This window comes from Bythopirellula goksoeyrii, from assembly GCF_008065115.1.
Taxonomy (GTDB): domain Bacteria; phylum Planctomycetota; class Planctomycetia; order Pirellulales; family Lacipirellulaceae; genus Bythopirellula; species Bythopirellula goksoeyrii.
The window spans coordinates 4,784,978-4,842,648 of the sequence record NZ_CP042913.1 but is presented as its reverse complement, the minus strand read 5'-3'; the positions used below and the strand labels follow the sequence as shown (position 1 = coordinate 4,842,648).

The window sequence follows — 57,671 nt, the reverse complement described above, 5'->3', positions numbered from 1 at the left end:
AGTGCATAGAGATCAGGGTGGCCAGACAGACACTGACAACTGACCACGGACAATATATGACAACAGACCGCAAAGCTCGGCAATGTGACTTCGGTCGCATGTTCGTCGCAGGCAAGCTGCTATTAGCAGTACTGATTTGGCTACCGTCTGGCACTTCGGTGTCAGCGATAGAAAAATCAGCGCATTGGCACCATGCTGGTGCCATGCCTCCGGGAGCGATTGGCCGCCAGCGACTGCTGAGAGGCGGTGCGTTGTCAGGTGCCTGCCAGCCGGTGGAGATTCGTGCCCCTCACGGAGCTCGGATCGCACCGGCGGCAGGGACCAGTTTTCAACAAGGTGTGCCGGACCGCTTGCTTGTTGGGCTCTCCATCGGACCGGTCTATCGATTTCGGGTAACCGATATTCCAGAAAACCCTGGAATGGAAGTATTTCCGACCGTGGAGATGATCGACCGACTGTACCCCCCACCGGGCCAGTCACTGCGGTTTCCAGTTCCCATCGAACTAACACTCGATGAGCTACTTCAGGCTGCTGAGGGTCGGTTTATCACGCGCGTGATTTACGTGGAAGACCCGCTCCTTGCTCCGGCAATCGCTCGGGAAGATGAACAGCAGCCGTGGGTCGAAGCCAGACCGGGTGATGATCCGTTGGTGATGGCCGACAGCCTGGGGCGTCCTATTGCGATCTTGCGAATGGGCGGACGCGTTCCTGAGGGTTCGCTTGCCGATGCAGGATTTACCTACGGTTCGCCTCAAGCGGTAGTCTTCGATCAGCCATCGCTGGACCAGTGCAAACCGAAGGTCGACTTTTCCGTGCAACAAGCCGTTCCTGGTGAGGTCTTGACACCGGGCGAGGAACTACTGATCGCACCAAGGCCTGGCAATTAAACACTATTCCGAGATACGCTATCTTGCAACCATCTGCTCATTACTATACGACTACTCCAAACACCGGCCGTCCGCCGCTGTGGTTTCGCTACGTCGTGGTCGCCGTGGTACTCCTGGTGCTCTGCTCATGTCGAGCGGTAACACCGCAGGGGCAGTTGGCAAGTAATCCTCAACTCGCTCAGCAGGCTTCTCCGTTCGCAGCAGCAGTGCCCCAACGTCAAGTCATGCCGGCAGTTTATATGCCAGATTCTCACATGCCGCCCCCGGTTGCCCGGCAAGCCGAGTACGCCGCCGGGATTCGTCCTGCCCAGTGCAATATGCCAGGATGCTCGTGTTGCAGTGGATGTGGCGACTGCGCCATTGTGGGGCCCCGCGACGAATACCTATGCGATGGGGGCGACAAGGGCTTGCCCGCAGGGGTAAAAGAGGATTGGAAGATCGATGGCCTCGAACAGGAAGATACCGTGGCCCATTACGACACGGTCGATGGCCGCACGCTCATCACTCCCAGCAATCAAGTGTGCATCTATGCTCCAAGGTTTGGCGTGGTGCGCCGTGTGATCGATCTCCATGAATACGAAAGCTACGATGCAGCGGGTGGATTTGGACAGACAACTGCTTTGGCCAAGATCGACGAGCAAGAGCGAGCAGTTCCTTCGATCAACAAGCTCGAACCGAATATCAATCGTGTAGAAGACCCGGCCAGTTTGTTGCTAGAGCGTCAGCAGCCGGGCGAGATTGCTCGCGACGAACGACTTGCTGCCGAGATCGGTACCCTATCACCTTACTGCGACCTGCAAGTCGTGAAGGCCGGCATCCTGACTGGAGACGAGAAGGTTAAAATCACTCGCGCTAGTCTGGCCGCGATCACCTGGACCGGCGACCAGGCACCGCAGATTACCATCGACAGTCGCAACGCGGTGGCCGCAGTCAGCGATCGTCAACCAGGTGTCATCTATCACCTCGAAGAACCGAATAAGCCGTGTCTGCGACTCATCAAGCTGTCATCCTGCGGTTCAGCCAAACAAGGTGAAATCGTCGAGTTCACACTGCGGCTAGATAACGTCGGCAATCGCGAGATGGGCAACGTCACCGTGGTCGACAATCTCACCACGCGGCTGGAATACGTGCCCGACAGTGCCAAGGCAAGCGTCGAGGCCGACTTCTCCACCGAGCCAAACTCGGGTGGCTCAGAAGTCCTGCGTTGGGAAATCAAAGAGCCCCTGGATGCCGGTGCTGGCGTCATCTTGCAATTCAAATGCAAGGTACGGTGAGATTTCTCTGTAGGCCGTGAACAAGCCGTGCGCAGTTCCGGCGATTCTTAAAGTATGCTAGACAAGTTCAGTCGCATTGCCGGAACTCGCGTTGCTCGTTCCGGCCTACGACTTTACCTAAAACAACCTGAGCAAGATTCCCAAACCAAGTGGCAACAAGATCGCAGCCGCTGAGGGTTCAGGGACTGCCAAACTCTCGCTTAATGGCGAGACTATCGTGGCTGCGTTAGAGTGCTGCTGCCACAAGAGAAGATCCTTGCCATCCACCACACCATCGGCATTGCCATCGGCTTCGAGCGTATTGAGTGGATAGAGTCCTGTCTTGCCATTTTGCCTTTGCCAGAGCAAGAAATCAGCACCATCGGCGTCCCCATCCCCGTCGAAATCTCCGGGAGGCAAAATGGACTGGATAATCGCCAGAGCATCGTCAATTTCGAATGCGTTGAGATGTGCCGACGCCTGATCCAACTGCGCCTGGATTGTTCCATCCCCGCTGAATTCTTTTCGTGCCCTGTAGAGGTCGAACACCATTTGCAATTCGGCCTCGCCATAGGGCACCTCGGTGAACTGCTGGAGTTGCATGAGGTAGGCAAAACCAGTCTCGACGGTGGGCTCGAAGATCGTTCCTTCGCCAAAGTCATTGAACGTTGCAAGTTGGATGAAATCTAGGTTGTTACTGTACTCGTCAGCCAGGGCGAGCGTGTTTGCCAGAGTTTGACCGTTGTCGTGGGGGATCTCGAATGAGAATCCGCCGAAAGATTCGAAGCCAGGGTAGGCGACACCACCTACGGTTCCTAACGTGGGTGCACGGTTCTGGTAGAATTCTTCAAGGCGAGTCAAATAGTCATCGCGAGCTTCATCTTCGTAAATCCAAGCATATTCTCCTGTGGCATTCGCGCCGGCATCATTCTTCTCATACCACAAAGGAAGCAGTTCAACGTCCTCTCCCGCTTGGGCTAAGATCGTGGTCCAGTCGGAGGGTTGCTGCTGGGTAATCGGACCAAAGACCGCGACCAAAGGGTCATCGCCGTCTCCGATGCGGATATACTCGGGCTTGTTGAAATAGTTATCGCGAAGATAGGCCATATTCGTCGCTACTTGCCCCGTATTGGCAGCAAATCGATCTTCCAGAACGACGCCAAATTCCATGCTAAAGTCGTCTGTCTTAGCCACAATTGCATTCGAGTTGTTGAGCAGCTTCGTAATATCGCCATTCGTACCCTGAACGCCGTACCAGTCGATCAGAATTCCTTCGACCCCAGCCATTTTCATCAATAGCATGTGGTATTCGAGTACATCGGGATCACTCGATTGATACGGCCCAATCTTTGGATAGTAGTTCGAGGCGATTTCTCTTCTTCCATCGGCATCGATGTTATTGGGATTGGTGGCACCAAAGCCATTCCAATGCCCATTCCAACTACTTCCGTTGCTCCCACCCAAGCTTGCTGGGGTGTCGTGCCAAGGCATGTAGTGCATGTAGAGTTTGGGCTTGCCAGCAGGATCTGGGTCTGGATCAGGGGGATCACTAGCAGCGTCGGCAATTTGGAGAGCGTTGAGATACCCGTTGCCGCCATTGGCACCCTCGAATCCAACATAAAGTGTGTTGTTTGCTTGAGGTGCAACTCCTTGGATGGTCACAACATTCGCTTGATTGTGAGTTGAACCTGAACCGACAAACAAGTTGGCAGTCGAAAGGGGAGTGGTGAAAGTATCATCCGTATAAATGGTGTACTTGGTGGTGTCGTCGTTGTTGTACTTATGCGAGCCGAAGAAAGTAAGATCATAAGTCTTCAGTGGGTCCAGCTGCTGAATCTGGAATTGAGAGGAAACATAATAATCGTAAACAGCGTTTTGAACGCCCAAGTTACCAAGTGCAGCCGCGTTGTACACCGAATCGCTAGGTCCATTGATATCTGTAGGGCCAGCGGGACCATTGTAGCTGTCGGTTCCAGCCGCAGTAGTGAAGCCGAAATCAACTGTCGTTGCATTGCCGGCCATGTCCAGCAGGTTCGGATAGAAATCTTGAGAACGAACACTGTTCCAATGGTTCCCATTCACGTCAGGGTTCGTGACAGTGGCTCCACGATAACTGTCTTCGTTGCCAAAATCGATGAGAATCGTTTGTGCGTTTGCAGCCTCAAGACTACCCACTAGTAGAAGAATTGCTGGCAGCACTTGCCAGAAGAGTTTGAATCCAGAAGAGATTTTCATCAAGAGGCCAATCGCTTTGCGTGTCTTGGGTCTTCAGTTGTATTTAGCGGCGTCCACGGGACGCTGATTTGGGAGGAGATTCTATGCTGATGTCGTATTCGTTCTCTCCTTCTTGCACCTCGAAGCGCAAGCCGGACGTTTTTGTGCTGGAATACTTCGGATCGCTGATACGTTTACCAGAGGGAGTACCTCCCGTTTTGGAAGGGATGATTTGAGAGGCGGAGTAGGTGACAAGATACTCACCGGGAGTGATTCCACTCTGTGAACCCGTGGAAAGTTTGTAGACGCCATTTTCGTCGACAACTCCTACGGCAGCTGCCCCTGTATTCGAAACGGGCTGAAAAAAGACCGTGGCATGAATACCATCCCCTCCTTTAAGAGGTTCTCCATCCAGTGTCACGACACCCGTTACCTGGGAGAGATTATTTCCACAACCGCTCATGAGCAGGCAGCCGAAGAGAATCAATCCTGATGCGACTCTCTGCCTTGCCGTTTGGTAAGACGATTTCTGAGCAGATTTAGTTGCTGTTATCCCCGACCTCTTCTGCATGCCAAACAACTCCTGGAAAACAAACTGCTAGAGCGACCGCTCCAAGTTAATTGTTCTTTTCATCGAAACCAACCAACGAATGAAACCACCCTAACAATTATCCACTGGAATTTGGACCTTGTCGACAGTTGGTCAATTCTAAAGAACCTCTCAGAGTCCCGACCCAATACTTTCACCGCCATTGCGCGTACAACTTGTGCGATAGAGTTCAAAATTCGTGCCTTCAGAAATAAATCTCACCGATCCATCGACGAGTACAAACTGTAATCCTCCAGGATGACGGCTCCGAAAACCTTGTAGTTCCCACCACGCATCCAGTTCTATCGGGGCAAGTTCTTCACCAATCCGGTAATTAGGAACGATATTGCAACTGCTCCAGCTCCCATTGGCATAAAAGGCTACCGAATGAAGATTGTAATCTGGTAAGTCTTCACCCACCAAAAATGTGTTGCTCGTGCCGTCGGTCACATCCTTGATTTTCACAGGTCTTGCAAAGGAGTTTCTGAAGAAGATACCACGACAACGAGTATCACCATGACAGTCTCTCTGGTCTATTTGGAATCCCGTTGAAGATTCTTCACCATCATAATTTCCGCTGGGGTAGTTTGAGGCATCATTTGAGAAATTTGAACCATAAGTAATGCCCAAAAAAGTGTCGCCAAGGACACCTTTGTAATTAGTGACTGAAACCGGAGTGCCAGTCCATTGGAATTGATCATCGCGAATTCTTTCACTGCCTCCATCTGAGGGACAGGCCAAAATTGGTAGGGCCGTTTGCATCAACTCGGGAACCGATATTCCATTCTTCGTGGAATAAATGCCAAGGTCTGGTCGCTTTCTATTGGGAGTTAAGCCCTCGCGAAATGAACCTTCGTAGGCCCCACCCTGCTTAAAACGCTCATAGAGTGGTCCTTGTTCGAGCTGAGGCAGGATTTCGACGACCCAACCCACTGCCGGATGGGGTGCGTTTGTGTTAGGAAATTCGGGCCATGCACCTCCATAATTGACAGGAAAGTGCCCATGGACATCGTGGTGATTGAGAACCGCCAGCCCAATGTTTTTCAGATTGTTACTGCAACTAATCCGTCGCGCTGCCTCGCGCGCAGCTTGCACGGCTGGTAGCAGTAAAGCTACTAACACCCCAATGATGGCAATTACGACCAAAAGTTCTACCAGTGTAAAACCTTTGTTCGTAAGAGACACTGATCGGTAGCGTAGTAGTTTCTGAGTATTCAGAGAGTTTGTGGGGAGTCTTTGTGAGTTCAAGATATTCTCCATACGGTTTGGCTCAGATGAGAAGCTGAGACTAATAACCGCACGCCGCCGTAAACCCCGACGGCGTGCAGTGCTGCCCCATCAAATTCTCGATTCGGTGGTTCTACGAAAACTGATGGTACCAAGACTAGTTAGTAAGAGCAGGCAGAAAGTGTTGGGTTCAGGTACTGCACCTAGGGCTGCAACCAATGCTGGAGCTCCGTAATTGTCCTGCCACTCGGTAAGACTCCCCACATTAAGATCCCGTTGCCAGACCAAAAAGTCGTTGCCGTCCACGTCTCCATCTTCATCGAAATCGCCGGCTAGAGACGAAGCCATACCTTCGAGTTGCATCACGTTCAAATAGCCCTGAGAGCCTGTGACCGATGAATCACCAACAAATTCCAGATAGAGAATACTAGTGGCCGACGGTGATACGCCACTGATGGTAGCCACCATGTCTCGGTTGTGCATAGAAGGATCACTTGAGTCTTGATGTTGGAGACTCGCAGAATCTACCAAAGTGGTGTATGTGTCATCTGTGTAAACATTGTAGGTGGTCGTATTCCCCACGCTGTATTTGTGCGAACCGAAAAAGGTCAAGTCATAAGTTTTTGTCAGATCCAACTCTTGAATCTCGAATCGAACTGGAGCACCTGGATCGGTGGCTGCAAAGTCAAACACCCCTTCACATGTTCCAGTCCCCGTGTCCGCGTCGCAGGCTCCCCCCAAGATGCCCAAAGAGGTCGCATCGACGTCCGCAAAAGTCACATCGCTTAGTATGGTACCAGCGGAAGTCGCTCCGGCGGGGCCATTGTAGCTGTCGGTCCCGACGGGGGTACTGAATCCAAAGTCGATAGTCGTCGCGTTGTTATCGCTATCGACAAGATCTGTATAGAATAATCCTGGCTGGAGACTGTTCCAATTATATCCGTTGGCATCTGGATTAGCGATTGGCAGACCACGGTAGGAAGTCACATTGTTACCAAAGTCAATAAGTACCGTTTGGGCATGAGCCGAGACCGCGAGCCCCGCTGTCAGCAATAGTGCTGTTGCGAATCCGGCAAGCAGTTTTCCACTGAGTAGGGCTTTCACTTGAATCACCTCTTTCTATGAGAGAACCCGCAACAGCCAGCCAAAAGCAGGCTGTTGCGGTTTCATAAACCTAGTCTTAATCCTAAGTAGTCAATGATAAATCCTAACGACAACGTCGGATTAAGCTCAAACCAGCAGCGCTCGCCATGAGCAACAGCGAACTGGGTTCCGGTATGGCGTTGATCTGCAAAGCATTCAGATAACCGTCACCCCCTCCTGCTGCGGCGAATCCGACATAAATGATGCCGTCCGGTTGCGGAGAAACTCCACTGATCGTGACGGTTGTATCCTGGTTATGGGCGTCATTCACGCCCACGATCAAATCAGCCGATGTGACTGGGTTGCTGAAAGTCCCATCATCGTAAATGGTGTAACGTGTCGTATTATCAGCATTGTACTTATGCGAACCATAGAAAGTCAGATCGTAGGACTTCAAGGGGTCTAATAGCTGAATCTGAAAAGTAGACGAAACGTAATAATCGTATACAGCGTTTTGGACACCCAAATTACCGAGCGCCGCAGCGTTGTAAACCGAGTCGCCAGGGCCATTCACATCAGTAGCTCCGGCCGGGCCATTATAGCTATCATTTCCAGCCGCTGAACTGAAACCAAAGGCAACTCCAGACGGGTTGCCATTGATATCGGTAAGATTTGCGTAATAGGCGCCGGACCAAACGCTATTCCAATAATTTCCGTTCACATCAGGATTGGGCACATCTACGCTTCGATATCCCTGATCGTTACCTAGATCGATCAAAACCGTCTGGGCATTGATAGAGGCACTAATCGCCAGCCCCATCACCGTTGCTGCCAACATCAGAGCGAGTCGGCCAAGGTTCAAATTCACTTTCATGAGAACTACCCTCCAAAAAACTAAGAAACAAAAGAAATCAGGTTACTGTGAAAGCGGAAACTTCTCCTCGTTCTCCAACCGTTCCGCACTCGGTGGGGATTCTAAATAGGCCGAATAGGAAATACAGTCGCTGTCAGCGGTGTTTGAGTAGCTCATTGCCGCTTGCGCTGCCAAATCTCATTGAAACGATGTGTCAGTGTAAGCTTTCGCGATTGGCTGCTGTGACAAGTAACAAGTGTCTCCGAAAAGGCCTCGATCGTACAAAGCACAAAAATGCTGAGGAAAAGCAAAATTCATGTTATAGCATTCTTGCACCTTGTAGCATTTATGCTATATTAGGTTCTAGAGCTTGTCAACAAAAAAAGTCGGTTTTTTTGAATCTTGGGCCCTCTCGTCGAAATAAGCATGTATTCGAGGCCTGAGCACTTTAACTCGTGGGGCCACTCGATTGTTTGTGGACCACTACTTGGAATCCTTGTTACATCAGTACGCACAATGCCGTCACAACCCAAATTCACCGAAGTCATGACGGTCATCGAGCGCAGAATTCGCGAAGGTGACTATTTACTTGACAGTATTCCTGGTGAACGCAAGATCGCTGAAGAAACGGGAGTCAGTTATATGACGGCCCGGCGGGCGGTATTGAAGTTGATCGATGACAAAGTGCTCATCCGCGATACGTCAGGGAGCCTTGGTATCCATCCTTCGTATGTGAAGCGCGCCAAGCCGGCTGAGGTCGTGTTGCTGTATCCTGCCTACCCTTCTACCTATCTCACGCAGTTGCGCGGGCTAGTTTCTGACTTCGCCGAGAAGCGGGGGTTTCGTTTACGACCTGTGCAATTCGTCCATTGGGATGAGAGGACGGTTCTCGAAGCTGCCGAACAAGCACGTGGGACCTTTGTCATTCCACATGGATCTGGAATGCCCTCCCGACTTGCAGACGTCTATCGGGAAAACAAGGTGGTGATACTCGACGGAGATTTCTCCACTAAGGGTTTGCCGTCGATTCGGCTATTCTCCGACTCCTGTGTCGAAGAAGTGCTGGAGCATCTCTATCGCCTCGGCCACCGAAAAATTGACTGTGTCAATACTCAGAATCGAAACCCCGAGATTGAACGCCGGATAGATATTTGGGAGCGTTGGCTCGCGAAACGTAATGTTCAAGGGCAACTGTGGGACAAGCCGGCTCCTGAATTCACCGACCCAACCATTGTTTCCTACAACTTGACGGCTCGTCTTATTGACGAGCATAAGATTTCTTCCACGGCGATGATCAGTACGACGTGTCCTGCCGCGATTGGTATGATGCGAGCATGCTGGGAACGAGACATTCGCGTCGGTAAGGATTTGTCGGTCTGTGCGGTCAACATAGAGCCACCAGCAGAGTTCTTTTGCCCCTCAATTACGGGACTCAAGTTGCCTGATTTGGCGAACGTTCTGGAAAAATGCGCTGATTGGATGCTCAGCTCCAAGTCTTACCAGGGATCGCTCTTGCTGGAGCCAAACGAACCGGCCCTTTTCGAAGGGGAATCCACCGGAAGGCCAATCCGCAAGAGCTCATCTCGGTTGGCGATACAAGAATAGTCTCCCGGATTCAATACCAACTCCCCTTACTCCCTCAGACACTAACTCAATGAAGAAACGTTCAAAGATCTTTTACTATTTGTTTTCTACTCTGATCGCTTTTACTTCTTCAACTTTCTCTGTGGCCGAAGAGATTCGAGTCGCGTCTCCGCGAGGCACTCTGGAGGTTGTATTTGACTTGCAAGGTGGAATACCAACTTACAGCGTTGAATATCAAGGCAAGAAACTGATTGATGCGTCAAAGCTGGGAGTCTCTCTGGCCGATGGCGTAGAGCTGGACAAAGGTCTTGAGATCGTCTCAACGGATACAGCTTCTCATCACGCGACCTGGACCCAACCCTGGGGGGAACAGAAAGAGATTCTCAATTCCTATAACGAGCTTCGCATCAATCTGCGGCAACAAGACTCACCTGCGCGAGAAATGAAAATAGTATTTCGCGTCTTCGACGACGGTGTGGGCTTTCGCTACGAATGGCCTGAGCAGCCCCAGCTATCGTCGTTAGTCATTTTAGATGAATTAACGGAATTCAATCTGGTCGATGATTGTTCTGCCTGGTGGATCCCTGCCTTTGGCAATGATCGATACGAATACTTGTATCAGAACAACCCCGTGAGCAAGCTCGAAAAAGTTCAGACTCCCCTCGCGTTGTCTACGCCAGATGGAGTTTACCTGAGCATCCATGAGGCGGCTCTGGTCGGTTTTGCCAGCATGACGCTTGCTCGTGAAGGGGAACACTCTCTCAAGGCCGATCTCGTCCCGTGGTCCGATGGGATTAAGGTCAAAGCCGATCTACCGCATCATTCCCCTTGGCGCACGATTCAGGTTGCCGACAGCGCTGGCGATTTGATTGCCTCGTACTTAATTCTGAATCTGAATGAACCTTCAAAGATCAAGGACACGAGTTGGATCAAGCCGTGTAAGTATGTCGGTATCTGGTGGGAAATGCATCTAGGGCGTTCTACCTGGGGATCCGGTGAATTGCATGGAGCGACGACGGAGAATGTCAGGCGATTCATCGATTTTGCTTCGAAGTATGGCTTTGGTGGCGTGTTGGTCGAAGGTTGGAACCAAGGTTGGGATGGTGATTGGATTGCCAATGGAGATGGTTTCAGTTTTACCGAAGCCTATCCCGATTTTGATATGGAAGCACTAGCTAACTATGCCAAAGAAAAAAAGGTGTCTCTCATAGGCCACCATGAAACAGCGGGCGCAGTTCTCAATTATGAGGATCAAATGAAAGACGCCATGGATCTCTACCAGCGATTCGGATACGGAGGCGTGAAGACAGGTTACGTGAATTATGGGCAGAACATTAAACGATTGGACGAAAATGGCGAAGAGTGTCGTGAGTGGCACCACGGCCAGTTCATGGTGGAACATTATCAAAGAGTCGTTGAGGAGGCTGCCAAGCATCATCTCATGGTCGATGTTCACGAACCGATCAAAGACACAGGCTTACGTCGCACTTATCCCAATATGATGACCCGCGAAGGTGCCCGAGGGCAGGAATATGATGCATGGGCCGCCGACGGCGGGAATCCTCCAGACCATACGACTATCCTGCCCTTCACGCGATTGCTTTCAGGACCCATGGATTACACTCCGGGTATTTTTGACTTGCTTTTTGAGGAGGACCGTCCCGACAATCGTGTGAACAGCACCCTCTGCAAGCAACTGGCACTCTATGTCGTACTCTATAGTCCCCTGCAGATGGTTGCCGATTTGCCAGAGAACTACGAACCCCACATGGATGCCTTCCAGTTCATTGTCGACGTACCGACGGATTGGGAAGAGACCCGTGTCTTGAATGGTTCAATCGGAGACTATGTCACCATTGCGCGCAAGCGACGCGATGGTCAGGATTGGTATCTGGGTTCCATTACAGATGATGTTCAGCGCACTCTTGAAGTTCCGCTTACCTTTCTTGATGCCGATCGAACCTATCTAGCAACGATCTACCGCGATGCAGAGGACGCCGATTGGAAAACTAAGCCGACGAACTACGTTGTCGAGCAAAAGAAAGTGACCTCTGAAACCATTCTGCCGATAAGGTTGGCAGCCGGTGGGGGACAGGCGATTTCTTTTCATCCGCAGGATTCTCAGAGAATATCCCACCAGAGTGGATCTCCGGTGCCGAAGAAGTAGCTTTGGGTGAATGGCCAATGTTCAATGAGCAATGACCAACGCTGATGAATTTGAGTCCATTGGCGTTTGAAGCTTGGACATTGCTCCTTTCACAGTTCACCACGACTTGACCAGTTCCCTTGCGTCTCAATTAAAGTAAAATCAAGGACGTTCTTCTCTGTCTTTCATTGTTGAGAACGGCACTTTGTCGCAGCACTATCTAAACACCGCTGACTTGTCCGTCATTGGCGTGTATCTTTTAGTACTGATCCTGCTTGGATTTTTTCTCAAGCGAAAGGCTTCCTCAAGTCTGGAGAATTACCTGGTTGGTGACAGATCGCTCCCTTGGTGGATGCTTGGCATTTCAGGTACTTCGCAGTACATGGACGTGGCCGGTTCGATGGTGATCGTCTCCTTTCTGTATTTGTTAGGCCCTCGTGGACTATTCATAGAATTCCGTGGAGGCGCTTCCTTGCTATTGGTAGTGATGATGCTCTGGACCGGAAAATGGCATCGGCGATCCGGTTGCCTGACTGGAGCGGAATGGATGATCTATCGTTTTGGTAATGGTGCTGGTGGTCAGTTTGCTCAATTTGCGAAGGCCCTTTCAGGGATTTTGACCACGTTGGGGATGCTCACTTACTTGGCCAAAGGAACGGGTTTGTTTCTCTCAACCATGATTCCCTTCTCGCCCATCACCTGCGCCGTGGGAATGTTCGCTGTTGCTACCTGCTATACCATGCTCTCGGGCTTCTACGGAGTGGTGTTCACCGACCTCTTGCAGTTCTTCATTTTGGGAGTTGCAGCTGTGCTATTGGTGGTACTTTCCTGGGAAAAAATTCCCGATATTCACAGCCTGGCAACTCTGGCAGATACCGTCACCCACAACGAGCACTGGACCGAGGCCCTGCCGCGAATACAAACGCACATGCCTCCAGGGTATGAACGTTACGAATCGCTTCTGCTCTTTGCGACGATCTACCTTTTTCGAAATCTGATTTTCGGTCTTGGGTGTGGAGATGACCCCAAATACTTTGGAGCACGTAGCGACGCAGATTGCTCCAAGCTTTCATTGCTCTGGACCACTTTGCTCTCGATTCGCTGGCCTGCGCTGATGGCGATAGCGGTTCTCGGGTTGACCTTGGTTAATTCTCTGATACCCGACACTTCGAAACTTCCTCAAGTTGCTGATTTGATTCAGACCCACATCCCCACAAACGAAGAGAACTGGGACCATACGCTAGCTCAAATCGTACATGACCAGAAATCGCAGCCACCGGAGTTGATCGCGGGCTTAGAAACGCAACTCGGTACCGACTGGGCCAACAAACTGCTACTCGTAAATTTCTATGGAGTGGTGAACTCCGAGAGAATCATGCCGGCTGTTTTCTTGGCCTATGTTCCAGCGGGGTTGCGTGGCCTCATGATCGTCGCATTGATTGCGGCCTCCATGTCGACATTTGATTCGTGGGTCAATCTCTCATCAGGGTTTTTCGTTCGCGACATCTATCAAAAACACCTGAGGCCGACAGCTTCCATGAGCGAGTTGATCGTTGCGACATGGATCTTCATCATGGGACTGGTGGCAATAGCCCTGGTCTGTGCTTTCTTTGTAAGCAATATTAACGAAATCTGGGTCTGGATCATCATGAGCCTGGGGGGAGGTTTGATGGTGCCTCTGCTATTACGTTTTTACTGGTGGCGATTTAACGGGGCAGGATTCGCTATCGGTTGTATCGTCGGGATGGTTGCTGCAATTGCTCAGCGGGTGATTACCCCTTGGATTAGTGAGCCATACCAGTTCTTAGCGACTGAGCCCTGGTCATTGGCATTGCTTGGGTTGATAGGACTGATTGCTTCGGTGTTGGGATCGCTGCTGACAAAGCCAACACCCGAACCGGTGCTACGGAATTTCTATCTGACGACTCTGCCCTTCGGATTCTGGTCTGAGTTCAAGAGTGAACTTCCCAATTCCCTGCGCGAGCAAGTATCGACAGAACATCGTCGCGAGGTGATGGCTATCCCCTTCGCACTCACCTACCAAGTGATGATATTTTTGGCACCAATGCTTTTCTTGATCCGCAACTACTCTGCCGCTCTTATCTGTGTAATCGCGGCAGCTATTGCCCTAACGGGACTCTATTGGATCTGGCTACGCCACATCCATCGCTCCGACGAGAATGTGGCAGCCGCGAAGTCACTACTGAGGCAGGAATCGTAGATTGCCCAAGAGGGCAATCGAGTGTATCTTGCTATCATCCAAGTGCAGGAGAGCTAGGAACCTTCGAAGTTGATTTCGGAATGATCCAGCTCACTGCAATAGGGTCTCTTAGATTGCAAATGTCTCCTCCTTTTTTGGGAAACTCATGTCGAACCCAACTAGCTCTGAGCATCAACCCATACCGGTTGTCCCCAAACAGTATCTCTTTCCCTTCGCGCTAGTGACAACGCTCTTCGCACTCTGGGGTTTTGCCAACGATGTGACCAATCCCATGGTGGCAGCGTTCAAGAACGTACTTTTGATCTCCAACTTTGAGAGTTCACTCGTACAGGCGGCCTTTTATGGGGGATATTGCTTTATGGCAATCCCCGCTGCACTCTTTATCCGTAGAGCCGGATACAAACGCGGGATATTAATGGGCTTGGCACTGTATGCGATAGGATGCTTGCTTTTTGTTCCCGCTGGAAACGCCCTGCAATTCTGGCCGTTTCTGCTCGCGTACTTCACGATGACGTGTGGTCTGGCATTCTTAGAGACGACGGCAAATCCTTACATCCTGGCTATGGGACCGGAGCACAATGCGGCCCGTCGGCTGAATTTTTCCCAAGCGTTCAACCCGATTGGTTCCCTGTTAGGTATGTTCGTGGCCAAGGATTTTATCCTCGCAAAACTTGATCCGGCAGACGAGACCGCAAGACAAGCTCTTGCGGAAACGGATCCATCGGCATTCGAGGCTATCCAGACAAGCGATCTCGGAGTGATTGTACTGCCCTATATTGTCCTAGGGATCGTAGTGTTAGGAGTGCTGGCGATCTTTAGCTTTTCGAAGCTTCCTGATGGCGAGTCATCAGATGATCGCGATCCGAGCTTGGCGGCGAGCCTCGGTCGATTGTTTAGTACGCCGCGCTACTTAGGAGGTGTGATCGCTCAAGCCTTTTATGTTGGCGCTCAGATCATGTGTTGGACCTTCATCATCCAGTACGGCGTGAATGAACTTGGTTTAGAGAAATCGGTTGCCCAAGGGTACAACATCATTGCCATGATCATCTTTGTAACCAGCCGTTTCATTTGTACCTATCTACTTAAGTTCTTCAATCCTGGCATACTTCTGGCAGTCCTGGCCGTAGTCGGAGGAGGGCTAGTTCTCGGCACGATTTTCTTGCAAGGATTTTCAGGCCTCTACTGCTTGATCGGAGTTTCCGCGTGCATGTCGCTGATGTTTCCGACGATCTATGGCATTGCACTTCAAGGGCTTGGAGATGATGCAAAATTGGGTTCGGCAGGGTTAATCTGCGCCATCGGTGGGGGATGTATTATGCCACCGCTTCAGGCAATGATCATGGACGGTCCTGACCGAGCTTTCGGCTCACTGGTACTCTCGGCCACCCGTGCATCCTTTGTACTACCATTTATTTGTTTTATCGTTGTGGCAATTTACGGATTTCTCAATGCGCGTCCTGCTGCTAAGTCGAATTGAACTAAATGTTTAGCAATGTGATACGAATCGGAAACGGGCTGCCACGATGCATAATCAAGAATTCGGCGAGACTGGCCTCACAATACCCCGCATCGTTTACGGAACGAGTTGCCTAGGAAACCTGTACGAGGCGATACCGGATGCAACTAAGTTGGCGATCTCTCGCGAGTGGTTTGCCCATCATGCGCCACCTGCGGTAATCGATACAGCAGGCAAGTATGGGGCGGGATTGGCGTTGGAGGTGATCGGTCGCAATCTGCGGCAGTTGGATATCCCTCCCGAGCAAGTTGTCATCAGCAACAAACTCGGCTGGAAACGTGTGCCGCTGCAAACTCCCGAGCCGACTTTTGAAAAGGGGGTGTGGGCTGATCTAGAGTACGACGCAGAGCAGTGTATCAGCTACAACGGTATCCTGGATTGTTGGGAACAAGGTTGCGAACTCATCGGAGAAGTCTATCGCCCGCAACTACTCTCCGTGCATGATCCGGATGAATACTTGGCTGCTGCGTCCTCGCAAGGGGAACGAGAAAAGCGCTTCGACGATATTATCGAAGCCTATAAGGCCTTGCACATGCTCAAAAGCAGAGGCCAGACTCAGGCGATAGGAGTCGGTTCAAAGGATTGGCGCTTGATTGCTGAACTTGAATCGGCAGTCGAACTCGACTGGGTGATGTTCGCCAATAGTCTCACAATCTACCGCCATCCGGCTGATCTGCTCCAGTTCATCGCTCGTCTGACCGAAAAGAAGATCGGGGTAATTAATTCCGCCGTATTTAATGCAGGATTCCTGATTGGTGGAAAGTACTTTGACTATCGTATCCCTTCCGTAGATAATCAGGCTGATCGGGAAGTCATTGTATGGCGAGATGAGTTTCTCGATCTCTGTAAACGCCAAGATGTTTTGCCAGCGACTGCTTGTATTCAATTCGGACTGTCTCCGCCAGGAGTAGCTGCTATCGCGCTCAATACCAGTGAGCCGGAGCGAGTTGAACAGAACGTAGCCGCAGTTGAAGCAAGTATTGGGTCAGAGTTTTGGGAGGAGGCGAAGCAGCTGGGCTTGGTCGCCGCTGATTATTCGTATGTGTGATATTTTATCCTCTTGAGGTGCTGCATTGCTGAAAACTGGAATACTTAATCCGCAAATTCTGTCGCTCCTGAGTCGTGTCCGACACACGAATACAATCGTCATCGCTGACCGAGGATTTCCATTTTGGTCGATGATCGAGACTATTGATATCTCTCTAATCGATGACATGCCAAAAGTCCTCGACGTGCTGCGAGCAATCCGCGAACAGTCAATCTTTGGGAAGGCCTGGATGGCCCAAGAATTTCTCGAAAACAACTCGCAAACAATAGTTGATAGCTTTGCGACTGCTTTCGAGAGAATTTCGCTCGCTCACGAGCCGCACGAGCAATTCAAAAAACGAGTTCCCCATGCCATCGGACTTATTCGCACTGGGGAGACGATTCAATACGCCAACATAATTCTGGAATCAGCATGAGAATTGACGCCCACCAACATTATTGGCGATACGACGCAATCGAGTACGATTGGATCGACGATTCCATGCAGCGGATTCGGCGAGATTTTCTTCCCAAGGATCTGCAACCACAGATTCAGGCAGCCGGCATAGAGGGCGTCATCTCTGTTCAGGCTAGACAAAGTCTGACCGAGACAAAGTGGCTTCTTCAACTGGCCGATGAAAATGAGTTTATTCGAGGCGTCGTCGGTTGGGTTCCGTTGGTCACCCCAATTGTCGGTGAGACGCTCCAACAGTTGGCAACGAATCCCAAGCTGCGAGCGGTGCGCCATGTGGTACAAGATGAGCCCGACGATGATTTCATTTTGCGAGATGATTTCAATCAGGGTATCGGCTTGCTTCAGCAGTTCGATCTTGCCTATGACATTCTAATCTTCGAGCGGCAACTGACACAGACGATCGCATTTGTCGATCGGCATCCCAACCAAGTGTTTATCCTCGATCACATCGCCAAGCCGAGAATAGGAGCGAACCTTATCGAACCCTGGCGAAGGAACATCACCAACCTGGCAAAGCGGCAGAATGTGTATTGCAAGCTATCAGGCATGGTCACCGAAGGACATTTCGCTGACTGGAGTTCGGCCCAACTACGGCCCTATTGGGAAGTGGTTCTGCAAGCGTTCGGTCCGAGTCGACTCATGTTTGGTTCGGATTGGCCAGTCTGCCTCGTCGCTTGTGATTACGTGCGTTGGTTCGAAACGGTGGTTACTTTTGCGGCACAACTTTCTGAGGCCGAACAGCAGTCCCTGTTTGGAGCAACGGCAGTGGAAGCCTATTCGCTCTGACAAGAAAAGGCACAGAGAATATGAAATCACTCGTGATTGATAGACCGGGATCCACTAGCATCATCGAGAAAGATCGACCAATCCCCGGCCCTAACGATGTGCTACTGCGAACGCGGGTCGTCGGTTTTTGTGGAAGTGATTTGAGTACCTATCGCGGTTTGAATCCGCTGGTGAACTACCCTCGCGTCCCTGGTCATGAAATCGGGGCGACTATCGAGTCGGTGGGTACAGAAGTTCCCGATAAGTGGAAGTGTGGCCAAGACGTCTTGGTCTTGCCATACACAGCCTGTGGTCGCTGTGCGGCCTGTCGCCAAGGACGCGTCAATTGTTGCCAGCACAATGAAACACTTGGAGTGCAACGTGACGGAGCGATGGCTGAGTACTTTGTGGCGCCTCATGACAAGCTGTTGACATCCTCCAAGCTTTCACTAACTGAAATGGCATTGGTCGAACCCTTAACGGTCGGTTTCCACGCTGTTGCTCGAGGGCGGGTTACATCTGAGGATACCGTAGCCATATTTGGTTGCGGTGCGATTGGTCTCGGAGTGATTGCCGGCGCAGCAGTTCGCGGGGCACGAGTTATCGCCATTGATGTGGACGATAGTAAACTGGAATTGGCTTGCAAGTGCGGAGCCTCTATCGGCATCAACTCATTGCAAGGATCACTCCATGAGCAACTTCAAGAGCTAACCGAGGGCCGTGGCCCTGAGGTGATTGTGGAAGCGGTCGGGCTTGGGCAGACGTTTCGCAGCGCAGTCGAGGAGGTTTCCTTTGCAGGAAGAGTCGTCTATATCGGCTACGCGAAAGCCCCAGTCGAATATGAAACCAAATTCTTTGTCATGAAGGAACTGGACATACTTGGGTCCCGCAATGCCATGGAAGAAGATTTCCAAGCAGTGATTGGGCTATTGGAAGGTGGCTCATTTCCTGTGGAGAACGTGATAACCGCTTGTGTGCCTCTCTTGGAAGCAGGCACTATTCTGCATCAGTGGAGCGAGGCTCCCGCGGGATTCACGAAGATTCAGGTGGATTTGGGTTAGGCTCTCTTGTTACTGGTTCGATCCTCTAATAAGGCGGAGGGATTGCCGGTACCACTTCCATGGTGTGAGTTGGTCAAGGGAAAATTCCTCGTTAATTCAACTGAAAGAAACAAGGGATTTACTTCTGGATAAGTGCAAATTCCTTGTAGAAAAAACCGATTCAACGAAAAGCCCCTAACTTTTTTGTTCCGTTTGATTCACAATACCGGGTATCTACTTTCCGACTTGGGAAATGTAACCCAACAAGTGAACTATCGATTCAAGTTTTTTGGATTTCAAGCATGACAGAATCCTCAGACAAACAATTCTCCATTGGCGTTGACTATGGCACCAACAGCGTACGTGCATTGGTAGTCGACATTGGCACCGGCGCCGAGATTGCTACAGCGGTGTTCGACTACCCCAGCGGCGAGGCGGGGATCCTGCTTGATCCCAAGGATCCCAACTTAGCTCGCCAGAACCCGGCGGATTACATCGAAGGTTTTTACCAGTCGGTAGCGAGTGCTGTTAGCGAAGCGGCAAAGGTGGACGGCTTTTCTGCCGATCAAGTGGTTGGCATCGGAGTCGACACCACCGGTTCCACGCCAATTCCTGTCAACAGAGAAGGAATGGCTCTGGGAACGCTTCCCGAATTCAAGGACACCCTGGCCGCCCATGCCTGGCTCTGGAAAGATCACACCTCGCATGCCGAGGCGCAAGAGATTACACGTGCAGCTTCCGAACAGGGGCTGCCCTACCTGGCCAAGTGTGGTGGCACCTATTCGTCCGAGTGGTACTGGTCCAAGATTCTCCACTGCATGCGAAATGCGCCAGACGTCGCCAATGCGACGTACTCCTGGGTAGAATTGGCGGACTTCGTCCCGGCGTTTGTTACCGGCAGTACCGACCCCGACTCGCTCGCGCGGAGCATTTGTGCCGCCGGCCACAAGGCAATGTATCACACCGACTGGGGTGGCCTGCCGAGTGCGGAGTTTCTCGATTCAATTGAGCCTGGCTTGTCGCGGTTTCGGTACACAACGCCCGCGGTGGCGTCCGATCATCAGGCGGGGAAACTCTCGGCGGAGGTCGCTGAGAAGGTGGGCTTGAAAGCGGGTATCCCCGTTGCAGTCGGGGCGTTTGACGCCCACATGGGTGCTGTCGGAGCAGGTTGCGGAAAGGGAACCCTCGTAAAAATCATGGGAACCAGCACTTGCGACTGCATGCCCGCCCCGCTGGCTGATGAGTTGCCCGATGTTCCAGGTCTTTGTGGGATTGTACCTGAGTCGATCATGCCTGGAATGTATGGGCTGGAAGCGGGCCAGAGTGCCGTGGGCGACATCTTCAATTGGTTCGTCAAACAACTTACGCCTGCCAAGTACGGCAGCGATGCTCACATAAAACTCACCGAAGAAGCCGATCGACTCAAGCCAGGCGAATCAGGATTGGTGGCACTGGACTGGAACAATGGCAACCGCACGGTGCTGGTTGATCCGCTGCTGACCGGCCTCATCGTCGGTCAGAACTTGCACACCACGGCCGCTGAGGTGTACCGCGCATTGGTCGAAGCGACCGCCTTTGGTGCGCTGACGATCATCAACCGCATGGAAGAGTATGGTGTGCATGTGGAAGAGGTTATCAACTGTGGAGGGATCGCCGAGAAGAACCCCATGGTGATGCAAATCTACGCCGACGTCTGTAATCGGCCCATGAAAATCAGCCGCTCCGCCCAGACCTGTGCCTTGGGCGCAGCGATTTTTGGCGCGGTAGCTGCACAGGCCTATCCCTCCGTTGAGGCGGCCCAAGCGAACATGACGGGGGTGAAAGAAACCATCTACCAGCCGATTGATGAGAATGTGGCCGTCTATCAAGAGTTGTACAAGATCTACAGCAACCTGCATGATGCCTTTGGCACAGAAGCCTATTCAGGGTCGCTATCCCACATAATGAAAGATCTGATCGCGATCCGCCATCGTGTCCGTAAGGAGTCACCCGATGCTTGAACAACTCAAGGAAGAGGTCTGTCAGGCCAATCTCGATCTCGTAAAACATGGTCTCGTGACGCTCACCTGGGGAAACGCCAGTGGCATCAGTGAGGACCGCGAGCATGTCGTGATCAAGGCCAGTGGCGTCTCTTACGATGAGTTGCAGCAAAAACACATGGTCGTCGTTGATCTAGAGGGCAATGTCATCGAGGGCAGCTTACGACCCTCCAGCGACACACCCACCCATGTGCTGCTGTATCGCAACTTCAAGACTATTGGTGGAATTACCCACACCCACAGCCGCTATGCGACAATCTTTGCCCAAGCACGGCAGGATATTCCCTGTCTCGGCACAACCCATGCCGACCACTTCTATGGTTCCGTGCCGGTCACGCGACCGCTTACTGAAGAGGAAGTCAACGACGCCTATGAAGTGAACACAGGACAGGTGATTGTCGAACGGTTTGCCGAACTGGATCCCGTGGCGATGCCAGCGGTGTTGGTGGCAGGACACGCCCCATTTGTCTGGGGACCCACGCCAGGGAAGTCAGTCGACAATGCCATCGCCTTAGAAGCTGTCGCCGAAATGGCCCTCGGGGTACGGCAATTAGTCACTGATCCTCTTCCGTTGGAAGCGTATGTTCTAGACAAACACTTTCTGCGTAAACATGGTCCTGATGCCTATTACGGCCAGGTACCCGACTCAGATCCATAGGAAGTCTAGCGAATGATCGATCTCAAAAAATATGAAGTATGGTTCGTCACCGGCAGCCAGCACCTCTATGGCGAAGAAACACTCCGCGAGGTGGACGCACACGCCCAGCTGGTGGCTCAGGGCTTGGCCGAATCGGCCGACGTGCCCGTGCGCATCATGCACAAGCCTGTCCTGAAGACCCCCGAGGAGATTCTCGCTCTCTGCCAGGCCGCCAACAGCGCGCCTGAATGCATCGGCCTGGTGACCTGGATGCACACTTTTTCCCCAGCCAAGATGTGGATCGCCGGGCTCAATGTACTCAGCAAACCGTTTCTGCATCTGCATACCCAGTTCAACAGTGAAATCCCCTGGTCGACGATCGACATGGATTTCATGAACACGAATCAGTCCGCTCATGGGGGACGAGAATTCGGTTTCATCTGCAGCCGCATGCGGCTGCCAAGAAAAGTGGTCGTTGGCCATTGGCAAGAAAAACGCGTACAACGTCAAGTAGGGGTTTGGACTCGTGCCGCGGCAGCGCTTGCCGACTCTCGCTCCGCCAAGTTCGCCCGAATCGGCGACAACATGCGTGAGGTCTCTGTCACCGAGGGTGACAAAGTCGCCGCGCAGTTGCAGCTGGGTTATTCAGTGAACGGCTATGGCCTGGGCGATGTGGTCAAGCACGTCAATGAAGTCACCGATAGCGCCGTCGACGAGCTTTGCGGTGAGTACGACGAAACTTATCAAATAGCGGCTGAACTACGTGGGGATCGTCGTGAGTCGCTCCGCGATGCAGCCCGGATCGAGCTAGGCCTCAGGGCGTTTCTCGCGGAAGGGGGCTTTGTCGGCTTCACCGATACCTTTGAAAACCTCCACGGCCTCAAGCAATTGCCCGGGTTACCGACGCAGCGTCTAATGAACGACGGCTTCGGATTCGGTGCCGAGGGAGATTGGAAAGCAGCCGCAATGACCCGTGCGGCCAAGGTGATGGCCGCAGGCCTGAAGGGAGGCACCTCTTTCATGGAGGACTATACCTATCATCTCACCGAAAACGACGCGACCTGCTTGGGCGCCCACATGTTGGAGATCTGCCCCTCAATCGCCCAGGGAAAACCTTCTTGTGAGATTCATCCGCTGGGGATCGGCGGCAAAGAAGATCCCGTACGATTGGTGTTCGACACTCCACCCGGACCTGCCGTGAATGCGACCATCGTGGACATGGGCAACCGCTTCCGCATGGTCCTCAATGAAGTGGAAGTAATCACCCCACCGCAGAAACTGGAAAAACTGCCCGTGGCCCGCGCTCTGTGGAAGCCACTTCCCGATTTAAACGTCGCGGCCGCCGCGTGGATTTACGCGGGCGGTTCTCATCATCCTACATTTAGCCAAGCCCTCACGACGGAACATTTCGAAGACTTTGCAGAGATGCTTGGCGTAGAACTCTTAGTAATCGACGCTGAGACCCGCATCCGTGATTTCAAAAATGAAATCCGCTGGAATGATATGCTGAGGTCCTAAAACACCAGCAAGCTACCCGCCAGCTTTCCCTGCAATAAAGCGGAAAATCAGAGCGGAGGGCATGGGACTCGAACCCACAACCGGTTACCCGGCACCTGAATTCCAATCACCCAGCAGCGCTGATTCACCGAATACGGAAAGGTGATTTGCTTGTTGGTGAATCGTAAATGTGATAATTCCCGTACAGACAAGAATTTTCATGGCGTTACTTCGCATCAACTCGAATCTCGTAAACTACTCACTCCAGACAATAGAGATCGTGATAAGATTCACAATCTTTTTCTCCCAATATTTTCAGAATTTTGCACGAACCAATTACCGATTTGACACTCTTATAGGGAGACCAACGAAACATTGCTCCATTTTTGGGGTATAGTTTAGATAGAGGTAACCAAAATGAATCATTTAAGACCAAGTTTCATAGCCCGATCTCTGGCGGCATATTTGCCGGCTGATAAATCATTTGCCCAACCCGTGAATGAACAGCCCATATATGCGCTCGCCAGCGGTAATGGGAGATTATGACACTTGGCCTACTCTTTGATGAGCCACAAGGCCCGGTGTCATAGCGACGCCGGGCCTTTTTCTTTGGCTGCTGCCGATCGAAGAGGCCGATCCGAAACGAAATTGGGCTGGTAGCTGAGACGGTATAGCGGCGGTTTGAAGCACCGCATACGAGGATTCGAGCGCCTCCCAGCCCACTTTGCGGTACCGGTGCGCTATAAAAGAATCACAACATGCCCCGTTGGTCTATTGGCAAGGATAGCAGGCTTTCAATCTGCTGATGAGGGTTCGATTCCCTCACGGGGTATTGATAAATATCGGGCGGAGGTGCAGATGGAAGCACGCCTGCTTTGGGAGCAGGAGGGTTTCGGTTCGACTCCGAATCGCCCGACTTAGATGGTAGTCGAGGGCTGGTTGCCCAGACCCGGCTGATAACCGGGTGGCGCTGAGTTCGATTCCCAGGGCTACCACTTCCAACAATTTACGAACTGCAAGGAGCAACATGATGTCAATCGTCCTGCGATGTAAACAAATACGCCCAACCAACAATAGGGTTGTGGTGTAACGGCAGCATCCCTGGCTTTTAACCAGGTGGGTGTGGGTTCGAATCCCTCCGGCCCCACTACTGGCGTGTAGCTCAGTGGTGAGAGCGGCGACCTTATAAGTCGCGGGCCGAAGGTTCAATTCCTTCCACGCCAATTGAACAACAATTTGGGACTGAGGTGTTAGCGGCAGCCCCTGTAGCCAAGAAACGGGGCGGCTCTTAACCGGCGGGGTGAGGGTTCGAGTCGGGCACCGACCGCAGGTAGGTCCGGTCCTACTAAAGTAACAAAGCACTGGTCGTCTAGCGGCGAAGACTCCGCTCTCGGATAGAGCAACTGAGTCCGCCGAGCGATAGCGAGGAAAAAGGACGAAGGCGGTAGTGAAACACTGCTTCGAGTCCGACCCGGTGCTCTAAGGACGCTTTGCGTCCCCGATCTTTGACAATTTGGTTAGCAATAGCTTGCGTCCATGATGTAGTGGCAGCCTTCCTGCTTGCCATGCAGGATGTGTCGGTTCGATTCCGGCTGGGCGCATTTTTCAGGACGTGGGAAAGTTTGGCATTCCGCGTGCCTCGGGAGCACGAGATCGCTGGTTCAAATCCAGTCGTCCTGACTAATTGATGCGGTGGGTCCTGTGCTGGTACGGGAAGGCGACTGTTAATCGTCGCGACGCAGGTTCGATTCCTGCCTCCGCAGCTCAAACGGAAGAGCAAGCCAATAGGCGATGGCAGCTGTTTCGAAAACAGTCGAGCGATGAGCCTTGAGGGTTCGACTCCCTCTCCTTCCGCTGCATGTGCCCTTGACCGAGCGGCAAAGGTTCCAGCCTTCCAAGCTGGCGAGGTGGGTTCGATTCCCACAGGGCACTCTTTGATGCAAAAAAACATTCCGGGGTCGACGCTGCTGGTAGTGTTGCCTGCCTTTGAAGCAGGAGTCCGTAGGTTCGATTCCTACCCCCGGAACTAGCAGAACAAAACTACTTCGGGGTCGCTCAACGGTAGGACGGGGCGCTCTGAACGCTCTGATGTTGGTTCGAGTCCAACTCCCGCAGCTTACGGAAGTCATCCGGCTGGATGAGGAGACTGTCTTGAAAACAGTTGGTCGCTCGCGCGACTTGGGGGTTCGAGTCCCTCGACTTCCGCCTTGTAGTCCTGTGGCCTAGCGGCGAAGGCAGCCTACTTACAAGAAGACGATCGGTGGTTCGAGTCCACCCAGGACTACTTTGCTTTGATGCCCAGATACGCCAACGGCGAGCGGCCTGACTTAGGATCAGGTGTTTGCAGGTTCGAATCCTGCTCTGGGTACTAATGGCTCGGTAGGCAATCGGCAGACCACCTCGGCTTAGAACCTAGTGCTTCGACTACTTGTCGCAATTGAAGTGACGAAGCACTCGGATGCTGTGGGTTTGAGTCCCACCTGAGCCACTGCAAACAAGACAATGTCCTCGTGGAGCAGCTTGGAGTGCTCGCCACCCTGTCAAGGTGGAGGCCGTGGGTTCAAATCCCATCGGGGACGCTTGCTAAGGCGCGGTACGCCAATTTGGCAGAGCGACCAAGCTCAAACCTTGGTGGATGTGGGTTCGAATCCCTCCCGTGCTACTTACTTGGGTTGTGCTCCTCGCGGCTGACTGTAAATCAGCTGTCCGAAAACAAGCGGGGTGGGCGACGAGAGGTTCAATTCCTTCACGACCCATTTGATACATGATGGCCCGTTGGTCTAGCGGCAGGATGCGAGACCCTCAATCTCGCGGCACGGGTTCGATTCCCGTACGGGCTACTGATGAATATGGCCAAGTGGTGGAACGGCGGGCACCGACCGTTAGGTTGGTCGGCGCGACACTCAGAATGTCATGCCACTTGTGGCGTGGGAGTTCGCCATGTCACCAATTAAAGGGCCCCTTGGCTACTAGAAGTACTAGCGCGGGTGAGCCAGTGCTCAGCCGGGCCTCATAAGCCTGGATCGTCGGGTGCGACACCCGAACCCGCCACTTAATTTGACTGGGTACGCAAACTGGCAAAGCGACTAGGTCGAGAGCCTAGTGATTTTGTGGGTTCGACTCCCACCGGCGTCTCTTTGAATGCGAGGTTTTGATGGCGCTGGGCCAGCGGCGCACTGCACCCCACTCAACCGGTTGGTGTTGTGTGTTCCGTGTTTGGGTTGTTACGAAGGCGCACGAGACCGCCACAAGGTTAGCTCAGTTGGTAGAGCACCAGGCTGTTAACCTGGCTGTCACGGGTTCGACTCCCGTACCGCACCGCAGGCTAAGAACCTGCCCTTTGCGAAAGGAACCGGCGCGAAAGCGTCACCATGAAGCCCAAGGGCAGCGAACGGTTGTTTCGTCAGTCGCGCGTTGTCGTGTTCACTTCGGTGAGACGATGGCGTGGCGGCAACACATACCGACGCTATGCAGTGCGTGGATACCGCTTTCACGCACGCTGTGTCTGAAGGTTGCGGAAGCTGCGTGTCGCCTAACGAGCCATGCTCGTGACGGCCTCACTGGTGAAAGCAACTGAAAGATGCGGCGAACATGACCGCTCAAATTGCACTCCGCGTACGGATGTGTGACCAAGCGATTCGTTCCGCTGCCCGAGGGCGTTTTTATTTTGATCTATTGCGAACCAAATACTTAAATCATTAGTCCTCAACTCCCTGTACGCAGTTGTTTTGAATGTGTGGCGAGCCGACCGCAAACATGTTTCGGCCAGAAAGGAGGTACAACCTCATGATGCTATTTAAGAGAGTGAGAATTCGCAGCTATGAAGTCGGTTTGTACTTCCGCGACGGTGAATTCCAGCGATTGCTGACCAAGGGTCGACATTGGTTGTTCGATCCCCTGTGGAAGGTCCGCGTCGACGTGGTCTCACAGCGAGAACCATTGATCACGCACGACAAGCTGGATGTGATCGTCAAGAGTGGTGCGCTTACGGACGTCGCTAAGGTCATTGACCTGAAGGACTATGAGCGTGCACTAGTTTGGATTGAGGGTCGTTTCAGCCACGTGTTGCCGCCAGGGCTATGCGCTTACTGGACGGGCTTCAAGGACGTTCGTATCGAAGTGATCGATGCCCGCGAGGTCCGTTTGCAGCACGGTGACTTGAAGACGATTGTCCGGTCTCCTTACGCTGCTCAGATGCTCGACATCTGCTCGGTTGAACGAAACCATGTCGGTGTGTCGTTCCAGGACGGCGACTACGTGGAGACGTTGGCACCAGGTCAGTACGCGTTCTGGAAGAACGTGGCTGATTCGAAGGTTGTCGAGGTCGACATGCGTGAGCAGGCTTTGGATGTGGCGGGTCAGGAAATCATGACTGCCGACAAGGTCACCTTGCGTATGAACGCTCTGGTCACGTACCGCATCACGGATGCCCGTAAGGCTGTCACCATCTCTGACGGCGAAAAGCAGTCGCTGTACCGTGAGGCACAGTTGGCTTTGCGTGCTGTCGTTGGTACCCGCGATTTGGATTCGTTCCTGACCGACAAGGATGCCGTTACTAGCGAGTTCGAAGAGCAGGTTAGCCAGCGTGCAGGTGATCTGGGTCTGGAAGTTGTTTCGGTAGGTGTCCGTGATGTCATCCTACCTGGCGACATGAAAGACCTGATGAACAAGGTCACCGAGGCCAAGAAGGCGGCCGAGGCCAACCTGATTTCTCGACGTGAGGAAACGGCGGCAATGCGTAGCCAGGCAAACACCGCCAAGCTACTGGCCGACAACCCGACCCTCATGCGACTCCGAGAACTGGAAGTTCTGGAGAAAATCGCGTCGAGCGGTAAGCTCAATGTGGTCTTGGGTGAAAAGGGCCTAGCTGATCGGGTTGTGAACCTGCTGTAATGAACGCCGGAGGCCGGGAGTGATTCTGGTCTCCGGTTTCTTCTATAATGACTCACAAAGGCTCTGTAGAAAACATTCAAGATCGAATGAGCACATGATTAGATTAGAATAATAGAATAGCCGTAAACTTCGATTTTCATGGCTGTTCACATACTTTTTGTGTAGATCGAAACGCACCTTTTCTACAGGGCTGGTTCGATTTGGCCACAATTGGCAAGGTTGGCAAGCTTCACCGAGACCCTCTGGATGTTCCAACAACCCTGAAATTGCCAGGAAAATCAGAGCGGAGGGCATGGGACTCGAACCCACAACCGGTTACCCGGCACCTGAATTCCAATCAGGCCGCTAGCCATTCGCTTACCCTCCGAACAGGTTGCCCGGAAACGCTATGATAGAAACGGTCGACTGCAAATGCAATCGCTCCTCAATCTAGATAGCCTCAAAAGAGTTGAGGCCTTGCTCAATCAACGGCGTTCGCGCCTTGAATCAGGTTGACGAACTCATCATTCGATTTGAACTTGCTCAATTTTGAAGTGAGTTGCTCCATCGCATCAATATGATGCATCGATGAAAGGGTTCGCCGCAGCATAGTCGTCGCATGCAGAGTCTGGGGCGGAAGCAACTTCTCTTCGCGCCGCGTGCCAGACTGCTCAATATCAATAGCCGGCCATACTCGGCGGTCGGCTAGCTTGCGATCGAGTACCAATTCCATGTTGCCCGTTCCCTTGAACTCCTGAAAGATCAGGTCATCCATGCGGCTTCCCGTATCGATCAATGCCGTGCCGACGATGGTGAGTGAGCCACCTTCTTCGAACGCACGAGCCGTGGCAAACAACTTTTTCGGTACGTCCATCGCTTTGATGTCCACACCACCACTCATCGTGCGGCCGGTGTTGCCGACCCACTTGTTAAATGCGCGAGCCAGACGCGTGATCGAATCCATGAGCATGAAGACGTCCTTGCCCATCTCAGACAATCGCTGACAACGGGCAATGACGAGTTGGGACAAGCGAACGTGACTTTCCACGTCATTATCCAGACTGCTGGCAAACACATCGCCATTGACGATGTTGCGCCGCATGTCGGTCACTTCTTCCGGCCTTTCATCAATCAGCAAGACCATCAACGCTACGTTGGGGTAATTCGTTGAGATCGCATTGCTGATATGCTGCAGAAGCACCGTCTTGCCAGTACGAGGTGGGGCAACGATCAAGGCTCGCTGTCCTTTGCCAAGCGGCGTAAGCAAGTCCATCACTCGAGTGCTAATTGGTTCTTCACCCGTCTCCAATTTAAACCACTCTTCAGGGTTGATGGGCGTCAGTTGATCGAAGTTCTTTACGTCGAGATAATCTTCGGGAGCTATCCCATCGACGTCCAAGAGTTCTCGCAAACGAGGCCCCTGTTGCTTGCGGTGGTGCTGGACCATGCCGCTGAGCAAGAGCCCTTCGCGAAGGCCGAATTTCTCGATCATCGTGCCGGGGACGAAAGGATCGGACCGTTCGCGAGTGAAGTTTGTCGACGGGTTTCTCAGAAAACCGTAGCCATTGGGATGCATCTCTAAGACACCCGAACCAGGGACCAAGGGCAAAGGATCGCCACTCTCCGTGTAATCGGGTTCTTGCGAGTCTTGATAGGAACCTCGCCGACGGTTCCCGCCGCGATTGCCTCCGCCAGACCGATTAGAGGGCCGACCATTGTTGTTGTTGTTTCTACCGCGGTATCGACCGCCACCGGATCCACCAGACCCGCCTGATCTTTGACGCTTGTTCGCCATCACAATCTAAATCCCAAAAGTTACTGTCAAAAAGTTGCCACTACTCATATCAACGGGCAACATCAAATTGGCCAAAACGGCCACCGTGAAAACTATCGATTGATCGCTTCGCCTAATCCAGACCAAAACAGTCTAGACTCGACGGCGAGTCTTTCCGACTGGGCAGAGCCCGAGTTGAAAGCATGCGTCCGACAAACGGAAGCAAATCCTCTGCGAAGGGTCGTCGTTGCAAAAGGGCGCAGCTTGATAAACAACGCCGTCCCGTCAAAACTATGGTCGAAGGCGACCCCGTTTCCCGGGCAACTAAGTCCGCTTCAATCTAAGCAAGTAGGCTGTCTGGCGACGAAAACAATCTCACCGTAACTACCAGAATTTCCCACTTGCCAACCTATCCCACCTATGGGTGAGATTTCAAAAACCTTACGGTTGTTTCCCGACCAGTTGCGTTGCCGATAATCGTTTCTCGATCGCAAACTAGCCGTCGGAAGTGTAATTTCACCTGCATCGTTTTATGGGAGCAACCGGGAGTCTCCGTCTCCCCAAAACCTTACAGAAGGTGTGCTCCCAATCGATGGATTCATTCACCGGAATGCGATGAATCTAATGGTGCAATTGACTGCTGATCTATCCTGACGGTTTGTCATGCCTATCCCGAAAAACAGCCCGGAAATTAGGCCAAGAAGTAAACGCAGTCAGGAAACCCTATCCTCATGTGTTTCAGAGTGCCGTTAGTCTATGCAGCGGCAGTAAGAAATGCCAGCCCTATCACAACTAATCAGCGACATTTGCTACTTCGCATTACGTTTGGCGAAGAATAAATAAAGCAATTTAAACCTTTGATCAAAAAGTAGTTTCGTAGTCAAGCAATCGGCCGATTCACTGCGGGCAGAAACGTCTAAATCGCAACCGGGAATCACTCTACTGGATTCAGATACCGGAATTGGACAAACTTCAACCCACAAGCGAGAGTGCCTGTTCTTCGCGGGGTCTTTCGAAACAAGGGCCTTCTAAAAAACCAGCGAAGAAGCCGAACAATGGCCGATAGAACCTGCCAAACGCGCAGGGTTATGAACTCAACACAGTATTAGCCATAGACTTATCTTTGTCAAGATTATTCCGCCACTTTGAGGGCAAGTTGGAGCGATTTTCCGAAGTTCACCTGCCGATTGGATGCCTTCTAGTAAAATCCAGCCGTTTCACACGAGTGGCCGGTTAGTTCGGAGGTGGGTAACAAGCTGGGTGCTAGCGCAATTCGGCTGAAGTAAAGTCCATAAGATCATGTAGTCAAAGGGGTTACGCCATTCGTTGATTGCCGTGCTATTGCTTTGATGACAGCAGAAAGGCCAGATTAATCGGCAATCTTTGGCTAATCGGACGATTTTAACAAAGTCTCCCTCCACCCATGCCCGATCTAACCGACCAGAGGCACTTTTTTGGGTGGGCCTGTATGCCGTTTGTTCGAGTGCTGCCATTGGCTGCATTTGATCGACGGACTTGGTTAGTTCACGAATCATAAATAGAACAATTGCGAACGGAATCGCCATGAGCATCAAGAAGCTTTTCTCATTCACTCTTCTTTCCTTGCTGGTCGGGGCCATGTCGGCTCCGCTTTCCTATGGCGACGAAGCCGTGCGCTGGCGCGACAATCTCGACGCAGCCAAGATCGAGGCAGCTCAATCAGGTAAGTTGGTGCTCCTTCATTTCTATACCTCTTCCTGCGGGCCTTGTCGCATGCTCGACGAAAGCGTCTTCTCACAACCCCAGATTGCCGAAGCACTTGAGCAAAAATACATCCCAGTCAAGATCGATGCGGAGTCAGCAAAGGCCCTAGCTAGTGCCTATCAGGTGGAACGAGTTCCATCGGAAGTGGTGCTTTCTTCGCAGGGAAATGTTGTTGCGAAACTGTCGTGTCCTCAAAACGGCTCAGATTATATTACTCAACTCTCGAATCTGTCGGATCACTATCAACTCTATCAAGCGAGTCAGGGTTCTTCTGCCGAGCAACCTGTACAAACTGCTTACGCCGGCCTTCAGGTGGGGCAGTACAAGCAACAACAGCAGAATCAATTTGCCCAGTCAACTTTTCCTCAGGCGACCAGACCACAGTCGCAGAGTCCTGCCGCTTCGCAATCCGGACAACCTGGATTGACCAACAATCCCTACACTTCCAAGCCTAGCAATACGGTTGCCTCGGCGTCGCCAGTCGCCAGCAATGCCTATGCCCCTCCAGGTGCAAAACAGAATCCTCAGGCTGCAGTCACTGTGCCAGCGAATGCGATGCCCAACAGTTATCCTGCCCAGTCAGTTTCGCATGCCACAACAGCACCGCAGAATAACTTCGGCGGAGCAGTTGTCCAAGCCAAGCCTGCCGCGTCCCAATCTCCGGCTCCTGTCCAAGTGATGAATCCAGCGGCATCCCATGTCGCTGCCGCGTCCCATATCGCGCTCTCTCCTCAAGTACCCGAAGGAAGTCCACCTTTGGCATTCGATGGGTACTGCCCGGTGACACTCAAATCAGCACACAAGTGGGTAGCCGGTAATCCAAAGTTTGGGGCCATTCATCGCGGCCGCACTTTCTTGTTTACTTCCGACGAGCAACGTCAGCAGTTCTTCTCCAATCCTGATGCCTACTGTCCCGTTTTCTCGGGAATGGATCCGGTAATGCTGTTGGAGCAGAACCAAATCGTGGAAGGCTCGCGCCGTTTCGGCTTTGAATACCGCGGTGCCTTTTATCTTTTCGCATCGCAAGAGACCATGGAGCAGTTCAAAGCACAGCCCGATCAATTCGCAGCGGGCGTGAAGCAAGCCATGAATCGCATGACGTCTACGGCCGGTGGTACCGTCTTAAGATAAGCGCAGATGTAGGGTAGTGAGTTAGGGAGGTTTGGGATAGTTTTGCGAAGTCGGCTACCACCTCCGTGGGGCAGACATCTTGTCTGTTTTCACTTGCCAATCGCATTCACAAGCAAAAATACTTGCTTCGCTAAGTCCATCTGGCTATCTTGAATACTGAGCCTCTGTAAGCGTTAAATGCCGACGGCGAGCTGGTCCGAAGAATCAGTCAATCGCAGTGAATCTCGAGACTCTGCGTAATACCAAGCTCGGCAAGTTTAGAGAGGCTCCCTTTTTATGCGCTGGTATCTCTGCTTTGTTGTCTGACTTTCCGAGTCGGAATGATGAGTTCTCCGACTCACTGAGTCGGACAGAGGTAGACGGCTTCTCCCTATTCCCGTGTCGTATCGACACCTTCCTGACCTTCGTCTGCAGCGAGCGCCTCTCGCACCAGGGCCGACAGATCGATATGCCCTGAATTGATCGAATCGAAAATCGACTCGCGCAAGGTCTGCGCATCGTACTCGGCGACCTTTGCCATAATCTTTTCGATCTCTACGGGAGAATGGCCTTGCTCCTTGAGCCAGGCGACGAGTTGGTCTTGTTGCGAGTCACACATAAGGGGCTCTGGGGATACCATATGGGGAGAAGCTAAAAGAATCAGGTTGAAATTCTATTATAGCAGATTGACCACAAACGTCAGCAAGTGCGATAGCGCACCACTTTCGGACACAGGGGGTGATGTCTGACTGAAAGCAATTCGCTGTCTGCTTCGCCCAGCAACTAAATTCGGGTAGGTAATCGACATGTTAGCCAGTAGGATAACTACTGAATTTCAAGCACACTTCCCCGCAGGATGCCACGCATGGCCAAAGCTCCCGATCAGAAACTTGCTGTAAAAGTCCGCCGTTGGAAAAAGTCGGATATTCCTGCCATTGTCGAATGTCAGAAGGCGGCCTATCCACATATAGCCAAGGAGAGTATCTGCGACGAGCGGAAAATGGAGATGCAGCTCGAAGCGTTTTCTGAGGGGCAGTTTCTGGCCGAATACGAAGGCCAGGTAATCGGATACTGTACTTCGTTGATTGTACTTTTGGACGAGGACTCTCCCTGGTATTCCTACAACGAGATCACTGGAGTCGGTACGTTCAGCACTCACGATCCCAGTGGTGACACGCTGTATGGCTCGGACATCGCGGTCCATCCCAAGTATCGAGGACAGGGGGTGGCGGCCAAATTGTATGTTCGTCGCAAGGCACTCATGAAGAGGCTCAATCTGCGTCGCATGGTCGGGGGTGGTCGGATTCCAGGCTACAGCCAATATTCCAAGAAGATGACACCTGAGAAATACATCGAGAAAGTGAAGCAGGGCGAGTTGAAGGACATGGCTTTGTCCGCGCATCTGAAGGCCGGCTACGAAGTACTTGGGGTTCACTATGCCTATCTGACCGATGGCGAGAGTATGAACTATGCGACTTTCCTTCAGCTGGAGAATCCTTCGTTTGACCCTGCCAAGCGGATGATCGCTGGGGCGCCAATTCGCCGGCCGAACCGCAAAGTGCGTGTTTGCGCTGCGCAGTACCAATTGCGGCCTGTCACTTCCTGGAACGACCTTGAGCGCCAGGTCGAGTTCTTCGCTCAGACAGCCAACGAATATCATTGTCACTTCTTGCTCTTTCCCGAGTTGTTTACCGCCCAGCTTTTCAGTATGTTACCGCCTGATATGGAATCCTTGGAGGCAGTTCGGGAGGTTGCCGGGTATCATGAACGCTACCTTGAACTCTTCAAGAAAACGGCCGCTGATTACGGCCTGTTCATCATCGGCGGTTCCACCCCCGTTGATATCGAAGGCGAACTCCGCAACACGGCTCATTTGATTACCCCCAGCGGCAATGTCTACACCCAGGACAAACTACATATCACCTCGGTAGAACGGCATTATTATGATGTGCAGCCTGGTGATAAGCTGAAGGTGTTTGATACCCCATTGTGTAGGATCGGAATTCTCATTTGCTACGACGTGGAGTTTCCTGAGTTGGCTCGGCTCCTGACAGTCAAGGGTATCGACGTGCTCTTCGTTCCCTTTGCGACTGACGAACGCAAGAGCTACCACAGGGTCCGCCACTGTGCTCAGGCACGTGCTGTGGAAAACATCATCTACGTGGTGCTCGCCGGCTGTGTGGGGAACCTTCCTCAGGTTCGCAGCTTCTTGGTCAACTACGGTCAGGCGGCCGTCTGTACCCCATGCGATGTCGCGTTTCCGATGGACGGAATCATGGCCGAAGCCGAGCCGAATTTCGAAACCGTGGTGATCTCAGAATTAGACCTCAACGACCTGGCCGTCCAGCGCGATTTGGGGAGCGTGAAGCCGTTGCAAGATCGCCGCAGTGACCTCTACGAGGTGAACGCGCTGACTCCGGTAGAGGTGGTGTATGTGGAATAGGACTGGGGGAATTTCCAATGTGCAATGTTCCATGACCAATTAATGCGAAGAAATATGTTCTTCTCAGTGGTCATTATGATCTGTTGTTACTCCTCAGTTGGTATTGAGACCTAGTTGCAATTGGAATGCATGCCACTGAACTTTGTTCCTTGGTCTTTACCGGAAACGGCCGCCTCTTTAATCTGTTGCGCTGTGTGAATCTAGTTCAATCACTCTCGGTCAAAGGAAAATCGAATGGGTCTACAGAAGGAACTGAAAGATAGTGGCAACTGGCTGTTCCGGTTTCGCAGCTACGTACCCTTAATTTTCGTCATTCCATTTCTCATCAAGATGCGTGATTATCATTTTCCCTGGGGCAGCAATGGGCTTCATGAGGTCATGCACATCACAAGCATGGCCGTTGTATTTTCAGGCCTAGCGGTTCGTGCTCTGGTAGCCGGTTACGCGCCTGACGGAACTTCGGGGCGCAACACTCGCGAACAGGTCGCCACAAGTATCAACACTACAGGTTTGTATTCAGTGGTTCGCCACCCGCTCTATGTTGGTAATTTCCTCATGTGGGGCGGCATCATAATTTTTTGTTTTGATTTTTGGTTGACACTTGTTTTCTGCCTTGGCTTTTGGTTGTACTACGAACGTATTATGTTCGCGGAGGAGTCTTTTTTACGTCAGAAGTTCGGCGATCGATTTAGAGAGTGGGCCGCAAAGACGCCGGCGTTCATTCCTCGATTATCCAACTGGGTTTCGCCCTCGCGCAACTTTTCGTGGAGGCGAGTGTTGCGTCAGGAATACACGACCTTATTCCTGGCGGTGTTCGCTTTGTTCGGAGAAGAAATCCTGGAGCACTTGGCGATTGATCATCGGTTGGTGTTCGAGCCCGAATGGGTGGCGTTTCTGGGTGTAGCAGCCATCGTTTATGTGGTACTCCGACATCTGAAGAAACATACAAGCCTACTCAATACCTTGGAAACGTAGCTCGAAATGACAGCAGGGCGATTCAGAAGAACTCCCCCTAGCGTTTTCGGACGACCTATACTTTGGGTATGATGATCGATACGCCCACGTCCACTGTTCCCAGCGAGATATCTGCTGAGTCACGCGCTTGGCCCATGCGACTTTGGCTCGCGGCGCCGGATTGGCTATTCCGAGTCATTGGGTTAGCTTTCTTCACTGTGTTTACTTGGGTTAGTGCCGAGAAATACTGGAGTGGAGACTTTTGGAATTACGTTCCTTGGTCTGAGTTGCCTAGCGGCAAAGTGATCAGGATGCCGTGGGTTCCGGTGCTGATTGACCTGACCTATCTCTTGATTGCGATCAGTTTCATTGTTCGGTTTCAACCGAAATCACGAGCAGCTGATGGCCGAATCATTTTGATCACCCTGTTCACCGCTTTCGCTCCCTTCATTTTCGTCATGTGGCTCGGTTGGGGATTGGGCCTATTCAACGAAAGCTGGAAGACAGCTTATTATGATTTCTTGTGGCGAAGCCCGATCACCTGGTACACCGCTCTGGTCGGAGGGGTGCTAATCACTGTCGGAAACATCCTCGATGTTTGGGGTTACCTGGTTCTCTGCCGCAGCTTCGGCATTGTCCCCGAAGCGCGTGAACTAAAGACGACAGGCCCCTATCGCTTCGTTCGACATCCGGTCTATTTGGGCCAGTTCATTGCCCAAGCCGGGGTGTGGCTATGCTTTGCGAGGCTGCATGTCGTGTGGATAGGACTCTACTGTGCATTCGTCGCACTGCAGCTCTATCGCTCCAAGCTTGAAGATCGGGTCCTGGAAGAAGCCTTCGGCGAAGAGTACCGCGAGTGGAAACGCCGAACATTCTGGTTCGTGTAGACATGTTTAGCCGCGCACAGCGAGTCCTGCTCGCCAGAGGGAAACGAGTATCGGGCAAGAGTGCCCGAACTACGGCTCAGCTCTTATCCCGCAGCGTGCGCTGGAGATGAATCACCTGGGCACGAACTTCTTCCATATTGGGATTCAGCCGTAGAGCCCGGCGGAAAGAGTCGAGAGCCGAGATAGAATCGTTCAACTTCAGATAGGTTTGGCCCATGGTCGAGGCGGCTAGGAAGTGATAGGCATTAACTTCCAATGCCTGATGGCAGTCACGGCTGGCGGCTTCGAATTGTCCCAGTTGCAAGAAAGACTTGCCCCGGTAATACCACGCCTGGGCAACCCAAGGGGCATCTTCCACGAGTGCTGTCGCAATTTGAGCGGCGCGCTCGAAATCTTTGTCATCAATTTGCTCACCGATCGCGACCAAGTGCCGCTGTTGGGTCGGAGTACCGATTCTCATCCAAAGGTGCTGAATGGCAGTCTCGGCTAGGTTCCTTACCCCCCGGTCTTTGTCAACGAGTGCTCTGCCAAGAGCCGAATTGGAGCGATAATCTGCCAATCGTCCGAGTGCCAAGACGGCACCACGTCGGGCAGCAGTTTCTCCTCCAGAGAGCAACCGTTCCAGTCCTCCGGTCGTATAACTGGTAGAGACACTACGGATGTAAGAGCCGATGTTTTGATCGACTTGGTACCGCTCATAGTGGTAGACAAGCAACGGCCGTTGGGTGTAATTATGACTCATGCGAAGTGATACCCTGTTGCTCTGACAGAGCTCGACCCGCTCGTCAGAGAGTTGTGTTCACCAATCAAGCACTCCAGCTTGATTGCTACTTGAAAAGACAGCAGAGGATGGAGCTGTATATTTCGCACTGAGGATGAAAACTTCAACTCCAAACTTTATTTTAGTTGAAGGGTGCTTTTTCTCAACGAAATAGTGGGGGAGTTTTTCACGAATCCCCATCGGGCGAGTAGAATGGGTAAGTAGGCCAATCGTTTTCTGCCAAGTTATTTTTCCCAGAAAGGCGTTTTATTGAGAAAATTTGCTTGCAAAAATTGCAGGTTCTTGCTGTGCTTGGGGCTGCTGGGCATGGCGCTCGGACTGGGGCATAACCATCTCGCGGGGGCAGAAAGAACAGGTTCTCCTCCCGGCGAAGTCTATTCACAGCTTGGTATGCGCATTTCTGCCATCTGGAAGGGGCAGTCTCTGGGAGTCGTCTTGGATCGACTGGCAGTTGCCCGTGACATTACGTTCTGGGTAGATCGCCGGGTGGATATCCAACGGCCGATAGATGGGCATTTTCGAGATGTTCCACTTCGTGATGTGCTCAATTCTCTAACCAAAGATGGATCACTGGGTTGGTCAGATTTGGGAAACATTTGTTACGTCGGTCCACAGGATGCTGCTCACGAGATTGCTACACTTATTGAGTTGGCAAAAGATTCCGTACAAGAATTACCAACACGAAAAAAAGACACCTGGTTGCGCGAGAGTATGATTGGCTGGCCACGACTGAGCGAGCCTGGTTTGTTGCTCAAACTGTGGTTGGAAGAGCAGGGGATTGAACTGGTGCACCCAGAGTTGATCGAACACGATCTTTGGGCGGCAAAAAAACTTCCGACCTTGTCCCTTGTCGATCGAGTCGTGCTGCTCTTGGTTGGTTTCGACCTGACTTGCCAGATATCGCCGGATGGCGACAAGTGTAATGTAGTAGCGATCGAGAGGCCGGTGACGATTGCGCGCGAGTACGATGCGGGTCGAAAATCGCGGTCCGTTGTCGAGCAAATGAGCCGTAAGGCACCTGAACTGCTAGTTCAACAAACTGGAAATCGACTCTCGGTACGGGGGCGTTGGGAAGACCACAAGAAACTTATGGGATTACTATCCGGCAGCAGTTCAGGTAGCTCAGATAGGGTTCCTCAGAAGTCAAGCCAGCAACGCCAGTTGTTCAGTCTACGGTTGAAGAACCAGCCACTCGGAAAGGTGATAACCCAAATAGCTCATCAGTTGGGCCTTGAGGTGGTTTGGGAAAATGACCTGCTCGATCGCGATACCGACCCACGAGAACAGCTTGTTTCTTGTGAAGTCCAAGAGGCCGATTTGTCCATCTTATTGGATGCGATCGTTCACCCACTTGGGATTGATTATCGCTTGCAGGACGGCAGATTGACGCTCATTGCATCGGAGCAAGACTTGGAATCTGTAATCCCGTGAAAAAGAAGGGAAAGGTTCTTTCCTTTCCTTGGAGTCTCAAACCCGCACTAATCGTTCGAGTTGCTGTCGGATTTCCGATTCGATTTTCCCCTTGAACATCATCGCGGCCATAGGCAAGTCTCCGTTGACGACAAGCTTTTCGGGTTCGACCGCGATGTTGCCGTCAATGCGCATTCCCAAGGTCTTGAATCCAAAAGTTAAGACATTATCTGACCAGGATTGCGTCACATCCTTGGCTTGATCGCCAAATTTTCCATGGATGGACTCAGTAAAACGCTGCAACCGATCTTGCGCCTCATTCTGAGGAAGCGTGTGCGGAACCTCTAGTTGTAATTTCGGCACAAAACCTCCGATTCAAATGCCTCAGATTCAACTGAGAAAAGTGATATCCATCGAAATGAACGAGGCACTAGCGCTCGTCATCATACTCGGTGCGATCTCCTCCGTGCCAAAGTGGCAGTCCAGATTCAACTCGCTCTGCCATCACAGAAAGTTTTTCTCTCGTGCCTGGCATAGCCCCCGTCGGATCATAAGAATCCTCTTTGATTGATTTCGGTTCGAAATCCCAAACACCCTCTTTAATCGCTTCCAGTACTGACTTTTGCACGATTCGATCCTCAAATTGTCGCAGAAACGAATTATCCTAACCGTATCAATGCGAGGCTCGACTGAAACTACAGATCGATTACATGTTGTAACTGATCTCTGGCGACTGCCCCCCATAAACCGGTCGTACAGCATGTGAGTATCGCTGATTTGAGCGAATAGTCAAGCAATTTTTATTGACTTGGGAAATGGGTGGTTTAATTCACACCGTTTGGTACTACAGACAACAACTAGTCAAGTTTTCCTAACAGGTGGGAGGTACTCACCTTGCGCTGACAATCGCCCTCTTGATTGCCCGGACTGCTTGGTAATTGATCGTATCAGTGCGATCTCCCCGGCAAGCAGCTCCACGCACTGCGAGAATGTCAGTTTCCAATTCCACTGCTGAAGAAATGTCGGCCAATCGCAGATTTCCTGCCAGAACGGTTCGTATCTCCGAGCTTCTGACATGTTTCACCAGTCCCGCAAGTTCCTCTGGGTTGAAGCAATCCAGCGTCGAACGTGATCGTTTGTCCCAGGTGTCGATAAGTAAGTAACTTGCCCCAGTCTTGATGGCTGCTTCTAGTACCGCATCGGGGCTAGGAGCCTCCGCGCGCGACCAGTCAGCGTATGCTACAGCAGCCATCTGTTTGCCATGGTCGGCCGCTTGTTGATAGAGATCTTGCCACGTGGACTCCCAATTTCTAAGTGAGGCACAACCAGCCAGCCCCAACTTCACGACGTCAATTCCAGGTATCTTCAACAGTTGCTGCGAGGGTGCACTTTGCCAGTCAATCAGCTCGCCAAGAGCTGCTGAGACTGGCAGTCTGCTATCGACAACACGAACCATTTGACAAGCTTGGTTCGAGCTGACTGCTCCCAAGGGACCATCGTGAGGTTCTTTGAAATCGATCCAATCGGCACCTCCGGCGATTGCATCTTCGATTTCCGATACGTCGCGCACACTGACCAACAGCTTGGGAGAATGACTGCCGTGATGCAGTAGTGCGTTGGCAGGCGATTCAAGACTTTGTATATGATTCATGAACTGCTTTCGACAGATGCTTGCTGTTCTCGTGAGACCTCACCGAGCCGTCGATTGAGTCGCCGGATGACTTCTCCGTTCAATGGCTCACACCAACTTCCGCGAATGCTGATATATCCTTCACTCCACCGAGCAAGAGCCGGTTTTACTTCGATCTCGGCCCATTGCGGTTCTTTTTGGGAGAGTCGGGCAACCAGATTGATCGTCACTTGGCTATCGGCATCGCCAATCGGAAGATGGGCGGGACCTTGCCCCAGAAAGAAACCCTCGACCACATGAACGGGTACGGCTATTGGCCTACCTGCTTTCAAATAGAACAGCACTTGGCCATCCAAGTAAGCGATTCGGGGACTTACGAGGCTTCTCAATAAGATGCCAGAGAGGATTGCGCTGAGAACTAGCATGCCGACGGCTACACCTGCCAGAAGGGTACTAGCCGTTTTCATGGACAGCAGCACACTCATCACTCCCAGCAAGACAATCGGGACTAGTCCCAGCGCGATGACTCTTCGATTCGAACGCAACCAGACTTCTGGCATAGGACCTTCAATGGCTTCGTGGGTAACAGAAATACATTCTTTGCCAAGTCTAACGATACTGGGAGCCCGCCGAAAGCTCCGGGTGATTGCTTCGGTATTGCCGATTTTGACATCCTTCCCCGGAGGTGTTTGCTGCTCGGCACCCATTAATCGGGACCCGAATTAGGGCAAAGGACTGCATATGACCTAATATTTTCAGGACATTCATTCAGTCTATCTGTGAGAAATGCCATGATCTTCACTCCAAATTTCAGCCAAAATTGAAATCGGTACCCCATTTTGTCGGCACTAAGAATTAGCCGCAAGGCGTAGACGTAGGCAATCACAGTCCTTAACCTTTCTCCATAGAAGTGCGGTGCAACTGCAACCGCCAGAGGCAAAACCAAGTGGCGACGGATATCACGAGCATGACTTCCAGTGGACATCGTAGCAGTGGCAACGCAGTCCTGATTGCACTCGTAGGCGTGATAGGGTTCTATCTACTAAGCGCCCTCTGGGGACATCCCCAATATGCGACCCAGCTTGTGGAGAGTGCCAGTGCCCATCATTCTTCAGAAGCCCATGGAGATGCCACCCACAGCGTAGAACATGCTGACAGTACCGCCCCCCCGCTTTGGACCATCATTCCGTTCGTCTTGTTGTTGGGAGCTATTGCGGTGCTCCCTCTACTGCACGCTACTGAACATTGGTGGGAAAGCAACGCAAGTCGGTTTAAAGTTGCCGCTGGGCTCGCACTAGTCACCCTTTGCTACTATGCGTTTATGCACGATATGCCTGTCGACTCCCATTGGCCAGTCCACTCGACAGTGGCTCCGTCAGATGGAGCGATCCAAACAGGTTTTGTCGGAGCGATTCTGGGGAATGCGATTCTTGCGGAGTACATTCCCTTCATTGTCTTGCTGTTTAGTCTCTACTCAATTGCTGGCGGCATACGCATTGAAGGCGACCTCCGGGCTGACCCACTCACCAACGCTTCCTTCATGGTCGTTGGTGGATTGCTAGCTAGTTTTGTGGGAACCACTGGCGCGGCCATGCTATTGATTCGCCCGTTGTTGGAAACAAACAAAGAGCGCAAACATGTCAGCCACACGGTTGTCTTTTTTATCTTTGTCGTGTGCAATTGTGGCGGATGTCTCTTGCCAATCGGCGATCCCCCGCTCTTCTTAGGTTATCTTGAAGGAGTTAGTTTTACCTGGACGCTAAGGCTCTGGCCATCATGGTTATTAGTAAACGGGCTGCTGATACTTGTCTATTGTCTTGCAGACCAACTCTATTTCTATCGTCAAGAAACGATTCGTGATATCAAGAGAGATATTACCCAAACTAGGAAGCTCAAGATCAGTGGTCTCGCCCTGAACGTTCCGCTTCTCATAGGCGTAGTTTTGGCAGTCGCCTTGCTCGATCCAAAGAAAGCAATACCAGGCACGGATTGGCATGCTTGGATGTTTTTGCGGGAGGTCGTTCAACTGACCCTGGTGGCAATTTCGCTCCACTTTGGCTCGAAGAAAATTCGTGAAGCGAACAATTTTAACTTTGCTGCAATCGTAGAAGTTGCTGCTCTATTCATTGGAATATTTGTCTGCATGCAACCCGCTTTGCAAATTCTGGCTGAGAGGGGTGCCGTGCTGGCCAAATCACTTGGCCCAGGTGGATACTTCTGGGCTACCGGAACATTGTCTTCATTTCTCGACAACGCACCAACCTACCTTGTTTTCTTTAAGACTGCCCAAGATCCTACTGTGCAGTCCATAACGGGAGGAGTCCCGGAAGAACTGCTCAAGGCCATCAGCCTCGGAGCCGTATTCATGGGTGCCATGACTTACATCGGCAATGGCCCGAATTTTATGGTTAAAGCCATAGCTGAGAAATCTGGCGTGAGAATGCCCAGTTTCTTTGGCTATATGGGATACAGTTGTGTGGTTCTGATTCCGATTTTGCTGTTAAACCAATGGCAAAATCTCTCATTCGTCGATGATGTGCCTGAGGGTGCGAGTAGTTCCCACGTATCAGCTACTTTGGAAGACCACTGAATTCCAACCCACTATCAAAGCTGTTAGATAGCTCTCTCTGCCGACGGCCTGTTCGTTGCCAGCAAGATTGGCTAGACTACTTGAGACATGTTCCCGTATCGACGCTACTTTGCCTTGAAACCTTTCTAGAAGCATACACCGCTTGATTCCTGCCCTGTGTCTTCACCGACCATTACCAGCCCGGATACCCTAAATCAGCTTTGCAAGAGACTGCGCGAAGCTCCGATCATTGGGATCGATACGGAATTCGTTTCCGAGGATACCTTTCATCCGGAACTCTGCCTGATTCAAGTTGCCACGACCGAAGATTTAGCAGCCATTGATCCACTCGCTTTGAAGGATCTCACTCCTTTTTGGGAAACGATGGTTTCCGGAGACCATGTCACGGTCCTCCATGCGGGCCGTGAGGAGCTCAATTTCTTTCTCCGTGCCGTTGGAGCTGTACCCAAGCATCTGTTCGATGTACAGATTGCAGCTGGATTCTGTAGCAATGAGTATCCTTCATCCTATAGTGCCGTGGTCAGCAAGTTTGTTGGACATCAACCGGCCAAAGGGGAGCAACGCACAGATTGGCGGCGACGGCCTCTGACTAACGCTCAGATAGAATATGCCCTGGAGGACGTTCGCTATCTCTTGCCACTTCATGAGCGATTCACAGAACTATTGGCGAAACTTGGACGCAGTGAGTGGTTTGCCTCCGAGATGATCGCTTGGCAGAATGAAGTAATCGCAGCCAATAGTCGTAAGGATTGGCGGCGTGTGTCTGGAATTGGCAAACTCAGTTCGCGAAGTCTTGCGATTGTGCGGGAACTGTGGACATGGCGACAGGAAGAAGCTCAGAGCCGTAATCAGCCTCCACGAAGAATTTTGCGAGACGACCTGTTAGTTGAGATTGCAAAACGCAAGGTCGATTCACCAGATCGCATTATGGGGATTCGTGGCATTGAACGTACTCCCGCCAAGCGTAAGGCACAGGAGTTAGCCGACTGTGTCCAGCGAGGCTTGGAAGGCCCCACTGAAAGGCTCCACGTGGGAGGACGCAAAGCAGAACTTCCCTCGCAATTGAATCTCTTGGGGCAATTTCTCGCACCCGCTTTGGGAACAATCTGTCGCCGAGCGGAGATTGCAACCAGCATGGTCGGTACGGCTTCGGATGTGCGAGAACTGATTGCCTATCGCATCGGCCTCACCAACGGCGATCAACCCACACCCTCACTGGCTGAAGGTTGGCGAGCAGAGGTCGTAGGAAATGTGATCGACGAGTTGCTCGAAGGCAAACGCTCAATTCGCATCAACAATGCCCGCGCAGAAGACCCACTCGTGTTTGACCCGATAGACCCGGCCTAACGAGTAATTGTCTGTTCTTGATCGCTGGAGTAGGCAGTCTTGCTGTCCTCCCAGCGAAACTGATCTTCATAGAATTTGGTGGTCTCCTCGGCAGCCAGTTTGATGTCGAGATCCTGGCAAGTGACTTCGGCTCGGAATACGTGGGTTCCTTCCCGCGAAGCGGTGGCACGAATCCGAAGCACGAGTTCCTCGCCTGCTGGCAGCGAATTGATAGGATGAATGCTCACGCGGCCATCTCGCACACTAAACTGAGCACCTTCGACAGCCGTGGGATCGATTCCTTCGGAAAAAAGTCCAACCACACCTACATTCTGAGCATCGGTAGTACCTCGATTGCGAATGCGAATCTCATAGATCGCGTTTTCTCCAACCGGCACTGGTCCTTTGGGATCGCTCACTGCAAGCTTCAGGTCTGCGATAGCGATCACGTTCGTTTCGATCTCTTTAGTGGCACTGAGGCCACCTCCTGCAGTTTGGGCATTCAATACGAATCGGTTCGTGCCTGCTCGGGCAACCTCGCAACGAATTTGCAAGAATTGTGCATCCCCAGCTTTGATGCCAGGAAGCTGCCAACTCAAGATCCCCGAAAGCGCATCGTGCCGATACCCGTCGCTAGCTGAAGCCAGCTTGGCCCCGCTAGGAAGTTTGACCTGCACAGTAACCGGTTCAGTATCTGCTGTGCCCGGATTGCGAATTCGGAAATAGTACGAGGCCTCAGTTCCGGCGTATTTCTCCTCGCTGCCACGCCAATCGACCTCAATCTCTGGTTTGAGGCAGAGAACTGGTTTGACCGCTTCTGACTGCAAACCTCCAGCGGCCGTGGCGGTCGCCTTCATAACAAGTTGGCCCGATTCGCGTGCCGTGAGCTCGAGTTCGATCTCCTTGGAGCTTCCCGCTGGCAGATTGCCAATCGAATGTGAGCTTGCAGACTGTTCATCTCCGCCGGGAGGAACAAGTCGGACCACAACATTCTCCGCGTCCCCAGTGCCTGGATTCCGTAGCGAAAGCTGATAGCGTTGGGCCTTGTTGTAGTACACTTCTTCAGGACCACCTAAGGTCATTTCCAACTTGGGTTCCTGGACCTCAACAATGGTCTGCGTTGCTATGGGAGCAACCGTCCACTGGACCGAAATATTGAGTGGTTTACCGCTGCGTGGGATCAGTTTAACCAGCAGCGACTGCTTGGACCGACCAGCAAGATCTTGCAATTGCCACTTCAAGGTTTCTGATCCTTGAGTGCTCGATTGTTGCTGTACGACTCCGCTCGTTGAAGTCACCTCAACGACCTCAGCCCATTCGGGGATACCTACTTCGGCGGACAAATCCTTCGCCGCAGTGTCACTGGCGTTTTCCAGGATGACTCGATAGGTAGCTTCTCGACCAACGAGAATCTGTCGCGGACCTTCTACTCGCGAGCCGATCATCGGTTGCTTGCTACTCAGGAGCATGTTGCTACTCTTCGAAGGGATGTTTGAGGCGACCCGCGAGCTTGGTTGCGTAGCAGGTTGGCTAACGCCGGTGAAGACACGTTCGGCATCGCGATCACTTGTCGCCTTGCGAGCCCTGTTGCGTGACTCCGTAGGGGGAGTGTATACCTTTTGCTGCTCTAATGCTTCCAACTGCTGACGCAGATCTTCGATTGCGTTGCTAGTACTGGTTTGAGCTGATCCGCCTTTCGATTTGTTGATGAGTGCCTTGCGAAGATCAAAGTCTTCGCTATCACTTGGCAAACGGTTGAATCCGTCGTCTGAATCGAGGTCTTCGATTTCATTCCCTGATCCGTCGAGGTCTGTAGCCAAGAGATCTTCCAAGGCTTCCTGAAGTTCGTTCTCGCGAGTCGTGCTAGGGGAGCTGCGTGTGTTTGAGAGTGAGCCCTGGTTGCCCGTGTTGCTTCCACGCCGTGGGGAAGTATCAAAGACCTCATCTCCCAACTCATATTCATTCCCTCGGTGACCTGGATCGGCATTTCGATCAAAGATTCCTTTGGGGAGGAGATCACCTTGCTGTACCCGTCCCTGGGAAGCACTCCGATTAGGCATACGCGCAGTGCGATTAGTTGAGGAACGATTTGACGACGAACCGTTAGCGGACTCATTCTTCGAGCTCTGGTCGCGAACGAATACGCTCTTCAACTGGCTCAAGCGGTCGACCAAGGTTGTTCCACCCGATCGATTAGGGACTGGTTGGGCATGAATCGTCGTCGGCGTGCCGATTAGCATGGCCACGAGTACGATGCCGGTTATCAATCGTCGAGTCATTTTCGCTTCCCTGCGCATGGAGATAGATTTAAAGCCTGCCCCCAGTCCTTCGTAGACTTTATCGGTTTCAATGCTTGGGAAGTCTGAGCCGAAATCCTGAGAAATTCCGGTAAAATAGAATGGGCAATCTGGCTGAGATATGTAACCCCCGTCTGCGAAAGCAGAAGGTCCCTGCCAATACCCCGTCGGCTTCCGCCGAGGGCTAGCAAACCAACCCGCACGTCTTAGCAGCTAGCAGTGGTTGCAGGGCGAGATTCGTTGGTGACCTCAAACCCTAAATCGCGAATCATCTCATAGTCTGCCTCTGGGAGCTGTCCTTTAGTTGTAAGATAATCTCCCACAAAGATGGAATTGGCTGCATACAACCCCAACGGTTGCAAGCTACGCAGCCTCAGCTCACGGCCCCCCGCGATTCGAATTTCGCGGTCTGGATTAACCAGGCGAAACATTGCTAGTACCTTTAAACAATAATTGGGTGTCAGCTCTGCCTGATCGGCCAGCGGTGTGCCTTCGATAGGATTGAGAAAGTTGACGGGGATCGACTCGACTCCCAAGGATCTCAACTCGAGGGCCATATCAACCACATCTTGTGGAGCTTCGCCCATCCCAACAATTCCCCCCGAGCAAAGCTCCATGCCAGCATTTCGCACTGCTTGGAGTGTTTCGATGCGATCCTGGTAGGTGTGGGTCGAGCAGATCTCGCCATAGAATTCGCTCCCTGTGTTCAGGTTGTGATTCACGCGGTCGACGCCGCAAGCCTTCAAACGCTCGGCCTGTTCCGAGGTCAGAAGTCCCAGGCAGGCACACACATCCAAATTGTGCTTTTCCTTGATCGCAGGAATGAGTTCTTCAACGGCAGCCATTTCGCGTTCGTTAGGACCTCGTGCCGAGATGACGATACAATAGGTCTTGGCACCCCGCTCAGCTGCAGCTTCGGCTCCGGCGAGAATCTGCTCGCGATTCAAGAGGTTGTAGCGAGGGATTTCCGCCTCGGAGACCTTTGACTGTGAACAATAGCTGCAATCTTCCGGGCAGAGGCCACTCTTGGCATTCATGAGGAAATACAACTGTACTGACTTGCCGAAGTAGCGCTGCCGAACACGAAACGCCGCCTGCATGAGATCGAGTATTTCTTCATCGGGACAGGACAAAATCTCTGTCGCCTCGGCGCGGGTGAGTTCATTTCCCTCCAATACGCGTGTAGCGAGCGTCTGCCAGTGGCTCGGGCAAATGGATGTTTCTGAAGCTGCGTTGGTCATGGTCTTTGTGCTCAAGTCGGAGTAAATTGGTTTCCCAGGCTCTAAAGTAGTATGCAAACCAGCGGTCAATTCGCAAGGTGGAATCCCCGTGGGGCAGCCATCCTGGCTGCCATTTGTCACCTGCCTGGAAGCCTGCGCAACGACGAGCTTGGCACGGCTGCCTGAAACAGTCAGAATACAGGTATGGGTTATCACTTAGTACGGTACAGCTTATTAGGGCACGTCGGCCGATTCGCCTCGGTGGATGCGACCCGCTACCCGAGGCAGACACGGGTAATTGTCCGTAGCCCCCGAGGGTTGGAAATCGGTCAGATTCTGGCCCCCCCCGAGCCAACGGAAAGAATCCTCGAACCCGAAGGCCAGATCCTGCGGCGAGTGACTGTGGAGGATGACCTCTTGGTCGCCCGCTTGGAAAAAAACCGCCACGAGGCCTTTGCCGCCTGTAGCGACCTGTTAGCCGCCGAAGCAGTCCCCGCGGTGCTGGTTGACGTCGAACATCTCTTTGATGGGCAGGGGCTGTTTTTCTATTTCCTTGGCGAGGTTCCCAATTCTGCCAGGGGGATCATCGAGCGTCTGACAGAGACGTACGAAACCAAAGTCGAGTTTCGAAAATTCACCGAGACACTCACCGAAGGCTGCGGCCCCGGCTGCGGTACCGAAGAAGCAATGGGGCAGGGGGGCTGTGCAAGTTGCACCTCCTGCGCGGTGGCAAGTGCTTGTGGAACAAAGAGATAGCCGCGTGACGGACGCGTGACAGACACTTGCGGTTTAGCGGAGTATTTTTCTCACTCCCCCAATTGCCCCAGCGACGCCAAAAACTCGCTCATCTCACCCGCAGCGTGGGAGTCGCCTTGGGTGCGGGCGGCTTCGATGCCGTCGCGTAGGACGGTGCGAGCTTCGTCTACGCGGTTCAAGCGGGCCAGTTGCTGTCCGGCCATGAAGAAAGCCGGCACATACGGGGGAGACTCGCCATAAAGTTCAGCAAGCTGTTCCAGGCTGGCAGCATTCTCGCCTTCTTTGTCCAGTTCCATTGCCAGACTGTAACGCAGGAAGATGTCTTGCGGATCGTCGACCAACATTGCTTCAATTTTTTCGCGACGGCTACTCATAGTGTTCAAAACTCTCCAGTAATCTTGACGATCTTGCCTTGTTTAGGTTTGTCGCTCGATCCAAAAGCGGTCACGTACATTGTTCCATCGGAGGCGAATGCCAAACTGGTTGGTCGTACAACCTTGGCGATTTTTACGGCCCGACAGGCAGGCCGGCCCTCCCAGCGGGCATCATCCAAGCGATAAACGCCTCCTGCCTCAGGCTTCTGCCACGCAAAATCAATTGCATAAAGCCGTCCAGAAGGGCTATATGCGAGCCCAACCAAATCAAAGAGTCCTGAATTGAGCTGCATCAAGACAGATCCGGAGAAGGGATCGAAAAATACCAGTCGTGAATCGCGAGCTTCCTGAAGTTCCCCTAGATAGCTTCCTACCAGATACTGTGAGCCCGCAGAATTCACTGGACTAAGACATAATCCTGCCGGCCATTCTGTGATCTGCTCCTTCAGCAGCGGACGAAACGAGTCAAGTTGGTTGGCCTCAAGTGGAGAACTGTAGATCTGGCCGGTTGCGTTCTCCGAGCCCGAGGCGAAGTAGGCTGAGGTCTCACCTACTGCCACGGCCTGGAATCCAAGCTGCTCGACGGTGTCGCCGGTTGTCAGAGGTCCCACGGAGTGATCTACCTGGTTTGCAGATAGAACTTTCGCATTCTCGGGCAGGAAATAAACGCCGACTTGTTCTTCGCCATCGACCTGGACTCCACCCATGACAACCAGCTTCGAAGGTGTCAGAAATCCAAGTGCCCAAGGGCCGACCTCAATCGGGTCTTCGGCTCCTAACCTGTGTGTTGTCAGTTCGTTTAGAACTTCATGATTTTCTGTTGGAGAATCGACAGAAAAACGAAGCACGCGTCCTGCCCCACTCTCAGCAAAAAAGAATTCGTCTGCTACGTCATCCCCTGAGGGAGGCCGTAAAGCCAAGCCAGCAGGATTGTTCAGTCCCGTGAAAACTTCCTCGAGCTGATATCTGTCAGTTTCATTCTCGGCAGGCGGAAAGTCCGATTCTTGAGCCAACGTCGCTGGCATCCCAGCGGCTAGCAATCCTGAGACCACGGCACACACAAAAGGGGCGAAGAAACGGTTCATCTGATTTTCTCGGTCCCTTCTCCATCAGGAGCGAATGATCTAGGCGGTCCTAAGATGCCAAGCCGTGTGCCGCCTCATACTGTGATATCTTATCCTCATGCTCCAGAGTCTGACCGATATCATCGAGACCATGCAGTAGGCAATGGCGGCGAAAGGGCTCAACCTCAATTCTGGCTGAGAATCCATGAGCATCTGTGAGCTGCTGCGATTCCAAATCAGCAGTCAATGCATAGGGGGCGTGCTCGGCGGCTCGCTGAAAGAGTTCTTCGACTTGTTCTTCGGGAAGTCGAATAGGCAACATGCCATTCTTGAAGCAGTTGTTATAGAAAATGTCCGCAAAGCTGGGGGCAATGATCACGCGGAATCCATAGTCTTCCAGTGCCCAGGGGGCATGCTCGCGGCTCGAACCGCAACCAAAGTTGCGTCGCGCGAGCAGGATACTGGCTCCCTCGGCATGGGGACGATTGAGTTCGAACTCCGGATTGGGCGACCCATCCTCAAGCCGAGCCCAATCCCAGAACAGGAATTCACCAAACCCGGTTCTCTCAATCCGTTTGAGGAATTGCTTAGGAATGATTTGATCGGTGTCAACGTTCGCCCGATCCATGGCAACTACTTTGCCAGTGTGTTTTTTGAAAGATTTCATGTAATTGTGTATTTGCTCTTCTGATTGTGACTAATGCATGTGGAGTGTGTATTCAAGGAAACCGTCTTCATCGGTAGCTCGTTCGAGGCGGAATGACTTGCCAAAAGTAGGTGATGGCAGCCAACCCTCTTCGGCTGTTACCGCAACATATTCCTTTTCACCAGGCACCAGGATTTGAAAATCGATTTCTTCGCCCAAGGCATCCACCAGCCAGTACTCACCAATTCCCGCTTGATAATATGCTTCGCGAAGCAGAACCTTATCTTTCTTCTTGGAACTTATGCTGACGATTTCGAGGACCCAATCAGGAGTCCCCACCAGTTCCATTGCTTCCTGCGGACGATCTCCATGAGGGGTGAATTGTGCTCTACCTCGAGAAAGTGAATCTCGCGAAATGAACATCGCATCCGGTTCTGTAGATATTGTCGCGCCAAGGTTAGATAGCAAAGTTCGATCCGAGAAGAAGTATCCCTTTTTTCCCTGCTTAACGAGCATCGCGATTACGGTTGTTATTTCAGTCTTGAGGAAATTGTGCGTATCAATCCGTTCGGGGCTCATATCAATTAAAAAATCTCCATTTACGAATGACAGGCTACCTCTTTCAGGAAATTCTTTCGATAAAGCCCACTTGCGAAAGCCATTCAAGGTGTGTGCCGAAGGAGGAATCACAATCGGCTCGCCCTCATTACGATCAAAGGAAGTGATGGCCGAAAATGTGATACACACAGGTGTGGTAACTTGAGTAGCGACAGAGGGTGTATTGACGGTTGCCATAGTTATTTTCAGAGGATGCGGTGTGTTATGTGTGAGGTAAGCGATCTTCTCCCCATTCTACCCCCAATCGCGGATATCAACAAAATGCCCCGCTATTGCCGCTGCCGCAGCCATTGCGGGTGACACCAAATGGGTACGGCCTCCCTTGCCTTGGCGGCCCTCGAAGTTGCGGTTCGAGGTCGAGGCACATCGCTCGCCCGGCGCGAGTTTGTCGGGGTTCATTGCCAGACACATACTGCAGCCCGCTTCCCGCCAGTCGAAACCCGCCTCACGGAATACCTTGTCGAGACCTTCTTGCTCCGCCTGAATCTTCACTTGTCCACTACCGGGGACAACCATCGCGTTGACATGCTCCGAGACTTTGCGACCCTTGGCGACTTCAGCTGCAGCCCGCAGATCTTCGATACGGGCATTCGTACACGAGCCAATAAACACGCGGTCGAGCTTGAGATCGGTGATCGGTTCTCCCCCCTTAAGGCCCATGTACTCTAGTGCCGCCGCGGCAGTTTTTTGATCCGTTGCATCGGCAAAATCCGCCGGATTGGGGACATGGGAATTCACTGAAACAACCAACCCCGGGTTGGTGCCCCAAGTTACCTGGGGAGCAATATCAGCAGCCTGGAACACGAGGGACTTGTCATATTCGGCACCGGGATCGGTCGGCAACTCACGCCACTTGGCCACGGCCGCTTCGAAATCCTTGGGAACGAACTTTCGACCTCGCAAATAATCGTAGGTTGTGTCGTCCGGAGCGATCATGCCAGCCCGCGCGCCAGCCTCGATCGACATGTTGCAGACCGTCATGCGGTTTTCCATCGTGAGCGAGCGAATTGCGTCGCCCGTGTATTCAACACAGTAGCCCGTTCCGCCATCCGTGGTGATCTGCCCGATCAAATAGAGAATCAAATCTTTGGCTGTTACTCCCGGTTTCAATACCCCGTCGACTCGCAGTTCCAACGTCTTGGGCTTGTCTTGCAACAAAGTCTGCGTCGCCAGCACATGCTCCACCTCGCTCGTGCCGATGCCAAAGGCCAGCGCTCCAAACGCACCATGGGTCGAGGTATGACTATCGCCACAGACAATGATCATCCCTGGTTGCGTGTATCCGAGCTCCGGACCGATCACATGCACAATCCCTTGCTGAGGATCGTTCAAGTCGTAATAGGTGATCCCAAACTCTTTACAGTTTTGACGAAGCGTATCGATCTGCTGCTTCGAAATGGGATCGGCAATCGGCAAGCTTCGGTCACTGGTGGGCACATTATGATCTGCCGTGGCAATGGTCCGCTCCGGCCGACGCACCTGACGGTTCTCAAGTCGCAGCCCCTCAAAGGCCTGCGGGCTGGTTACTTCATGCACCAGGTGGAGATCAACATAAAGAATCGCCTGCCGCCCAGCCTCTTGGTGGACGACATGATTATCCCAAATTTTCTGAAATAGCGTACGTGGCTTCATTGTTCGTAGGGCCTGATTTTGAAAACGGCTGAGCCTGGCCAGCGAATGTTGCTCCCTGGAGGCTCGCTCAAGTGCTAGAGAATCCCTAATTTTACGCTCAAAGGGCTTTGAGCGAAAGACACCCAATTTTCGCCGAAGTTCAGCCTGCTCTGCCATCCAGATGCGAGGGTTGGTCTAGGTCGCATTCCGACGCAGGGAGTAAACTCTCACAGAGTACTTGCCAGTCAATACTTGGAGGAAAAACTATGCGAATACTAGGTTGTCTTCTTGCGATATGTTGCATCTCAAACTCCTCACAGCTAGTCGCTTTCGCCGAATCGCAAGTGGACGAACACCTGGTAGTATACCCGGACTCCGAGAAAAAAGTCCTAGATTCGTCAAAGCAATTACTTGTCCGCGTCCAACTGGCAGAAGTATCTCTTAGCAAGATACGCAAGTTGGGAGTCGACTTCTCGTTTTTACGAGAGAACGAGAGGCGGAAAAAACGGGACAGGTCGGCTCTGTAGAAAACCTCAACAAGCACAAGAATCATGATGTTGTGGGTGAGTGCGATCAATCTTAGGTCTCGACATTGGCTCCAATATTTGTGCCCACGTACGTGGGATCCCTGCCTTCTCTTGATCATCGACATCACGGTCTCGACTTGCACCCGATTTCGATAGATTTCTCGATCAAAGCGGGTTTGCATTAAGCGACGGTAGTGACCTCTGGCTGGCTTTTTAGTCGGCCTGCCATGCTTGGGAGGGATGACCGTACGGATGCCGTGTCCATCGCGGGCGAATTGGTGATTGGGCTCCGAATCGTAACCGGCGTCGGCAGTCATCAGAGAGAGCCGCACTCGTTTCAAGGCATCAGCAACTAGCGGACGGAACTCGTCTATGTCAGGTCGTGGTCCGCGACCAGCTTGGAATGCCAGGATGAAGTGATTGCTGGTGTCACAAACAATGCCCAACTTGGGATAGTTGTGATAAACCACGGTTTTCCAGGGACTTTCGACTTTTTTGCGACGGCGAACGAAGTAGGCGCTTGCTGTTCCGCATTGCAATCCAGTGGAATCAATCGCCGCCGAACTTACCCGCTTCCGTCGCCCCATTTGTTGTCGGACGGTGGCGTCCATCAGACGTTTGGCTTTGTCAGCCGCCAAGAGTCGACGCGACGCCTTTTGAAGTGTCGTAAAGTGAGGAATCCTGGTTAATTCTAGTAACTCCACCAGATTCGAATGATCGACTAAATGGTCAACCACGCCTCGATAGTCGGTCTTAAGGAAGTTCTTCAGAACAAGGCAGGCAAACAGCTGATGCTGGGTGAATGTCTTGGGGCTACAAATGTGAGAATAGGCAGGCAGCCCACGACGCGCAGTAGCAAGCGCGGCCAACACGACTTGAATCGGAGACTTACTGGTAACTGACATGCACTCTATACGAGTGCCGCCTGCGTCAATGTTTAGCTAGCACGGGATGTTTTCTACAGAGCCAGAATGTCCCCTTTTACTGGACCGGTCACTAACGTTCGCGACTAGCCAATGATCGCTGCGCGGTCGTTTTCCGTTTGGCACAAAAATCGTTGTGGAATTTCTCCCCGGCATCCTGATAATGGTACGTGCGATAGGTAATAGGAACGCACTATCGCCCGCAAGGGTCTTGCGGGTTTGCTCGCGCTAGGTCCGCGCGCTGAAAGAGTTTGGCGATTTGGACGAGCAAGTAGCGGCTAGTTCGGTGGAGTTGTGTTTACAAAACCCCGTCACGGAAAAGCCAACATAATTCGCGTAAGTCATGATCGGCCAACGAGTTGAAGCCCAACGAACCGACGTAATGAGAGGGGGTTTTGTTTTGTAGAGAAGGTTTGCGACAAAATGTGCGGGGACAAAACTCCTGCTTCGGTGCGCAGGATCGAGATAGAATCATGAACTTTACACAGCCCGTGCGGCCTAACAAGTCTGGCTCTCGACTTTAGAGGGGGTTGGGAGTCAGGGGCTGAGGAAGAGTAGTGGTTACGTACTGTATACTCCTACTCAAGTTCTTAGCCCCAGATCCCAGTTCCCCACAAACTGGCACAAAAATCGTTGTAGATTTCCCCCCCGGCATCTAGATGATGGAGCATGCTAGAAGTCCTAAGAACGCACCAGCGCCCGCAGAGTCTCACGGGTTTGCTCGTGCTAGGTTTGCGCGCTGCTTGAATTTGGCACGATTTAAGACTAAGCAGCGACAAGTTTGGTGGGGTTCTTTTTCAAAAACTCCAAAAACGTGAGAAGGAGGCGATCTCGCAAGTCGCTACTCCACAACGATTTGTGGCAATACGTGGCCGGCGAAATGAATTAATTCTTTTTTGGATTTTCGATTTCCAAGAAACGGAGCAAGACAACAACACCCCAACGGTGCGCAGAAGTGAGAAGGATTCATGCAGTTTGCACAGCCCACGCAACAAAGGAATGACCAATTTCCAATGCCCAATAGGTCAGAATTTACTACTGGCCTCTAGTATCTAACTTCTAGCCTCTATTACCCGCTCTTTGACAGTTTATCCGGTTCTTCATCAACTCAAGCCGCCTGCCGCTCGACAGCAGGAAGGTTCTTGATTGGCGATGCAGCTTTGGGTCGCATCACCGGTATCACCTCAGCCAACGCCGCGCGGATGGCTTCGTTCGGCTCATCAAGAATCTCGCTTAGTTGACGGATATCATGCAGGACTTCTACGAGTTTTCGCGGCCTCCCGACGGCGATCATGATCTTGTCGTGATCTGTGGGGAGATGTTGTTCGTCGGTACTATAGAGCTCTTCGTAGAGCTTCTCGCCAGGACGCAGTCCTGTAGAGACGATTTCGATATCATCGCCGACACGGAGTCCTGAAAGTCGAATCATGTCGCGGGCCAGGTCCATGATGCGGACCGGTTCGCCCATATCGAGTACGAAGATCTCACCACCGCGACCCATCGCACCCGCCTGGATCACCAGTTGAGCTGCTTCGGGGATCAACATGAAGTAGCGAATCATGTCGGGATGCGTGACCGTGACAGGACCACCGCGGGCAATTTGCTCGCGGAAGATGGGCACCACACTGCCAGCCGAGTCGAGAACGTTCCCAAAGCGAACTGTGACCATCCGGCAGGGTGATGTGTCGGCCTTGGCTTCGATATATTGTTCGGCCAATCGCTTGCAGGAACCCATCACGCTGGTGGGATTGACTGCCTTGTCGGTGGAGATCATGACCAGACTATCCGCCTTGAACTCTTCGGCAAGGTCGACCATGTTCTTTGTGGCCAGCACGATGTTCTTGATTGCTTCCCCCGCGTGCGCTTCCATGAGTGGCACATGCTTGTAGGCAGCGGCATGAAAGACAATCTGGGGACGATACTGTGCGAACACCGAATGCATTCGCCCCGCATCCGTCAAATCGGCCATGGCAACTTCGACCGCTATATGGGGAGCGAGTTGCCCGAGTTCGCGTTCGAGAAAGAACTGGCCCGTTTCCGAGCGGTCGACGATCACGATCTTTGCTGGAGCGAGTTCCACCAGTTGTCGGCAAATCTCTGAGCCAATACTTCCGGCACTACCCGACACCAGAACGACCTTGCCAGTGAGCCAGTTGCGAATTGGCACATCATCGAGTTGCACCGAGGGACGCTGGAGCAGGTCGGCAATGGCAACCGAGCGCGGATTGACGTCGACCTTCTCACCAACCAATTGCTCATAACTTGGGAGTACCTTGACACGAAACTTCTCGCGGCTTGCTAGTTCGACCAGTCGACGCACATCCTTGCCTGGAAGCGTTCCGCTCGTGATGAGGACCTCTTGAATGTGATGTTGGAGAACAAGCGTGGGCAGGTCTGTTTGGGTTCCAAGCACGGGAACTCCAGCGATTCGTCGTCCCCAGTACTCGGGCCGATCGTCCAAGAAACCAACCACGCGGTACGGCATCGTCGGGTTGGATCGCAGAGAGCGTAACAGCGCCTCACCAGCATCATTGGCACCGACAATCAGTGCAGGGCAGCCATTCTGCTCAGACAGGTGGTGCAAGTAGCCATCTCGCACCAAACGAGGGGCAATCCGTACTGCGGCAAGCAGCAATATCGTCGTTCCCCAGTCGAGCACCACGACGCTTCGCGGGATGACGACATCGGTAAACAACATGGCATCAACCAGCATGATGGCGACCGAGCTTATCGTGACCGAGCGGACCAAGGAGAGCATGTCCTGAAACGTCACATAGCGTGCACAATGTTGATGAATCCGAGCATGGAGGAGAGTTGCGACTTTAACCAACATCACCCATAGAACGCTGTAGGCAAACGTAGACTGGGCCGATTCAGGAAGTGCTCCATCGAATCGTACGAGAAATGCTAGATAGTAGGCTGCCAAACAGGGCACTGCGAGCAATGCTGTGAAAACGAGCAGTTTCTTTAGTCGGTCGAGTGCCATAGTGGGAGTTAGCGAATCGTGGTTTGGGTGGAACGGGCCAATTGCTGCAGTCGGCCACGAGTGGCGTTTTGTAGATC

At 52.3% G+C, this 57,671-nt stretch carries 44 protein-coding genes and 22 tRNA genes (1 of these 66 cut by a window edge); 43 read left to right on the top strand and 23 right to left on the bottom strand.

The window, feature by feature from the left end; genetic code table 11:
- The first annotated feature begins 56 nt into the window (after positions 1 to 56).
- Positions 57 to 887, top strand: a complete 831-nt coding sequence (locus Pr1d_RS19140; RefSeq protein ID WP_148075017.1) for a hypothetical protein — start codon at positions 57 to 59, stop codon at positions 885 to 887.
- A 23-nt stretch (positions 888 to 910) separates the two neighbouring features.
- The gene (locus Pr1d_RS19135) at positions 911 to 2,161 is read left to right on the top strand and encodes a DUF11 domain-containing protein (protein ID WP_148075016.1); all 1,251 of its coding nucleotides are present in this window, start codon (positions 911 to 913) and stop codon (positions 2,159 to 2,161) included.
- Between the two features lie 117 nt (positions 2,162 to 2,278).
- Here Pr1d_RS19135 and Pr1d_RS19130 read toward each other — a convergent pair whose 3' ends face one another.
- The 5 genes from Pr1d_RS19130 to Pr1d_RS19110 form a co-directional block, all read right to left on the bottom strand.
- On the bottom strand, positions 2,279 to 4,375 hold the full coding sequence (locus tag Pr1d_RS19130; protein WP_148075015.1) for a glycoside hydrolase family 71/99 protein: 2,097 nt from the start codon (positions 4,373 to 4,375) through the stop codon (positions 2,279 to 2,281).
- Between the two features lie 43 nt (positions 4,376 to 4,418).
- Positions 4,419 to 4,925 (bottom strand): hypothetical protein, encoded by a 507-nt coding sequence (locus Pr1d_RS19125; protein WP_148075014.1) that lies wholly within the window; start codon positions 4,923 to 4,925, stop codon positions 4,419 to 4,421.
- Positions 4,926 to 5,075: 150 nt separating this feature from the next.
- Positions 5,076 to 6,128, bottom strand: coding sequence for a DUF1559 family PulG-like putative transporter (locus Pr1d_RS19120; protein ID WP_449241593.1), 1,053 nt, complete (start codon positions 6,126 to 6,128; stop codon positions 5,076 to 5,078).
- A 153-nt stretch (positions 6,129 to 6,281) separates the two neighbouring features.
- Positions 6,282 to 7,274, bottom strand: a complete 993-nt coding sequence (locus tag Pr1d_RS19115; protein WP_148075012.1) for a hypothetical protein — start codon at positions 7,272 to 7,274, stop codon at positions 6,282 to 6,284.
- A 103-nt stretch (positions 7,275 to 7,377) separates the two neighbouring features.
- The gene (locus Pr1d_RS19110; protein WP_148075011.1) at positions 7,378 to 8,127 is read right to left on the bottom strand and encodes a PEP-CTERM sorting domain-containing protein; all 750 of its coding nucleotides are present in this window, start codon (positions 8,125 to 8,127) and stop codon (positions 7,378 to 7,380) included.
- Positions 8,128 to 8,622: 495 nt separating this feature from the next.
- Between Pr1d_RS19110 and Pr1d_RS19105 the strand changes: the two genes are divergently transcribed.
- The 33 genes from Pr1d_RS19105 (at position 8,623) to Pr1d_RS18945 (ending at position 27,945) form a co-directional block, all read left to right on the top strand.
- On the top strand, positions 8,623 to 9,711 hold the full coding sequence (locus tag Pr1d_RS19105; RefSeq protein ID WP_168205355.1) for a substrate-binding domain-containing protein: 1,089 nt from the start codon (positions 8,623 to 8,625) through the stop codon (positions 9,709 to 9,711).
- Between the two features lie 49 nt (positions 9,712 to 9,760).
- The gene (locus tag Pr1d_RS19100) at positions 9,761 to 11,857 is read left to right on the top strand and encodes a glycoside hydrolase family 97 protein (RefSeq protein WP_148075009.1); all 2,097 of its coding nucleotides are present in this window, start codon (positions 9,761 to 9,763) and stop codon (positions 11,855 to 11,857) included.
- Between the two features lie 184 nt (positions 11,858 to 12,041).
- The gene (locus Pr1d_RS19095) at positions 12,042 to 14,057 is read left to right on the top strand and encodes a sodium:solute symporter family transporter (RefSeq protein ID WP_148075008.1); all 2,016 of its coding nucleotides are present in this window, start codon (positions 12,042 to 12,044) and stop codon (positions 14,055 to 14,057) included.
- Positions 14,058 to 14,202: 145 nt separating this feature from the next.
- A complete protein-coding gene (gene fucP / locus Pr1d_RS19090; RefSeq protein WP_148075007.1) occupies positions 14,203 to 15,534 on the top strand; it encodes an L-fucose:H+ symporter permease in 1,332 nt (443 codons plus the stop codon).
- 46 nt (positions 15,535 to 15,580) lie between these two features.
- Positions 15,581 to 16,621, top strand: a complete 1,041-nt coding sequence (locus tag Pr1d_RS19085; protein ID WP_148075006.1) for an aldo/keto reductase — start codon at positions 15,581 to 15,583, stop codon at positions 16,619 to 16,621.
- 25 nt (positions 16,622 to 16,646) lie between these two features.
- Positions 16,647 to 17,036, top strand: coding sequence for a D-ribose pyranase (gene rbsD / locus Pr1d_RS19080; RefSeq protein WP_148075005.1), 390 nt, complete (start codon positions 16,647 to 16,649; stop codon positions 17,034 to 17,036).
- On the top strand, positions 17,033 to 17,860 hold the full coding sequence (locus Pr1d_RS19075; RefSeq protein ID WP_148075004.1) for an amidohydrolase family protein: 828 nt from the start codon (positions 17,033 to 17,035) through the stop codon (positions 17,858 to 17,860). The genes rbsD and Pr1d_RS19075 overlap by 4 nt, the downstream gene beginning before the upstream one ends.
- Before the next feature lie 32 nt (positions 17,861 to 17,892).
- Positions 17,893 to 18,900 (top strand): zinc-binding alcohol dehydrogenase family protein, encoded by a 1,008-nt coding sequence (locus Pr1d_RS19070; protein WP_210417776.1) that lies wholly within the window; start codon positions 17,893 to 17,895, stop codon positions 18,898 to 18,900.
- Between the two features lie 281 nt (positions 18,901 to 19,181).
- Positions 19,182 to 20,879 carry a ribulokinase gene (locus Pr1d_RS19065; protein ID WP_148075002.1) on the top strand — a complete coding sequence of 566 codons (1,698 nt, stop codon included), beginning with the start codon at positions 19,182 to 19,184 and terminating at the stop codon, positions 20,877 to 20,879.
- Positions 20,872 to 21,576 carry an L-ribulose-5-phosphate 4-epimerase gene (locus Pr1d_RS19060; RefSeq protein ID WP_148075001.1) on the top strand — a complete coding sequence of 235 codons (705 nt, stop codon included), beginning with the start codon at positions 20,872 to 20,874 and terminating at the stop codon, positions 21,574 to 21,576. The genes Pr1d_RS19065 and Pr1d_RS19060 overlap by 8 nt, the downstream gene beginning before the upstream one ends.
- 12 nt (positions 21,577 to 21,588) lie before the next feature.
- Complete coding sequence (araA, locus tag Pr1d_RS19055) at positions 21,589 to 23,073, top strand: L-arabinose isomerase (RefSeq protein ID WP_148075000.1); 1,485 nt, start codon at positions 21,589 to 21,591, stop codon at positions 23,071 to 23,073.
- A gap of 629 nt (positions 23,074 to 23,702) precedes the next feature.
- Positions 23,703 to 23,774 (top strand) — tRNA-Phe (locus Pr1d_RS19050).
- A 38-nt stretch (positions 23,775 to 23,812) separates the two neighbouring features.
- Positions 23,813 to 23,884 (top strand) — tRNA-Glu (locus Pr1d_RS19045).
- Between the two features lie 11 nt (positions 23,885 to 23,895).
- Positions 23,896 to 23,968, top strand: a tRNA-Pro gene (locus Pr1d_RS19040).
- Between the two features lie 160 nt (positions 23,969 to 24,128).
- Positions 24,129 to 24,199 (top strand) — tRNA-Lys (locus Pr1d_RS19035).
- A 4-nt stretch (positions 24,200 to 24,203) separates the two neighbouring features.
- Positions 24,204 to 24,276 (top strand) — tRNA-Ile (locus tag Pr1d_RS19030).
- A gap of 306 nt (positions 24,277 to 24,582) precedes the next feature.
- Positions 24,583 to 24,653: transfer RNA gene (locus tag Pr1d_RS19025), tRNA-Gly, on the top strand.
- Between the two features lie 5 nt (positions 24,654 to 24,658).
- Positions 24,659 to 24,732: transfer RNA gene (locus Pr1d_RS19020), tRNA-Pro, on the top strand.
- 8 nt (positions 24,733 to 24,740) lie between these two features.
- Positions 24,741 to 24,815, top strand: a tRNA-Asn gene (locus Pr1d_RS19015).
- 7 nt (positions 24,816 to 24,822) lie between these two features.
- A tRNA-Ser gene (locus Pr1d_RS19010) sits at positions 24,823 to 24,906 on the top strand.
- Positions 24,907 to 24,912: 6 nt separating this feature from the next.
- A tRNA-Gly gene (locus Pr1d_RS19005) sits at positions 24,913 to 24,984 on the top strand.
- A 19-nt stretch (positions 24,985 to 25,003) separates the two neighbouring features.
- Positions 25,004 to 25,078: transfer RNA gene (locus tag Pr1d_RS19000), tRNA-Gln, on the top strand.
- An 18-nt stretch (positions 25,079 to 25,096) separates the two neighbouring features.
- Positions 25,097 to 25,167, top strand: a tRNA-Gln gene (locus Pr1d_RS18995).
- Positions 25,168 to 25,172: 5 nt separating this feature from the next.
- Positions 25,173 to 25,257 (top strand) — tRNA-Ser (locus tag Pr1d_RS18990).
- A gap of 6 nt (positions 25,258 to 25,263) precedes the next feature.
- Positions 25,264 to 25,336 (top strand) — tRNA-OTHER (locus Pr1d_RS18985).
- A gap of 12 nt (positions 25,337 to 25,348) precedes the next feature.
- Positions 25,349 to 25,420: transfer RNA gene (locus Pr1d_RS18980), tRNA-Leu, on the top strand.
- Positions 25,421 to 25,425: 5 nt separating this feature from the next.
- Positions 25,426 to 25,540, top strand: a tRNA-OTHER gene (locus Pr1d_RS18975).
- A 16-nt stretch (positions 25,541 to 25,556) separates the two neighbouring features.
- Positions 25,557 to 25,631: transfer RNA gene (locus Pr1d_RS18970), tRNA-Asp, on the top strand.
- 8 nt (positions 25,632 to 25,639) lie between these two features.
- Positions 25,640 to 25,714 (top strand) — tRNA-Leu (locus Pr1d_RS18965).
- Positions 25,715 to 25,821: 107 nt separating this feature from the next.
- Positions 25,822 to 25,892: transfer RNA gene (locus Pr1d_RS18960), tRNA-Glu, on the top strand.
- Between the two features lie 223 nt (positions 25,893 to 26,115).
- A tRNA-Leu gene (locus Pr1d_RS18955) sits at positions 26,116 to 26,187 on the top strand.
- 117 nt (positions 26,188 to 26,304) lie between these two features.
- A tRNA-Asn gene (locus Pr1d_RS18950) sits at positions 26,305 to 26,370 on the top strand.
- A 468-nt stretch (positions 26,371 to 26,838) separates the two neighbouring features.
- A complete protein-coding gene (locus tag Pr1d_RS18945) occupies positions 26,839 to 27,945 on the top strand; it encodes a slipin family protein (RefSeq protein WP_148074999.1) in 1,107 nt (368 codons plus the stop codon).
- A gap of 284 nt (positions 27,946 to 28,229) precedes the next feature.
- Here Pr1d_RS18945 and Pr1d_RS18940 read toward each other — a convergent pair.
- Positions 28,230 to 28,311, bottom strand: a tRNA-Ser gene (locus tag Pr1d_RS18940).
- A gap of 94 nt (positions 28,312 to 28,405) precedes the next feature.
- Positions 28,406 to 29,719, bottom strand: coding sequence for a transcription termination factor Rho (gene rho, locus Pr1d_RS18935; protein WP_148074998.1), 1,314 nt, complete (start codon positions 29,717 to 29,719; stop codon positions 28,406 to 28,408).
- A gap of 1,542 nt (positions 29,720 to 31,261) precedes the next feature.
- Between rho and Pr1d_RS18930 the strand changes: the two genes are divergently transcribed.
- The gene (locus tag Pr1d_RS18930) at positions 31,262 to 32,572 is read left to right on the top strand and encodes a thioredoxin family protein (RefSeq protein WP_148074997.1); all 1,311 of its coding nucleotides are present in this window, start codon (positions 31,262 to 31,264) and stop codon (positions 32,570 to 32,572) included.
- 370 nt (positions 32,573 to 32,942) lie between these two features.
- Here Pr1d_RS18930 and Pr1d_RS18925 read toward each other — a convergent pair whose 3' ends face one another.
- Positions 32,943 to 33,170 (bottom strand): hypothetical protein, encoded by a 228-nt coding sequence (locus Pr1d_RS18925; protein WP_148074996.1) that lies wholly within the window; start codon positions 33,168 to 33,170, stop codon positions 32,943 to 32,945.
- A gap of 246 nt (positions 33,171 to 33,416) precedes the next feature.
- Here Pr1d_RS18925 and Pr1d_RS18920 point away from each other — a divergent pair, with 246 nt between their 5' ends.
- The 3 genes from Pr1d_RS18920 to Pr1d_RS18910 all read left to right on the top strand — a co-directional run bounded on the left by Pr1d_RS18920 (position 33,417) and on the right by Pr1d_RS18910 (position 36,835).
- The gene (locus Pr1d_RS18920) at positions 33,417 to 34,994 is read left to right on the top strand and encodes a bifunctional GNAT family N-acetyltransferase/carbon-nitrogen hydrolase family protein (protein WP_148074995.1); all 1,578 of its coding nucleotides are present in this window, start codon (positions 33,417 to 33,419) and stop codon (positions 34,992 to 34,994) included.
- A 234-nt stretch (positions 34,995 to 35,228) separates the two neighbouring features.
- Positions 35,229 to 35,969, top strand: coding sequence for a methyltransferase family protein (locus tag Pr1d_RS18915; RefSeq protein WP_148074994.1), 741 nt, complete (start codon positions 35,229 to 35,231; stop codon positions 35,967 to 35,969).
- 68 nt (positions 35,970 to 36,037) lie between these two features.
- Positions 36,038 to 36,835 carry a methyltransferase family protein gene (locus Pr1d_RS18910; protein WP_148074993.1) on the top strand — a complete coding sequence of 266 codons (798 nt, stop codon included), beginning with the start codon at positions 36,038 to 36,040 and terminating at the stop codon, positions 36,833 to 36,835.
- Positions 36,836 to 36,911: 76 nt separating this feature from the next.
- Here the strand turns inward: Pr1d_RS18910 and Pr1d_RS18905 are convergent, their stop codons facing one another.
- On the bottom strand, positions 36,912 to 37,577 hold the full coding sequence (locus tag Pr1d_RS18905) for a hypothetical protein (protein WP_148074992.1): 666 nt from the start codon (positions 37,575 to 37,577) through the stop codon (positions 36,912 to 36,914).
- A 345-nt stretch (positions 37,578 to 37,922) separates the two neighbouring features.
- On the opposite strand from Pr1d_RS18905, the gene Pr1d_RS18900 reads away from it, so the two are divergent.
- Entirely contained in the window at positions 37,923 to 39,047 is a 1,125-nt protein-coding gene (locus tag Pr1d_RS18900) for a hypothetical protein (protein ID WP_148074991.1), read from the top strand.
- A 36-nt stretch (positions 39,048 to 39,083) separates the two neighbouring features.
- On the opposite strand, the gene Pr1d_RS18895 is transcribed toward Pr1d_RS18900, so the two are convergent.
- The 4 genes from Pr1d_RS18895 to Pr1d_RS18880 all read right to left on the bottom strand — a co-directional run bounded on the left by Pr1d_RS18895 (position 39,084) and on the right by Pr1d_RS18880 (position 41,363).
- Positions 39,084 to 39,389 carry a polyhydroxyalkanoic acid system family protein gene (locus Pr1d_RS18895; protein ID WP_168205353.1) on the bottom strand — a complete coding sequence of 102 codons (306 nt, stop codon included), beginning with the start codon at positions 39,387 to 39,389 and terminating at the stop codon, positions 39,084 to 39,086.
- Positions 39,390 to 39,456: 67 nt separating this feature from the next.
- Positions 39,457 to 39,654, bottom strand: a complete 198-nt coding sequence (locus Pr1d_RS18890; protein ID WP_148074989.1) for a hypothetical protein — start codon at positions 39,652 to 39,654, stop codon at positions 39,457 to 39,459.
- A gap of 261 nt (positions 39,655 to 39,915) precedes the next feature.
- The gene (locus Pr1d_RS18885; RefSeq protein WP_148074988.1) at positions 39,916 to 40,677 is read right to left on the bottom strand and encodes a (5-formylfuran-3-yl)methyl phosphate synthase; all 762 of its coding nucleotides are present in this window, start codon (positions 40,675 to 40,677) and stop codon (positions 39,916 to 39,918) included.
- On the bottom strand, positions 40,674 to 41,363 hold the full coding sequence (locus tag Pr1d_RS18880) for a hypothetical protein (protein ID WP_148074987.1): 690 nt from the start codon (positions 41,361 to 41,363) through the stop codon (positions 40,674 to 40,676). Before Pr1d_RS18880 ends, Pr1d_RS18885 begins: the two co-directional genes overlap by 4 nt.
- 239 nt (positions 41,364 to 41,602) lie before the next feature.
- Here Pr1d_RS18880 and Pr1d_RS18875 point away from each other — a divergent pair, with 239 nt between their 5' ends.
- Positions 41,603 to 43,246, top strand: a complete 1,644-nt coding sequence (locus Pr1d_RS18875; protein ID WP_210417775.1) for a sodium:proton antiporter — start codon at positions 41,603 to 41,605, stop codon at positions 43,244 to 43,246.
- A 156-nt stretch (positions 43,247 to 43,402) separates the two neighbouring features.
- A complete protein-coding gene (locus tag Pr1d_RS18870; RefSeq protein ID WP_148074985.1) occupies positions 43,403 to 44,593 on the top strand; it encodes a ribonuclease D in 1,191 nt (396 codons plus the stop codon).
- Here the strand turns inward: Pr1d_RS18870 and Pr1d_RS18865 are convergent.
- On the bottom strand, positions 44,590 to 46,851 hold the full coding sequence (locus Pr1d_RS18865) for a CARDB domain-containing protein (protein ID WP_168205352.1): 2,262 nt from the start codon (positions 46,849 to 46,851) through the stop codon (positions 44,590 to 44,592). The genes Pr1d_RS18870 and Pr1d_RS18865 overlap by 4 nt on opposite strands.
- Before the next feature lie 224 nt (positions 46,852 to 47,075).
- The gene (bioB, locus tag Pr1d_RS18860; RefSeq protein ID WP_148074983.1) at positions 47,076 to 48,110 is read right to left on the bottom strand and encodes a biotin synthase BioB; all 1,035 of its coding nucleotides are present in this window, start codon (positions 48,108 to 48,110) and stop codon (positions 47,076 to 47,078) included.
- Between the two features lie 183 nt (positions 48,111 to 48,293).
- On the opposite strand from bioB, the gene Pr1d_RS18855 reads away from it, so the two are divergent.
- On the top strand, positions 48,294 to 48,845 hold the full coding sequence (locus Pr1d_RS18855) for a PSP1 C-terminal domain-containing protein (protein WP_148074982.1): 552 nt from the start codon (positions 48,294 to 48,296) through the stop codon (positions 48,843 to 48,845).
- A gap of 50 nt (positions 48,846 to 48,895) precedes the next feature.
- Here the strand turns inward: Pr1d_RS18855 and Pr1d_RS18850 are convergent, their stop codons facing one another.
- The 8 genes from Pr1d_RS18850 to Pr1d_RS18815 all read right to left on the bottom strand — a co-directional run.
- Positions 48,896 to 49,219 carry a tetratricopeptide repeat protein gene (locus tag Pr1d_RS18850; protein ID WP_148074981.1) on the bottom strand — a complete coding sequence of 108 codons (324 nt, stop codon included), beginning with the start codon at positions 49,217 to 49,219 and terminating at the stop codon, positions 48,896 to 48,898.
- A 5-nt stretch (positions 49,220 to 49,224) separates the two neighbouring features.
- Positions 49,225 to 50,304 (bottom strand): hypothetical protein, encoded by a 1,080-nt coding sequence (locus Pr1d_RS18845; protein ID WP_148074980.1) that lies wholly within the window; start codon positions 50,302 to 50,304, stop codon positions 49,225 to 49,227.
- 49 nt (positions 50,305 to 50,353) lie between these two features.
- Positions 50,354 to 50,950, bottom strand: a complete 597-nt coding sequence (gene leuD, locus Pr1d_RS18840) for a 3-isopropylmalate dehydratase small subunit (protein WP_148074979.1) — start codon at positions 50,948 to 50,950, stop codon at positions 50,354 to 50,356.
- Positions 50,951 to 50,980: 30 nt separating this feature from the next.
- Positions 50,981 to 51,724 carry a Uma2 family endonuclease gene (locus Pr1d_RS18835; RefSeq protein ID WP_148074978.1) on the bottom strand — a complete coding sequence of 248 codons (744 nt, stop codon included), beginning with the start codon at positions 51,722 to 51,724 and terminating at the stop codon, positions 50,981 to 50,983.
- Between the two features lie 57 nt (positions 51,725 to 51,781).
- Complete coding sequence (gene leuC / locus Pr1d_RS18830) at positions 51,782 to 53,179, bottom strand: 3-isopropylmalate dehydratase large subunit (RefSeq protein ID WP_148074977.1); 1,398 nt, start codon at positions 53,177 to 53,179, stop codon at positions 51,782 to 51,784.
- Between the two features lie 139 nt (positions 53,180 to 53,318).
- Positions 53,319 to 54,590: a transposase gene (locus tag Pr1d_RS18825; RefSeq protein ID WP_148074976.1), complete on the bottom strand. Its 1,272-nt coding sequence runs from the start codon at positions 54,588 to 54,590 to the stop codon at positions 53,319 to 53,321.
- Positions 54,591 to 55,716: 1,126 nt separating this feature from the next.
- The gene (locus tag Pr1d_RS18820) at positions 55,717 to 57,594 is read right to left on the bottom strand and encodes a polysaccharide biosynthesis protein (RefSeq protein ID WP_148074975.1); all 1,878 of its coding nucleotides are present in this window, start codon (positions 57,592 to 57,594) and stop codon (positions 55,717 to 55,719) included.
- Positions 57,595 to 57,602: 8 nt separating this feature from the next.
- Positions 57,603 to 57,671: the final stretch of an O-antigen ligase family protein gene (locus tag Pr1d_RS18815; RefSeq protein ID WP_148074974.1), read on the bottom strand. 2,664 nt of this gene lie beyond the right edge of the window; the window shows 69 of its 2,733 coding nt (coding positions 2,665-2,733); its start codon lies off the right edge, out of view — the gene reads right to left on this strand; it ends in the stop codon at positions 57,603 to 57,605.

Coding starts and splice junctions, on each gene's coding strand:
- Pr1d_RS19140 (WP_148075017.1), top strand. CDS start 57: ATGACAACAGACCGCAAAGCTCGGCAATGTGACTTCGGTCGCATGTTC.
- Pr1d_RS19130 (WP_148075015.1), bottom strand. CDS start 4,375: ATGAAAATCTCTTCTGGATTCAAACTCTTCTGGCAAGTGCTGCCAGCA.
- Pr1d_RS19125 (WP_148075014.1), bottom strand. CDS start 4,925: ATGCAGAAGAGGTCGGGGATAACAGCAACTAAATCTGCTCAGAAATCG.
- Pr1d_RS19110 (WP_148075011.1), bottom strand. CDS start 8,127: ATGAAAGTGAATTTGAACCTTGGCCGACTCGCTCTGATGTTGGCAGCA.
- Pr1d_RS19105 (WP_168205355.1), top strand. CDS start 8,623: ATGCCGTCACAACCCAAATTCACCGAAGTCATGACGGTCATCGAGCGC.
- Pr1d_RS19100 (WP_148075009.1), top strand. CDS start 9,761: ATGAAGAAACGTTCAAAGATCTTTTACTATTTGTTTTCTACTCTGATC.
- fucP (WP_148075007.1), top strand. CDS start 14,203: ATGTCGAACCCAACTAGCTCTGAGCATCAACCCATACCGGTTGTCCCC.
- Pr1d_RS19085 (WP_148075006.1), top strand. CDS start 15,581: ATGCATAATCAAGAATTCGGCGAGACTGGCCTCACAATACCCCGCATC.
- Pr1d_RS19075 (WP_148075004.1), top strand. CDS start 17,033: ATGAGAATTGACGCCCACCAACATTATTGGCGATACGACGCAATCGAG.
- Pr1d_RS19065 (WP_148075002.1), top strand. CDS start 19,182: ATGACAGAATCCTCAGACAAACAATTCTCCATTGGCGTTGACTATGGC.
- Pr1d_RS19060 (WP_148075001.1), top strand. CDS start 20,872: ATGCTTGAACAACTCAAGGAAGAGGTCTGTCAGGCCAATCTCGATCTC.
- araA (WP_148075000.1), top strand. CDS start 21,589: ATGATCGATCTCAAAAAATATGAAGTATGGTTCGTCACCGGCAGCCAG.
- Pr1d_RS18945 (WP_148074999.1), top strand. CDS start 26,839: ATGATGCTATTTAAGAGAGTGAGAATTCGCAGCTATGAAGTCGGTTTG.
- rho (WP_148074998.1), bottom strand. CDS start 29,719: ATGGCGAACAAGCGTCAAAGATCAGGCGGGTCTGGTGGATCCGGTGGC.
- Pr1d_RS18930 (WP_148074997.1), top strand. CDS start 31,262: ATGAGCATCAAGAAGCTTTTCTCATTCACTCTTCTTTCCTTGCTGGTC.
- Pr1d_RS18925 (WP_148074996.1), bottom strand. CDS start 33,170: ATGTGTGACTCGCAACAAGACCAACTCGTCGCCTGGCTCAAGGAGCAA.
- Pr1d_RS18920 (WP_148074995.1), top strand. CDS start 33,417: ATGGCCAAAGCTCCCGATCAGAAACTTGCTGTAAAAGTCCGCCGTTGG.
- Pr1d_RS18915 (WP_148074994.1), top strand. CDS start 35,229: ATGGGTCTACAGAAGGAACTGAAAGATAGTGGCAACTGGCTGTTCCGG.
- Pr1d_RS18910 (WP_148074993.1), top strand. CDS start 36,038: ATGATGATCGATACGCCCACGTCCACTGTTCCCAGCGAGATATCTGCT.
- Pr1d_RS18905 (WP_148074992.1), bottom strand. CDS start 37,577: ATGAGTCATAATTACACCCAACGGCCGTTGCTTGTCTACCACTATGAG.
- Pr1d_RS18900 (WP_148074991.1), top strand. CDS start 37,923: ATGGCGCTCGGACTGGGGCATAACCATCTCGCGGGGGCAGAAAGAACA.
- Pr1d_RS18885 (WP_148074988.1), bottom strand. CDS start 40,677: ATGAATCATATACAAAGTCTTGAATCGCCTGCCAACGCACTACTGCAT.
- Pr1d_RS18880 (WP_148074987.1), bottom strand. CDS start 41,363: ATGGGTGCCGAGCAGCAAACACCTCCGGGGAAGGATGTCAAAATCGGC.
- Pr1d_RS18865 (WP_168205352.1), bottom strand. CDS start 46,851: ATGACTCGACGATTGATAACCGGCATCGTACTCGTGGCCATGCTAATC.
- bioB (WP_148074983.1), bottom strand. CDS start 48,110: ATGACCAACGCAGCTTCAGAAACATCCATTTGCCCGAGCCACTGGCAG.
- Pr1d_RS18855 (WP_148074982.1), top strand. CDS start 48,294: ATGGGTTATCACTTAGTACGGTACAGCTTATTAGGGCACGTCGGCCGA.
- Pr1d_RS18850 (WP_148074981.1), bottom strand. CDS start 49,219: ATGAGTAGCCGTCGCGAAAAAATTGAAGCAATGTTGGTCGACGATCCG.
- Pr1d_RS18845 (WP_148074980.1), bottom strand. CDS start 50,304: ATGAACCGTTTCTTCGCCCCTTTTGTGTGTGCCGTGGTCTCAGGATTG.
- leuD (WP_148074979.1), bottom strand. CDS start 50,950: ATGAAATCTTTCAAAAAACACACTGGCAAAGTAGTTGCCATGGATCGG.
- Pr1d_RS18835 (WP_148074978.1), bottom strand. CDS start 51,724: ATGGCAACCGTCAATACACCCTCTGTCGCTACTCAAGTTACCACACCT.
- leuC (WP_148074977.1), bottom strand. CDS start 53,179: ATGAAGCCACGTACGCTATTTCAGAAAATTTGGGATAATCATGTCGTC.
- Pr1d_RS18825 (WP_148074976.1), bottom strand. CDS start 54,590: ATGTCAGTTACCAGTAAGTCTCCGATTCAAGTCGTGTTGGCCGCGCTT.
- Pr1d_RS18820 (WP_148074975.1), bottom strand. CDS start 57,594: ATGGCACTCGACCGACTAAAGAAACTGCTCGTTTTCACAGCATTGCTC.